A 55020-nucleotide genomic window follows, 5' to 3' on the forward strand; every position below is an offset into this window, starting at 1 on the left:
CCGAGGCCGGCTCCGACCCGCAGAGCCTGCGGACCACGGCCACGCGCACCGTGGACGGCGGCTGGGTGCTGAACGGCGAGAAGTGGTTCGTCACCGTCGGCGACCACGCGGACTTCATGATCGTGCTCGCGGCCGCCGGGGAGGAGGGGGCACCGACCCTGTTCCTGGTCGACAAGGACACCCCGGGCATCGAGATGACCCGCGTGCCCCGCTGGATGCACACCTTCGTCTACGAGCACCCCGAGTTCACCTTCACCGACGTCCGCCTGCCGGCGGACTCCGTGCTCGGGGAGGTGGGCAACGGCTACGACATCACCCGCTCCTGGTTCACCGAGGAACGGCTGATGATCGCCGCGCGCACGATCGGAGCGGCGGAGCGGGCCCTCGAACTCGCCCGCGACTGGGCCGTCGAACGCCGCCAGTTCGGCTCCCCCATCGCCGACTTCCAGCTCATCCAGGGCATGCTCGCCGACTGCGCCGTGGACATCGCCGTCAACCGCGCCTACACCCACCAGGTCGCCTGGGAGGCCGACGAGGGCTCCCTCGACCGCAAGACGCTGCACGCGAAGGCCGCCATCGCCAAGCTGTCGGCGAGCGAGGCCTCCGGCCGGGTCATCGACCGCTGCCTGCAGATCTTCGGCGGCCGCGGCTACGACCGCTCGTACCCCGTCGAGCGGCTCTACCGCGAACTGCGCGTGGACCGCATCTGGGAGGGCACCTCCGAGATCCAGCGCCTCATCGTCGCGGGCGAACTCGTCAAGCGCGGTACGGGAGTGCTGCAGATGCCGTCCTCGGTGTGACCCGACCGCCGCCGCGTCCCGTCCGTACGAGAACCGTACGGACGGGGCCGAACACGAAGGAGAACCGATGACCGATGTCGAACGCGTCGGGATCGTGGGGTGCGGTCTGATGGGCTCCGGGATCGCCGAGGTCTGCGCCCGCGCCGGGCGGGACGTGGTGGTGGCGGAGACGAGCCGGAGCGCCGCGGACGCCGGCCTGGAGCGGATCGTCCGCTCCCTGGCCCGCGCCGCGGCCGCCGGAAAGCTGACCGACGCCGAACGGGACGCGGCGGCGGGCCGGATCTCCCTGACCACGGACATGGACCGGATGGCCGACCGGGACCTCGTCGTCGAAGCGGTGGCCGAGGACGAATCGGCGAAGCTGGCGGTCTTCGCCCGGCTCGACCGGATCGTCGAACGCCGGGACGCGGTCCTCGCGACGAACACCTCCTCCATCCCGGTCATCCGGCTGGCGGCGGCCACGTCGCGGCCTGAGCAGGTCGTCGGCCTCCACTTCTTCAACCCCGTCCCGGTGCTTCCGCTGGTGGAGCTGGTGCCCTCCCTGCTGACCTCCGAGGAGACCGTCCGCCGGGCGCGGGAGTTCGCCTCGGACGCGCTGGGCAAGCAGGTCGTACGCGCCGAGGACCGGGCCGGCTTCGTGGTGAACGCGCTCCTCGTTCCGTACCTGCTGGCCGCCGTACGGATGGCCCAGTCGCGGACCGCCTCGGCCGCGGACATCGACCGGGGCATGACCCTGGGGTGTTCGCACCCGCTCGGGCCGCTGGCCCTGGCCGACCTCATCGGGCTGGACACCGTCCAGGCGATCGCCCGCTCGATGTACGCGGAGTACCGGGAACCGCTGTACGCACCACCGCCCCTGCTGGCCCGGATGGTGGACGCGGGGCTGCTCGGCCGCAAGACCGGCCGGGGCTTCCACACCTATTCCTGAGCCGCATTCCGGACCGGGGTCCCCGGCGCGACCGAACTCCGGACGTCCCATGCGCGAGGATGGGGGTCCGGCGGGCGGGGCCGCCGGGGCCCTTCCACCCACCCACGCACCCGTCCGACGGGTGCCGACACGGGGAGCAGCCCACGTGACCAAGGCCGAACAGGCACTCGAAACGCGCGAGCGCATCCTCACGGCCGCGTGCGAAGTGATCGCCGACATCGGTTTCGAGCACGTCAGCATGCGCAAGGTCGCCGAGGCCGCCGGGGTCTCCAAGGCCCTGCTCCACTACCACTTCGACACCCGCGAGAAGCTCTTCGCCGAGGCGATGACGCACTCCTTCGCCAAGACCGGCACGGACACCGGCAGCGAGGACGACGCGCTGCCGGCCACCGTCGTCCTGGCCCGGATCGTACGGAGCATGCTGCCCACGGACGCGGAGCTCCGTCAGGACTGGAAGCTCTGGCAGGAGCTGTGGGTACGTGCTCTGCGCGACAGCACGGCCCGGCACCTCGCCGTCGACCTGTACGACCAACTGCACGCGTGGGTCACCGGAGTCGTGGAACGGGGCATCGCGTCGGGAGAGTTCACCGACTGCGACGTCGCCGAGGTCGGCAGGCTGGTGCTGGCCCTGTGCGACGGCCTCGGCAACCGCCTGATGCTGGAGGACCCCCGGCTCGACCTCGCCACGGCCCAGTCGACGATCTGGCGGGCGATCGCGCCGGCCCTCGGGATCGCCCCCGAGTTCCCCGAGGTCGCCCCGGGGGTGCCGGCGCTCTGAGAGCGCGGCCCTCACCGGGTGCGCGGCCATCCCGTACGCCGTCGGGAGGCACGCGGCCCGCGCCGGGACGGCTGGGGCGCCGCCAGACCGAAGACCACGGTGATGCGGGCGCCGCCCCGGGGCCCGCGGCCGATGCGCACCGAGCCGCCGGTGACGGACCCGGCCCTGCGGGCGATGTCGAGGCCGAGGCCCGAGGAGCCGGTGCTGCTTCCGCGGGAGAGGGCCTGGTCCGGTTCGGGGATGCCCGGACCGGCGTCCTCCACGACCAGTTCCACGGCCTGGGCGGTCCGGGCGACCCGCACCGCGAAGGGGGTACCGGGCGGGGTGTGGCGGAAGACGTTGCCGATGAGCGCGTCCACCACGGCGGCGACGTCGTCCTCGGAGAGGCCGACGGCCGCGGGCTCCTGGGTGAGGTCGAGGGAGCAGGGACGGTTCTGCTGCTCCGCCAGGACCGCCCAGAAAGCGGTCCGGCTGCGCACGACGTCCGCCGCCTCGCAGCGCGGCCCGTCCGCTCCCGGAGGCGCGGCCCGGTGCGCCGTACCGGCTTCCGGTTCGAGCATGCCCTGCCCCATCGGTCCCACGGCGAGCGGGGTGCGGGCCGCGGTGATGATGGCCCGGAGTTCCGTTTCCAGGGCGCACACGGCGGCCTCGACCCTGGCCGACTCCGGTGAGCCGGCCATGCGTTCCGTGGCCAGGTGCAGGGCCGTCAGCGGGGTGCGCAGCCGGTGGGACAGGTCGGCGACCAGTTCGCGTTCGACGGCGAGCAGTTCGGTCATCCGGTGGGCCATGGTGTTGAAGGCGATGCCCGCCTCGCGCAGTTCCCTGGGGCCCATGGGGTCCACGCGGGCGTCCAGATTGCCCTGGCCCAGGGCCTGGGAGGCGCGGGCGAGCCGCTTGGAGGACCTGACGACCTTGGCGCCGAGGCGGTCGGCGACCAGGACGGAACCGCAGACCAGTCCGACGGCGAGGAGGGCCATGACCGTCCAGGAGGCCGTGACCCCGCGGGTCAGCTCCTGTTCGGGGACGAAGTTCTCGATGACGGCGACCTGGTCGACGGGCAGGACCACCGGCTGCAGGCAGATCCAGCCGCCGGGAACCCGTTCGGATATGGACTCCCGCCCCTGCTGGGCCCGTTCGAGCAGGGCCGCGGGGGCGCGGGACGAGCCGAGGGCCGGGGCGTCCGGCAGGTGGAGGACCACGTAATCGGACTCGTCCAGACTGGCCGCGGATTCCCGCAGGGCGGACGGATCCGTGGTCAGGGTCAGTACGGGGGCCAGGGCGGCGGCCCGCTGCTCGGCCGCGGTGATGCTCTGCTCCTTGACGAGCGACATCACCAGGGCGGCCAGCGGTATGAGGAAGGAGAGGGCGACCATGGAGGTGACGGCGAGCGCCACTCCGGCCAGGGAGCGTCTCACCGCGGCGCCACCAGCTTGATGCCGACGCCGCGGACGGTCAGCAGGTAGCGCGGGGCGGCCGCGCGTTCGCCGAGCTTGCGGCGCAGCGAGGACAGGTGCACGTCGACGGTCTGGTCGTCCACGTAGGGCTCGCGCCAGACCTCGGTCAGCAGCCGCCGTTTGGAGACGACCTGGCCGGTGTGGTGGGCGAGGAAGGCCAGGAGGTCGAACTCGCGGCGGGTGAGCCGCAGCTCGCGGCCGGCCAGGTGCGCGGTGCGGGCCCCGGGGTCCACCGCCAGCTCGCCCACGGTGGTGGGGCGCAGCGGTTCGGCCGCCGCCGCCGGCATCGGACCCCGGGCGCCGTGCGCCGCCGCATGGGCGGGCGGCACATGGCTGGTGCGCCGCAGGACGGCGGAGAGGCGTGCGACGAGCTGTCCCCCGGAGAAGGGTTTGACCAGGTAGTCGTCGGCGCCCGCGTTGAGCAGCCGGATGATCTCCGCCTCGTCGTCGCGGGCGGTGGCCACCAGCACGGGAACGGAGGAGATGCCCCGGATCATGCGCAGTGCGTCCCCTCCGTCCAGATCGGGCAGCCCCAGGTCGAGGACGACCGCGTCGACGGGCGACTGGGTGACCTCGCGCAGGGCGCCGAACCCGTCGCCCGCGCTGCGTACGGCATAGCCGTGCTCCGCCAGGACTTCGATGAGTGACTGGCGGATGCTGGGGTCGTCTTCGACGACCAGGACGCTCGGCATGGGCACACCTTAGGTGAACGCTCGTTCTGCTGGTCCACCCCTACCGGTCCCCGAAGACCGGGCCCTCGTCGGTGACGCGCAGGTGGACGGGACGGTCGGACACCGGAATGGTGCAGCCCTCCTCCGAGCTGCAGCTCGCGTACCCGAGCAGTACGGTCCCGTCCCCGTTGCCGTCCAGGCGGACGGGCAGGGTGGTGGTGACGGGCCCGTCCGGGTAGACGGGGACCGGGGCGCCGACGCCGGGCACGCTGATGGTCCGTACCTCCGCCGCGGCCGTCAGCTGCCCGTCCGCCCGCAGGACGCCGGTGACCCCCATCGAGGTCGGTCGGCCCACGCCCTCGATCCCCGTGGCGGGCAGCTCGGTGCTGTAGAGGTGGAACCCCTTCTCCTCGGGGGTGAAGACCGCCGTCAGGGTGGCCCGCGGCGGCTTCCAGTCCGAGACGGAGAGGGTCACGGTGACCCCGTTCTCGGTGAAGCGCGTCGTGGGCGCGGAGCCGGTCCGGTCGGCCGTGGTGGACTCCGCGCTCCACAGCTGGAGCCGGTACACCAGGTCGTTCCACACTCCGGTGGCCAGCAGCACGCCGACGAGGACGAGCATGCCGCCGCCGGTCCGCAGCACCCACTGGTAGTGCCGCTTGACCAGGCCGAAGGCGCCCAGGGCCCGGCGGAAGGCCAGGGCGGCGAGGACGAACGGCAGGCCCAGCCCGAGGCAGTACGCCGCCATCAGCAGGGCCCCGCGGGCCGCGCTCGCCTCGCTCCACGCCAGGGCCTGTACGGCGGCCAGCGTCGGGCCGATGCAGGGGGTCCACCCGACCGCGAACACCGCCCCCAGCAGCGGCGCGCCCGCCAGGCCGAGCACGGGCCGCCGGTGGCTGCGGAACTCCCGCTGCGCGAAGCCAGGCAGGAACCCCATGAAGGACAGCCCCATGAGCACGGTGAACCCGCCGAGCACCCGGGTGACCACCTCCTGGTGGTCCAGCAGGGTGCGGCCGACGTACCCGAACAGGGCGCCGCCGGAGACCAGTACGGCCGTGAAACCCAGGACGAACAGCAGCGCGCCGGCCGCCATGCGGCCGCGCCGCCCACCCCGGGCATCCACCAAGTCGGACACCGACAGGCTGGTCACGTAGCTCAGGTAGCCCGGCACGAGCGGGAGGACGCACGGCGAGAGGAAGGAGACGAGCCCCGCGAAGAACGCCACGGGGAAGGTGACGGCCGCCGCCGCGGCGGCGAGCGCCGTCATGACGGCTCCTGCGCGACGCGGTTGAGCAGGGGCTTCAGTTCTTCGTCCGTGACCGCTCCCCCGATGCTGACGGCGATCCGGCCGCGGCGGTCGATCACCAGCGTCGAGGGGATGGTCTGCGGGTTGAGGAGCGCGGGCGGGAAGCGGAGCAGGAGCTCGCCGGTGGGATCGTGCAGGCTGGGGAATTCCAGCCCGTGCGCGCGGACGAAGGAGCGCGCCGCCGCACGGTCCCGGTCGCGGGTGTTGATCCCGAGGAACCGGACGCCCTGCTCCCGGGTCTGCCCGCTGAGCCGCGCGAGGTCGTCGGCCTCCGCACGGCAGGGCCCGCACCACGATCCCCAGACGTTGAGGACGAGGACCTGGCCCCGGAACTCGGCGAGGCCGACCGGCTTTCCGTCCAGGTCTGCGCCGGACAGCTCGGGTGCCTGCGGTCTGAGGCCGGGGTCCACGACCTCGGCATCGGCCGCGGCCACGGCGCTCCCCGGGCCGGACGGCTCTCCCCGACCGCCGTCACCGCCGCCGGGGGAGGCCGCGCCCGCAGCGGCGTAGAGGCACCCGGCGAGCGCCACCGCGAGCCCGGCACCGGTCAGGGTGCGGAGCGGGACCGCGCGTCTCATGACGCCCACTGGCGGAGGAAGGAGCCGATGCCGGCCGCGGTCAGGGCCGGATTGCCGGTGACGTGCGTGTCGGTGCGCACCGTGCCGGAGGGCGAGACCACAACGAGGACGGGCATCTTGTACGTCCCGCCCGAGGGGCTGTACTTGCGCAGGAGGGCGGAGTTGGCGGAGCTGTTGCCGCCGATGTCCACCTTGACCAGGTGGTACGAGGCTCCGAGGAGTGCTGCCGTCTGCGGCTGGGCGAACACCTTGTCGGCAGCCTTGCAGTTGCCGCACCAGTTGGCGCCGAAGTCGAGCAGCACCATCCTCCCGTCGGCCTTGGCCGCGCGCAGCGCCTCGTCGATGAGCTTCTGCGCGTCGGCCGAACTGTCGTAGCCGGGACCGGGTATCCGGGCCGCCGGGGCGGGCGCGGCGGAGGTGCGGGACGGCTTGGGGGCGGGCTGGGCGGCCTGGGCGCGCGAGGGGGTGGGTGAGGCGCCGGCCGGCGTACCGGCCGGAGCGGACCCGGACGCGGACACGGAGGCCGACGGCGGCGGCGTGACGGACGCGGTCGGGGACGCCTCGGCGGACGGGGACAGCGTGCCCGCCGGAAGACCCTGCGACGGCTGTCCGGCCGTCGCCGGCCCGGCGGCACCGGTGGTCTGGGCGGAGGGCCCGCACGCGGCGGTCAGCCCGGCGGCGATCACGGCCGCCGTCACCAGGGTCGTACGGCGGATCGTACGGACGGGTCGGAGCATGCGAGAAGTCATGGCGAAGACACCCCAGGGCACGGTTCGGAATACGACTGCGGGAAGCGAGCGAAGGCTCGACGGGGCGCCGGGGCAGTCCTGCCCGGGCGCCGAAGGCCGCTCGGCTGACGCGAGCATAGGACCGTCGGGGGCCGCCGGAACCGGCTGGACGCGATCTTGAGGTTCCCCTAAGGAACCGCTCACCTTCCGCTCCACCGGAGCTCAGGAGGGCCGAGGTTCAGGGGTTCTCGGGGGCGGGGGTTCAGAGTTCGGTCGTCACAAGGACGTCTCGCGCACGCTGGCCCTCGCCGACGGGTTGATCGTCACCGTGATGACCGAGCGGTGGTTGGCGCTGCTGAACGTGACGACCAGGGTGTCGTCCGCGGTCTGCGAGGTGCCCGTCTTGAAACCCCGGCCGGGTACCGCGGAGATCAGGCACACGCCGCGGCTGCCGTAGCGCACGGTGACCTTGCCGCCCTCCGAGGGCACGGTGTGCAGGCCGAATCCGCCCCCTTCGCAGTCGACTCGCCGCGGAGGCGCTGTCGTCCGGGGCGTTCCCGTCGGGGCCTTCGCGGACGTGGGCGTCGAGGCCGGGGGTGAGGGCCGCTCGGTCGCGGAGGGCGAAGCGCCGGGTGTGGCGCTCGGGGACGGTGCGCTCGGCGACTGGCCCTGCGACGCCTGCCAGGCCGGCGGAGTGTCGATGACCATGGGGGCGGACCGCGCGACGGGAGGCGTATGCCGGGTCGAACCCACCACGAACTGGACCGTGGCGAGCACGGCGGTCACGCTGGCGGCGGTGCACGACAGCCATATGAGCAGGTAGCGCGGAATTCTGGGCACGGCCCCATAGTGGCCGACCCGCCGGCCCGCCCGTCACCGCCTCCCCCGTAGGACGGACCGCGGCCGGAGCCCGGGAGTCCGGCCCCGGGAACGCCGATGTCCTCCTGGCCCGCGTACGGGGCCAGGAGGACGTGTGCCAGCAACAATCCTTACCTCGGCGTTCCGAAGTTCTGCGTCCACCAGGGGCCGCCGTCGCCCTTGTGGAAGCCTATGCCGATCTCCTTGAACCCGCAGTTGAGGATGTTGGCCTTGTGGCCGGGGCTGTTCATCCACGCCTTCATGACCGCGGCGGCGTCCGCCTGGCCCCTGGCTATGTTCTCGCCGAGGCCGGACCAGCGGTATCCGGCGGCTTCCACGCGGGTGGTCATGGTGGAACCGTCGGGTCCGGTGTGGGACATGACGCCGCTACGGGCCATCGTGTCGCTGTACGCCCGCGCCGCGGCGCTCAGCTTGGAGTTCGCGGCCAGTGCACCGCACCCGGCCGCGGCCCGCTCCTTGTTGACCAGGGACAGGACCGCGGACTCCACGCCGGACGCACCGGAGGACCCACCCGAACCGCCCGAACCGCCTGAACCACCCGACCCGCCCGAACCTCCGGAGGAGCCGCCGGAACCGCCGCCGGTGCTCGCGGCCGGCGTACGGGCCGGAGGCGCGGGCTTGGCGGCCGAGGCCGATGCGGCGGGGCTCGGGCCGCTCGCGGTCGCCGCCTTGGCGGGGGCGGCGGACTCGGAGGCACCCGCGGCGGGCGAGGAGGACGGCATCGCGCCCGTCGCCGACTCGGAGACGGCGGAGAGCGTGGGTGCGGGCGCGGAGGGGCCGCCCGTCGACTCCGCGGGACCGGAGCCCACCGCCCCGGAATCCGGCCCGCCGGCCCGGGCCCGTACGCCCTCGTCGGAGTCGGCCACCGCGACCCCGACCGCCACGGCCGCGGCCGCCGTGGTGAGGGACAGCACGATGCGCGTGCGCACCGTCTTCTTCCGGCGCGCCTCGACGCGGGACGGAGTTCCGGGGGTTCGACTGCGGCTCATGCCTGTGACACCTCTCGGCGGAAAGGACGGACGAGCCCCCGAGCCTAGGCTGATGACCAGCGAAAACAGCGCCCAGGAGGCGTTCTTCAGAGTCCCCTAAGGAAGCCCGCAGATTCGGCACAGGAAGGGGGGCGGGGAGGCCCTGCCCGTCCCCCCGGCCGCTTGCGGGGTGGCGGCTCCCGGCGCATAGTCCGAGGTATGGACGCGCGCGAGGCAGCGCTGCGACAGGCACACGGCCATGCCCTCCGCTGGCTGGCGAGCCTGGAAGACCGCCGGGTTCCGGCCCGCGCTTCGGTCGAGGAGATCGTGCGCGCACTCGGCCCGGAACTGCCCGGGGGTCCGAGCCCTCCCGCCGATGTGGTCGACCTGCTCGCGACGGCCTGCGAGCCGGGACTCACCGCGTTCCCCAGCGGCCGCTTCTACGGGTTCGTGGTCGGTGGCACCGAACCGGCCGCGCTCGCCGCGGACTGGCTGGTCAGCGCCTGGGACCAGAACTCCGTCATGCGCGCCGCCTCGCCCGCGTACGCGGCGGTGGAGGAGGTCGCCGCCGCGTGGCTGCTGGATCTGCTCGGCCTGCCGGACGGCAGCGCCGTCGGTTTCACCACGGGCGCCACGATGGCCAACTTCACCTGCCTCGCCGCCGGGCGCGACGCGGTGCTGCGGCGCGCCGGCTGGAACGTGGCCCGCGACGGGCTGACCGGCGGACCGGCCGTACGCGTCCTCGCGGGCGAGGACCGCCACATGGCCGTCGACCTGGCGCTTCGCTACCTGGGACTCGGGCAGCCCGAACTGGTGGCGGCGGACGGGCAAGGGCGCATCGAACCCGCGGCCCTGCGCGACGCCCTGGCGTCCGGCGGGCAGCGCCCCACGCTCGTGGTCCTGCAGGCCGGCGACATCCACTCCGGGGCCTTCGATCCCTTCACCGAGACGATCGGAGCCGCGCGCGAGGCGGACGCGTGGGTGCACGTCGACGGCGCGTTCGGACTGTGGGCCGCCTGCTCCCCCTCGTACGCCCATCTGACGGCGGGCTGCGCGGACGCCGACTCCTGGGCGACGGACGCCCACAAGACCCTGAACGTCCCGTACGACTGCGGACTCGCCGTCGTGCGCGATCCGTCCGCGGTCCGGGCGGCGATGGGTCTGCGCGGCGACTACCTCATCCAGCACGAGCAGGGCGACCCCATCGACAAGGTCCCCGAACTCTCGCGGCGCGGACGGGCCTTCACCGTGTGGGCGGCGCTCAGGTCCCTCGGCCGGTCGGGCGTGGCCGAACTCGTCGAGCGCCTGTGCCGGCACGCCGCCGCGTTCGCCGCCGGCATCGCGCGCACGGAGGGCGCGAGCGTCCTCAATGACGTGGTGTTCACCCAGGTCTGCGCCGAGTTCGGCGACGACGCGCGCACGGAGCGGGTCCTCGCCCGGCTGCTCGACGACGGCACGACGTGGATCAGCGGCTCCACCTGGCGCGGGCGCCGCGTGATGCGCATCTCGGTGAGCAACTGGTCGACGACCGACGAGGACGTGGCGCGCGCACTCGACGCGATCCGGCGCGCCTGCGCGGATGCGTGACGCGTGACGCGGTGGAGCGGTGGCGCCTTCAGGTGGGAGGGGTCTCGTCCTGCTGGAGGGCGCTGCGGACGCCGGTGACGACCACGGCGATCAGGCAGAGGGCGATGACGGTCTCGGCCCACAGAAAGGCGAACCAGTCCAGCACGCAGCCGATCGGGGGTGTGCCGGGGGCGTTGTTGCGGAAGGCCGAGAGGGCGAACAGGGTGGCGGCCATCCAGCCGAGGGCGGCCCAGACCAGGCCTTCCCTGCGGGTGGTCACGTACCAGGCTCCGATGACCACGGATGCCGCCAGCGCCCACATCACGATCATCATGAAGACCGCGAAGACGAGGAGGCTGCCCGATCGGGCCAGGCCCAGCGCCAGGCCCGCGCCGGCCGCGGCGGCAGCCTCCTGACCGGCGGGGGCGGGGGTCGCGGAGACCGAGAAGAGCGTGTCGTTGTTGGAGAACAGCATCCGCACCGGCACCTGCTTGCCGTCCACCTGTGCCCAGAACTCGACGTCGGTCTCGTAGGTGTCGAACGGGTAGTCGCTGATCGAGCCGTTCGTGAGCGCGACCTGCACGTCCCTGATCGTGATCCGCTCGTGCGCCGTGAACTCCAGGTCGCCCAGGGTCTGCGCCGAGGTCTGGAGGACGAGATCACCTGCCGGAGCGGTCCCGCCCTCCTCGCCCAGTGCCCCGCGCGGGGTGACGCGGACCCGCAGGGCCAGCTCCCTGGCCTTGGCGTCGACCTGCTGGACGTCGGCCTCCACGTCCACCCGGTCGGCGGCCTGGGAGCCCACGGTGTGGACCGTGTCCACCGCCTGCCGCTCGGTGAACTGGAGCCACGACCCCACGGCCACCGCCACCAGGATCAGGACGGCGAGCGGAAGCAGGACCGGCAGCAGCGAGGCCCTCCGGCCCGCCGGGCGGGCCGGGTGACGCGGGTCCCAGGTGGGGGCCATGGCGACTCCGTGGGGACGGGCGCGGCTTCAGAGCGCGGCTTCAGGGCGCGGTCTTGAACTCCGGCGCCTCGAGGCTCTTCACGCAGTCGGTCTTCGCCGCGTCCGGGTTGTCGAAGAACGAGACGGCGATGTCCTGCGCGCACTTGGAGGTGGCGAACACCACGTGCGGCTCGTAGGGGATCGTGACGACGGTGGCCTTGCTCAGCGTGCGGGCCACGTACGGTCCGTTGGCCGCCCCGGTCTGGGCGTCGATCGAGCCGGACAGGGCGAGCGTGGGGATGCCGCCGGACGTGACGTCCCTGACCGAGGGGTCGGCCGCGGGGACCTTCCAGACGTCGCAGTCGTCATGGAGGAAGGGCAGCTGCGGTGCCTGGGCCTGCACCGAACGCGGGAACGACGGGAACTCCTTCTGCCCGGCCTGGACCGCCGCGTCCTTGCTCTCGAAGGGCGTCCACTCGCTGCAGAAGACGCCGTACCCGAGACCGTGCGAGGTCACGCCGATGCCTTTGGGGTTGGTCCTCCAGCCCGCCCACTGCTGGGCGACCGGCTGCGGGTTGCCGTTGGCCAGCTCGTGGAGGGCGTAGGGCACGCTCTCCACCGTGTGGGTGGCGCTGGCCAGCCAGGTCACGAGGGTTCCGCCGTCGATCACGACCTTGACCGGGTTCTCGTTGCCGGGGACGGTCACGGTGGTGGTCACCGGCTTGGCTTCGAGGTCGCTGACGAGCTTCTCGAAAGTGGCCGAGATGTTCGGATAGCGCTCGTTGCAGGCCGGCTGGTCGGCGCAGGCCTTGAACAGGCCGTCCGTGCCCTCCCGGAAGCTGGCCCAGGAGTCGGCGGAGCGCGCCTTGGACGGGGGCAGGATGCCGTCGAGGCCGACCGAGCGGACCCCCTCGGGGTGCAGGTGCATGGAGATCAGCGCCAGGTGGGTGCCGTAGGAGATGGCGTACAGGTTCCACTGCTCGACGCCCAGCGCCTTGCGCAGGTCGGCGTAGTCGGCGGAGCTCTCGGCGTCGTTGTAGGCGCTGAGGTCGGCCCCGCCGTCCGCCAGCTTGTCGCGGCAGTCCTTCGTGGCCTCGACGTGCAGGCGCCCGGTGGAGGCGGCGTCGAAGGGGAGCTCGACCCGTGCGTTGAACTCGTCGATGTTGGGGCAGAGGAGGGCCGGGTCGGCCGAGTACGTACCGCGCTGGGACATGAAGATCACGTCACGGTCGCGGTTCAGGCCGCCGTCGATCGCCATCTTCGCCTCGCCCACGGCGTCGTCCCCGGGTCCGCCCGCGAGCCAGACGATGGGGTCGGGTTTCGGGGTGGCGGCCTCGGCGGCCACGATCGCGACTCCGAGCTCGATCGTCCTGCCGCTCGGGGCGGTGCGGTTCTCGGGCACGGTGAGCTTTCCGCAGCGGGCGCCCTCCAGCTCCTCGATCGGTTCCACCGTCCTGGGGCAGGGGCCCGGTTCGTAGCGGGCGTCGCCCACCGTCCGGGCCACCGTGCCGATCGGCCCTCCGGTGCCGTCGTCGGTGCGGGCCTGGGCGGGGGCGGTGAGGAGGCCGGTGACGAGGATGCCGGTCGCCATGCCGGCGGACGTGGCCAGGAGTCGTCGCGTGGTGCGCCGACGACGGGGCGCTTGGTGGACGGTCATCTGCCCTCCCGGCTATTTCGGGATGATCGTGAACGGCTGCGGCTCGAGACCGTCCACGCAACGGGTGTCGGGCGCGGTCGGGCGGGCCAGGAACGAGGCCAGCACGCTTTGCGCGCACGGCGACTGCGGGACCACCCAGTGGCCGATTCCGGGAACCAGCACGGAGGTCGAGCGGGAGAGGTTGTCGGCCACGCCCTTCGCCCAGCTCGCCCCGGTCTTCACGTCGAACGTGCCGGAGACCACGAGCGCCGGCACCGAGCTGTACGTGGGCACCCGTTGGACGGACGCACGGTCCGGAACGTCCCAGACGCCGCACACCGGGTACTGGAAGGGCAGCTGCGGAGGCTGGGCCAAGACCGTGTCGGGCCATCCGGGGTAGGCCTTCTGCCCCGCCTTCAGCACATCGGACTCGGTGTACCCAGGGGCCCATTCGGCGCATGCGATCGAGTTCGTCAGGCCGTGCGCGAACTCGCCGGTCTTCTGCACCGAACCGCCCGCGCGGGCCTGCGCGAAGCGCTCCGGGTTCCCCCTGGCGAGTTCGTCGAGCGCCGCCGGAATGTCCTTGGGCCGGGGCGTGAAGGCGACGATCAGGTTCAGCAGGGCGCCGCCGTCGAGAACGGTCCTGACCGGCTCCCCACCGCCCTTCGGTGTGACGTTCAACGTCAGCGGCTGCGCCTCCAGCTTCTTGACCTGTTCCGTCAGCAGGCCGGGCAGGTCCGGGTACCGGTCCTTGCAGGCGGGCTGGGCCGCACACGCCGCGAAGATGTTGCGGATTCCCTCGGCGGTGCTGCCCCAGGTCCACGGCAGGGTCACGTACTGGGAGGGCGCGATCGAGTCGATCGCCACCGCGCGGATCCCTTCGGGGTGCAGCCGCAGGTACGTCAGGGCCAGGTTGCTGCCGTACGAGTACCCGTAGACGTTCCACTGCGCGATGCCCAGGGCACTGCGCAGATCGGCGAAATCGGCGGCGTTCTCGGTGCTGTTGTAGGCGCCCAGGTCGACGCCTTCGGCCACCAGACGGGCCCGGCAGTCCGTCACCGCCTTCAGCATGATCTGCTCCGCCTGCTGCGCGTCGTAGCCCAGGCCCACGGCCTGCTCGTTGAACCGGTCGACTTCGGGGCAGGCGAGGTTCGGCTGGTCGTAGAGGTTGCCGCGCTGCGCCATGACGATCAGATCGCGGTCCTTGTTCAGGCCGGAGTCGACGAGGAAGGGAATGTCGTCGATCGTGTCGGCGCCGGGGCCGCCCGCCATGAACACGACGGGGTCCGCGGCGGGTTCGTCCGAGGCGGCCGGGATCGTCGCGACGGCCAGCTTGATGGTGCGGCTGTCGGGGCGGGAGCGGTTCTCGGGGACTTCGAGGAACCCGCACTTCGCGTCGCTCAGCGCTTCGATCGGCTCGGGCGGCTTCGGGCAGGGACCGGGCACGAACCGGGAGGAGCCCGCCGGGCTGGGCTGCGCCATGGTCAGCGCTTCCGCCGATGCGGCGCCACCGGGAGCGGAGCCGAGTGCTGCCAGGCAGACCAGAGCCGCCCCGGCACTCACAACGGGGATTCTGTGCTTCGGCATGTGACTCGTTCCTCTGCCGACAGGCGGCTGCCCTGCCGGGCCGGGCCGCGGCGGTTGGGTGGAACGCACCAGTTCCACGCTACTCCCCCGCGCCCGCGCCCGCCCGCGGAGCTGTCACACCCCGTGACCAGGGCCGTACACGGAGCCGCTCCCGTCCCCCGTGCACCCCGTCGGACCACCGGGTAGCGTTGAAGTGGAATACGTCCGCCCGCATCGCCTCATAGCCGCACCGCCGCCGCACCGCCGAGCCAACCTCGTTCCGCTCAAGGAAAGAAGGTGGTCTCCGTGAACCGGATGGCATGGTTGCGCACAGCCGGAGGCGCCGTTGCCGTGGCCGTACTGACCGGAGTCGCAGGGCCGCAGGCCTACGCGACCGGGGCCGTGACCGCAACCGGCGACGACAGGGAGAAGCGCAGCGCGGCCGTTCTCCAAGCACTGGTGCCCTCCCAGGACGGCCCGGGCTGTGCGGCAGCCGTCGGTGAACGCGGAAACGTCGTCTGGGAGGCGGGTCGGGGCAAGGCCGATCTGGCGACCGGGCGCGCCATCACCCCCGAGACCGTCTTCGACATGGCGTCCAACTCCAAGCAATTCACGGCGGACGCCGCACTGTTGCTCGCGGGCCGGAACCAACTCGCCCTGACGGACCCCCTGTCCGACTACCTCGACGACCCGCCCGCCTGGGCTCGGGACGTCACCCTGAGCGACCTGATGCGTCACACCAGCGGCATCACCGACTACCAGGACCTGCTGGAGGCCAAGGGCATCGAGGTGACGGATCCGGCCGGCCAGCAGGAGGCGATCGCGGCCATCGTCGCCTCGCAGCCGGAGCAGCCGCCGGGCAAGGCCTTCTCCTACTCCAACTCCAACTACGTCCTCCTGGCCCATGCCATCGAGAAGGTCACCGGCAAACCCTTCCCCGCCTTCCTCCAGGAGGAGTTCTTCACCCCGCTGAAGCTGCGCATGAAGCTGTCTCCGGCGGTTGACGTTCCCGGAAAGGCGAAGTCGTACGACGAGAAGGACGGCGCCTTCACCCCCAACTCCTCTCCCTGGAAGCAGTACGGGGACGGCTCGGTCCAATCCACCCCCGGGGAGTTCGTCCGCTGGGCCGACAACTACCGCACGGGCCGCGTCGGCGGAACGGAACTGCTCACCGGGGTCACGGAGGGCGCGGTGAGCGTGGGCGACGTCCTGCGCGCACGCGGAGTCCCGGAAGGGCACTACGGCGCCGGAATCCTCGTCCTCCCCGACAAGAGCCTGGTCCACCGCGGCGACTGGGAGGGCTTCCACAGCACGTTCAAGGTGAGTCCCGACCGCGACACCGCCGTCACCGTCGTGTGCAACGGGGACTCCCCCGACCACTTCCGCGCCGCGAACCAGCTGCTGGACATCTGGACCGCCTGAAGATCCCGGGTGCGCGGGACCCCGCCAGACCATGGGGCTAGTATATGGATATGGTTTCCATTACCAATAAGCAGTGACAGAGAAAGGCAGGCCCCACACCCATGTCCGCCCACTGCCAACTGACCGGCGCCAAGCCCGGATTCGGCAACTCCATCTCCCACTCCCACCGGCGCACGTCACGCCGCTTCGACCCGAACATCCAGAGCAAGCGCTACTGGCTGCCCAGCGAGGGCCGCAACGTCCGGCTGACCCTGAGCGCCAAGGCGATCAAGACCGTGGACTCGATCGGCATCGAAGCGGCCGTGGCCCGGATCCGGGCGCGCGGGGGAAAGGTCTGATGGCGAAGAAGAGCAAGATCGCACGGAACGAGAAGCGGAAGGCGACCGTCGCGCGGTACGCCGCCCGGCGGGCCGAGCTGAAGGCGATCATCAGCAGCCCCGCATCCACGGACACCGACCGGCAGACCGCCACCTCCGAGCTGCGGCGACAGCCCCGCGACGCCAGCGCCACGCGCGTACGCAACCGCGACAGCGTGGACGGCCGCCCCCGCGGCTACCTGCGCACGTTCGGACTCTCCCGGATCCGCACCCGACAGCAGGCGCACGCCGGATTCCTCCCAGGAGTGACCAAATCCTCCTGGCGAGCCGGACCGGATGACATCGCAGCCGCGGCCGCACCCCGCCGCACACGCCGGCGGGGTGCCCCGGCCGCCTTATTGAAAACGGTGGTCGTTTTCATATAAGCTCGCGGCGAGCACCTTCGACACCTCACAGGAGATCCCGATGGCCGTCCCCAAGCGGAAGCTGTCCCGCAGCAACACCCGCCACCGCCGCGCCCAGTGGAAGGCCACGACGCCGCAGCTCGTCCCCCTCACGGTCGACGGCTCCGTCCACCTGGTCCCGCAGCACCTGGTGAAGGCGTACGAACGCGGCCTCCTGCGCCCCGCCTGAGGCTCCGCACGGCGCAGCCACCCAGCTGAACATCAATTCCATCGACCCACCCCGAGGCCATGGCACGCAACGAAGTACGCCCGATCATCAAGCTCCGCTCGACCGCCGGCACCGGCTACACCTACGTCACCCGCAAGAACCGGCGCAACGACCCGGACCGGCTGGTGCTGCGCAAGTTCGACCCCGTCGTACGCCGGCACGTCGACTTCCGCGAAGAGCGCTGACCCTCCCCCTCCCTCTCCCCCAGAAGGACCCCGCCCATGAAGCCCGGAATCCACCCCGCCTACGGACCCGTCGTCTTCCGCGACAAGGCCGCCGACTTCGCCTTCCTCACCCGTTCCACCGCCACCAGTGACAAGACGGTCGACTGGGAGGACGGCAACACCTACCCCGTCATCGACGTCGAGATCTCCTCTCAGAGCCACCCCTTCTACACCGGCACCGCCCGCGTCCTGGACACCGCCGGCCGCGTCGAACGCTTCCAGCGCCGCTACGGGAGCACGGCGTGACCCTGCCCGTCGTGATCGTCGGCGGCATGCACGCCGACGCGCGCAAGGAGACCGTCGAGCACCTGCTGCGCGCCGTGCCGGGAAGCATCGCCCTGCACCACGATCTGTCCTCGGCCGCCGCCGGCACCGTTCTCCGTACGCTCCGCGATTCGGGTGGGGCGATATCCGCCGACGAGACCCCGCTGGTCAACGACTGCGCCTGCTGCGCCCTGCGCGAGGACCTCGTGCCCGAGCTGGAGCGGCTGGCCTCCGGCGGCCTGACCTGCCTGGCCGTGGTGGAGCTCTGGGACTCGGTGGAGCCCCGGGCGATGGCCGAGGTCGTCGCCGCCCACGCCGGTGACGTACTGGAACTCACCAACGTGATCACCGCCGTCGACCCCGCGCTCGTCCTGCCCTGCCTCGCCAACGGCGACGATCTCGCCGAGGCCGGACTCGCCGCCGCGGCCACCGACCAGCGGACCGTCGGGGACACCTGGGCCCGCCAGCTCGAGTACGCACCCGTCCTCGCGATCGCCGACAGCGAGGAGGCCGACGACGAGGACCGCGCCCTGCTCGCCCAGCTGCACCCGACGGCCCGCCTGGTACCCACCGGCTCCAGCGAACTCACCCGCTCGGCGTTCGCCGGATTCGACGTGGAGACGGCCGCGGCCGCCCAGCACCCCGCCTGCGCGCTGCTCCCCCAGGACGCCGACGAGGCCGGAGTCGCCACGCTGGTGTGGCAGCGCCGCCGGCCGTTCCACCCCGAGCGGCTCTACCAGGCACTGGAGGACCTGGCCTGCGCCGCGGCCCGCAGTCGCGGCCGGTTCTGGCTCGCCGACCGTCCCGACACCCTTCTCGCCTGGGACGCGGCCGGCGGCGCGCTGTGCGTGGAGAGCGCCGGCCCCTGGCTGGCCTCGCTCCCGGACGCCGCATGGGACCTGGTCCCCGCCATGCGTCAGGCCGCCGCCGCCCTCGACTGGGACTCCGAGCACGGCGACTGCTGCCAGCACCTGGTCTTCACTTCGCCCGGCCTCGACCGCGACGGGATCGAACAGCTCCTGGACTCCTGCCTCCTGACCGAGGCCGAGTACCGGGCCGGACGGGAGGCATGGAAACAACTCCCCGCCGCCTTCGCCCCTTTGCTCGACCCGATCTCCTGACCTCTCCCCCTGCCCCCCCTCAGCCCCCACCACCCCGAGGAACGCCCATGGCCCGCCGCCCCACCCCCAGCAAGCCGCTCAAGTCCCGCCCCAATCCGCTGGACACGGCGGGAATCACGTACATCGACTACAAGGACACCGACCTGCTCCGCAAGTTCATCTCCGACCGGGGCAAGATCCGCAGCCGCCGCGTCACCCGTGTCACGGCACAACAGCAGCGCCGCCTCGCCCAGGCCATCAAGAACGCCCGCGAAATGGCCCTGCTCCCCTACGCCGGCCGGTAGTACTCGGCGAGCAGTCGCGCGACGAGTTCGCCCCGGCTGGAGACCTCCGTCTTGCCGAAGACCGCCTTGAGGTGGTCGCGCACGGTGTGCGGGGAGATGAACAGCGCCGAGGCGATCCCGGTCGTGGGAAGCCCGCGCGAGACGAGCTGGGTTATCTCCAGCTCGCGCGGCGTCAGACCGTACGCCTCGGCGATGAGGACCGCCCGGTCGGCGGCGGCCGCCGGCTCGATGACCAGCGCCACGGGACCGGGTCGCCCGGCGGGGCCGCTGAGGCAGGAGGCGTGGCAGGTCAGCCAGCGGCCGTCGACGGTTCGGATACGGACTCGCGCGCTGCCCTCCCGGTCGCGGCCCCGGGCTATCGCCCGCGCCTGTAGCGCGGTGGCGACCACCCAGATCGGCAGCCTCAGCCCCAACTGCGAGGGAATGGAGGGCCCTTCGGGGAGCCACGAGAGGTACTGCCGCGCCTCCTCGTTGATCGATGCCGGCTCGCCGGAGGGGTCGAAGAGCACCAGTCCGGGTGCGGGTGCGCAGGTGCTGCCGCCGGACACGGAGGGGCGGGCGAACCGGCGTACCCGCGAGGCGAGCGGGCCGGACAGAGCGGCCAGCAGCTCGGTTTCGGCCGGGCCGAACGGGGCGCCACCGCGCATGCGGAACAGGCTCACCACGGCCCACGGCCGGTCGCCGACCCGCAGCACGGCCCGCAGCTCGTCGTCCACGCCCTGGCTCCCGAGCAGCCGCCGGAAGCGTGCGCTGCGCGCGGGCAGGCCGCCGGTGGCCGCGCGCAGACCGGCCGCCGGGACGGCGGCCCGGGCCAGGTCCCGGAACGGAAGGACGTTCTCCTCCAGGAGTTCGCTTTCCCAGTACGCGGCGCAGCCTTCGCCGGATCCGAGGTTCTCCACCAGCATCGGCGCGGTGACGAGACCGGTTTCCGGGTCGGTGGCCGCCCATACGGCCGAGTCGAAGGGCATGATCCGTCGCAGGCCGGCGGAGGTCCGGCTGAACAGCTCGCGCGTGTCGGTGGCCCGCTCCGCACCCGACAGCACCTTGGCGTGGCCCGATAGCACTTCGGCGGGGCGACGCGCGTCAGACATGGAGATCCTCCCGTGGTCCGGATGCGGGCCAGCCTGCCCGCCCTGCCGTCCTGCGCCAACCCCCTGTTTGAGGGGGTCGGTCCCGGCAGGGCACCGCTCGTGGGGGATGGGCCTCGGCAGGGACGGCCGCGAGGCTCCAAGAGGCCGCGGCTCCTTTCGGCGGCGGCCCGGACCTCGGAGGGAACATCATGGACATCGCGATCGTCGGAGCGGGCGCTGCCGCCGTCGGCCTGCTGGACACGCTGGCGGCCATCGCCGACACACCCGGGACCATCACGGTGTTCGAGCCGTCCCCGCACCTCTGGCGAGGCCGCCCCTACGGCCCGGACCTGGATACGGTGCTGGTCAACGCGCCGCCTGCCATCATGTCGATCCGCCACCCGGACCTCGGACACTACGCGGCCTGGCTGGGTACGCGCGGCACCGTCCATCTCGACGAACGGCTCGGGCAGCCGCTGGTTCCGCGCGCGCTCTACGGCGCCTACCTGACGCACACCGCCGAGACGGCGCTGGCCGGCCTGCGCGAGGGCGGCTGGCGGGTGCGCGTCGTCACCGCCCGCGTCACCGGGGCAGCCCGGGCCGGGTCCAACTGGTCGCTGCACACCGAGGACGGGCGCTCGTACGAGGCCGGCCACGTGGCGCTGTGCGTGGGCGGGGGAACACCACCCGATCACTACGGTCTCGATGGCGTCGCCGGCTTCGTCGGCGATCCGTACCCGCTGGCACGCACGCTCGCCGCGGTCCGGCCCGACCACGACATCGCGGTCATCGGGAGCGGCCTGACCGCGGTCGACATCGTCGTATCACTCGCCGCACGCGGGCACACCGGGCCGATCACGCTGCTGTCCCGCAGCGGTGTGCTGCCCCACGTCTGGCAGCTCCCGGTCGGCCACCGGCCGCAGCACGTGACCACCGAGCGGGTGGCGGCGCTGCACCGGCAGCACGGTGCCGTCACCCTCGAGGACCTCATCGGGCTGCTGCGCGCCGAACTGGCTCAGGCCGGCGAGGACTTCGAAGCCTTCGCGGCCGAGCTGCTGGCGACCGGGTCCGAGGATCCGGTCCGGCGCCTGCGGGCGCAGCTGGCCGCTGTCGACGACTCCCGGATCGGCCGCCGGGTCCTCCAGGAGACGGCGCACAGCGCGGGCCCGTACGCGTGGCGGCTGCTGCCCGAGCCCGACCGCATGCGGCTGCGGCGTCACTTCCGTCTGGCGACGAGCGTGGCCTCACCGATGGTCCCGGTGAACGCCGTCGTCCTGCTGCGGCTGCTGGAGTCCGGGCAGCTCACCCTCACCGCGGGCGTGCGCAAGATCGAGGCAGCGGACGGGATGTTCCGGGTACTCGGCGACGAAGGCGAACGCACCTTCGACTCCGTCCTCAACGCCGTGAACCCGCCGCCCGGGGCGATCCCCCCGATGGCCGGGCCACTGGTCACGGCCTTGCTGGCCGACGGCTCGGCCGAGCTGCACCCGGCCGGGGGGCTGGTTCCCGCCGACCCGCGTCTGCACGTGGTCGGAGACCTCGCCGGGGGCGGCCCCTTCATCACGTCAAGCATCGCGGGCGTAGCGGCCCGGGCGGCACGGGTCGCGCAGACGATCGTCGCCGCCGGGGACTGAATCCCCCGCCGGCAGGGCGGACAGCAGTTCTCTGGTGATCGGGTGCTGCGGCGTCCCGATCAGGCGGGCGGTCGGGCCGGATTCGGCGATTCGGCCCGCGTCGAGGACCGCGATCCGGTCTGCGAGGGCTGCGGCGGCCGTGAGGTCGTGGGTGATGAAGACCAGGCTGAGGTCCTCGCGTTCCCCGAGTCGGGCGAGGGAGTCGAGGACCGTGGCCCGGGCTGCCGCGTCGAGGCCGGAGGTGATCTCGTCGCAGACGAGGACCCGTGGCCCGGCCAGCAGGGCCCGGGCCAGTGCGGCCCGCTGGAGTTCGCCGCCGGAGAGCGCTCCGGGGCGGCGCCCGGCGAGGGGCTCGGGGAGGCCGAGCTCGCCGAGGGTGGTCAGGGCGGCACGGCGCGCGGCCTCCGGTGCGGCTCCGCGGAGGCGTACCGCGCTGCGGGCGACCTGGTCCAGGACCGGCCGGTGCTCGTCGAAGGCCGCCTTCGCGTCCTGGAACACGTACTGGACGGAGGCCAGTTCGGCGCGGGTTCGGGAGCGGAGGCTGCGCGGCAGCGGTGTCCCGTCGAGCAGGACGGAGCCCTCGTACGCGCGGTGCAGGCCGGCCAGGCAGCGTCCGAGGGTGGTCTTGCCGCTGCCGGAGCGGCCGACGAGCGCCAGGCACTCCCCGGCCGCGAGGGAGATCCCGATGTCGCTCAGTACCGTGACGGCCCCCTGCGTGGTGCTGTTGCGGTGCCGTGCGGTGAGGGTCCTGGTCTCCAGGCGGTTCGGGCCGCTGGGTGCGGGGCGCGGGGGTCGTGCGGCGCGCGGAATCCGCGGTGCGGGGCCCGCCAGGACCGAGGAGGCGGGTCCGCGGTCCACGACCTTTCCGGCCTGCATCACCACGACCTCGTCGGCCAGTTCCCGTACGACGTCCAGGTCGTGGCTGAGCAGGACGACGGCGATGCCCCGCGCGGCGACGGCGGCCAGCTCGGCCACGATGCCCTGTTTGGTGAGGGCGTCCTGGCCGGTGGTGGGTTCGTCGGCGACGATGACCCGCGCCCCCAGCAGGAACGACTGTGCCAGGACGGCCCGTTGCTGCTGGCCGCCGGAGAGCTGGTGGGGAAAGCGGCGCAGCACGGTCCGCGGATCGGGGAGTTGGGCGAGCCGCAGGGCCTCCTCGATGCGGCGGCCGCGTGCGCGGCGGTCTCCTCCCCGGCGGGCCGCGATGCCGGTGAGGAGCGCGCCCGCCCGGCGGGCTGGGTTGAGGACCGAGGCCGGGTGCTGGGGGACGTATCCGACCGGGCCCGCGGGGGTATGTACCTCGCCGTCCACGACGGCGCCGGCCGGGTACTCGCCCAGGAGCGCGAGCCCGGTGGTGGTCTTGCCGCTGCCGGACGGACCGATCACGGCGGTGATCCTGCCCGCGTGCGCGGCGAGGCTGACGCCGTCCACGATCGGCCGGCCGCCGATCCTCACGCGCAGGTTCCGTAGCTCCGCGACGACGGTCATCGCCTCGCTCCCTTCGGGGTTTTGTGCCGTTGGAGGGCGGCGTCGAACAGCAGGTTGGTGCCCATCGACAGGGCCGCGATGAGCAGGGCGGGCACGACCACGGCCCACGGCTGGAGGAAGAGTCCGGTGCGGTTGCGGTCGACCATCACCGCCCAGTCGGCGGCGTCGGGCTGCACTCCGACGCCGAGGAAGGCGGCCGTGGCCACCAGATACAGGGCGCCGGTGAGCCGGATCCCGGCGTCCGCGGCGAGGGTGCGGCGCATCGAGCGGGCGACGTAGCCGATGGCGGTCCGCCACCACGACTCCCCCTGCATGCGCAGCGCTTCGACGGCCGGCCGGGAGGAGACCTCGACCGCGGCGGCGTGCACGACGCGGGCGGCGTCGGGTACGGCGGCCAGCCCGACCAGGACCGTCAGTCCGGCGGGTCCCGGTGTGAGGGTGGCCGCGACGAGCAGCACCAGCAGGAGCGAGGGGACCGCGATGACCACGTCGAGGGGCCGCATCAGGGCCTCCTCCAGCCAGGTGCGGCGGGTGAGGGCGGCGGTGAGTCCCAGGGGGACGGCGACGAGGTAGGCGAGGGCGGTGGCGGCGAGCGCCACGAGCACGACGGAGCGGCCGCCGAGGAGCACCTGGTGCGCTACGTCGCGTCCGCTGAAGTCGGTGCCGAGCCAGTGCCCGGCGCCGGAGGCGAAGGAGACCGAGCGGGGGCCGGGCGGGCCCGCCACGAAGGGTCCGGCCACGGCGAGGAGGAGGGGCAGGACGATCAGCCCGAGTGCGAAGAGGGACCGTGTCGGCTTCTGCTTCATGCCGCCACCTCGGACCGGGGTGCGGAGCTGCGGGCGGCCAGGTCGGCGGCGAGGTTGACCAGGACGGTGACGACTCCGAAGACCACGGCCAGGCCCTGTACGACCGGGAGGTCGCGGGCGGCGACGGCCTCGATGAGGACGGTGCCGAGGCCCGGGATCACGAACAGGGCCTCCACGACGATGACTCCGCCGAGGAGCCAGTCGCAGGTGCGGGCCAGTTGCTGGGTGGCGGGGGCGAGGGCGTTCGGCAGGGCGTGGGTCCAGGTGATGCGGGCTCCGGAGATCCCGTAGCGGCGGGCCTGGGCGACGTACGGCGAGGCCAGCGCGTCGATCATGCCGGCGCGTACGAGGCGGCTGATGGTGCACACCGGCCGGGACAGCAGGACGACGACGGGCAGGACGAGGACGGCCGGCTCGGTGAACACGTCGGCGCCGACGGCGGTGGGCGGCAGCCAGCCCAGCCACAGGCCGAAGACCGTGGCGAGCAGGACTCCGACGGCGAACTCCGGTACGGCGTGCACGGCGAGGGTCAGGGCGCTGATGCTCCGGTCCAGCGGGCCGCCCTCGCGGCGGGCGGCCAGGACCCCGAGGCCGACGGAGAGCGGGACCAGCAGGAAGAGGGTCGCGGCGGCCAGCAGGAGGGTGGGGCCGAGCCCGGTGGCCAGGTAGCCGGTGACGGGCCGTCCGCTGATCAGGGAGGTGCCGAGGTCACCGTGGAGGAGCCCCGCGACCCAGTCGCCGAGGCGTTCGGCGGCGGACCGGTCCAGGCCCATCGTCTCGCGGATGCGGGCGATCCGGGCGGGGTCGGGCTGGTCCCCGGCGAGGGCGACGGCCGCGTCACCGGGCAGCGCCTCGGTGAGGGCGAAGACGAACAGGACGACGGCCGCCGTCTGCCCCAGGCCGAGGAGCAGGCGGCGGCCGGTCCAGGAGAGGTGCGGTGTCACGCGAGCCAGATCTTGTCGAAGCGGGCCCAGTCGAGGGTGTTGGCGGGGGCCGTCTTCGACACCCCGTGCACCGTGGGCGCGGTGGCGATGATCCAGTCGGCGAAGCCCCAGATCAGGAAGCCGCCCTCGTCGTACAGCCGGCGCTGCATCCGCTCGTAGAGGGCGCCGCGCTGTGTGACGTCGCGGGTGGACTGGGCCTGCTGGTAGAGGTCGTCGAACTCCTTCTGCTGCCACTTGGTGGCGTTGGTGGTGGAGCCGGTCAGCAGCCGCTGGGAGATGTGGGACTCGATGGGCATGGCGCCCGAGCGGTAGGAGGCGAAGGTGCCGTCGTTCAGGATGTCCTTCCAGTAGGTGTCCTTGTTGCCGACCTTGATCTCGACGGTGACCCCGGCCTTGGCGGCCTGCTCCTTGAAGATGCCGGCGGCCTCGACGAAGCCCGTCGCGGCCGGTGCGGTGTCGAGGGTGACCTTCAGGCCCTCGGCGCCGGCCTCCTTGAGCAGGGCGCGGGCCTTGTCGAGGTCCTGGGTGCGCTGCGGGAGGGAGGCGGGGTAGTACTGGTAGCCCTTGCCGAACAGGTCGTTGCCGATCTCGCCGGCGCCGGAGAGGGCGCCGTCGACGAGTTCCTTGCGGTCGGCGATGAGGAAGAAGGCCTGCCGGACCCTGGGATCGTCGAACGGCGGCCGGTCCGTCTTCATGACGAAGCCCTGCATCGCGCTGCCCGGCAGGCGGACGATCTCCACCTTCCCCCTGCCCTCGTGGGTGCGGGCGGTGGCCGGGTTCAGCTCGTGGGCGTACTCGACCTGGCCGCCGAGCAGGGCGCTGACGCGCGCCGACTCCTCGCCGGCGACGACGAACTCCAGCTCGTCCAGGTGGGGCGCGCCCTCCCAGTAGGCCTCGTTGCGCTTGACCACGAGGGAGCTGCCGGGCTTGAAGGAGACGAAGGCGAAGGGTCCGGAGCCGATGGGCCTGTCGAAGGCGGCGGCGTCCTTGGGGACGATGTACGCGCCGAAGGCGGCGAGGACGTTGGGGAATTCGGCGTACGGGCGCTTCAGCCTGAACTCGACGGTGGAGGCGTCCAGCGCGCGGCTCGCGCCGAGGTCGATGGGCTCCAGGGAGGCCTTGGCCCGGAAGCTGCCCTTGGGATCGGCGATCCGGCGGTAGCTGTGGAGGACGTCCTCGGCGGTGACCGGCCTGCCGTCGTGGAAGGCGGCCTTGCGCAGGGTGATGCGCCAGGTGTCGAGGGTCTCGTTGGGCTCCCAGCGCTCGGCGAGTCTGGGGACGGCGGCGAGGTCGGCGCCGAAGTCGGCGAGCTTGTCGAAGAGGGCCTTGGCGCGGGCGGCGTCGACGAACAGGTTGGCGGCGTGCGGGTCGAGGGTTTCGCCCGCGCCGCCCCCGGCGAAGGCGGCGCGCAGCCGGCCGCCTTGCTTGGGGGCTCCCCCGGCGGCGTTCTCGGCGTCCGGGGTGGTGGAGCCGGTGCCGCAGGCGGCGGTGAGGGCGAGCGCGGTGGCGCCGGTGGCGATGAGGAAGCCCCTACGGGCAAGGGTGGAGCGGGCGTCGTTCATGCGGGGGTGTCTCCGTTGCTGGGGTGGGGCGTGAGCCGGGCGATGAGGTGGAGGCGGTCGGAACTCGTGCTCCCGTACGGGGCCTTGCCTTTGCTCCAGGGCGGTTCGGTGCGGGGGCCGGGGCCGTCGTGCAGCGCGAGGACCTCGAACCCGGCGGTGGTGAGGAAGTGGCGCAGCTCCTGGGGGAAGAGGAGCCTCCAGGAGGAGAGCTGCTCTTCCGCAGCGGAGCCGTCGTCGGCGGTCCAGGTGCGGCGGCGGCGCAGGAGTTGTGCGCCGTGATCGATCCACAGGGTGGTGCGGGAGGTGTAGGTGGTGCCGCGCCGGGTGAAGGAGGCGGTGCGCGGGCCGTCGAGGAGTTCGGTGCCGCCGAGGAAGAAGGCTCCGTTGCGCATTTCGGCGACGAGCAGCCCGCCGGGGGTGAGGTGGGCGCGGCAGCGGGCCAGGAAGGCGGTGAGGTCCTCGTTGGTGTGGCAGTAGAGCAGGGCGCTGTCCAGGCAGACGATCGCGTCGAAGCCGGCTCCGAGATCGAACGCGCGCATGTCGGCGAGGTGGTAGGCCGGGCCGGGGTGGTGCGTGGCCGCGTGGGCGAGCATGGCCCGCGAGGTGTCGATGCCGGTGACTTCGCGCCCGGCGCGGTGGTGCAGCCAGGCGGCGTCGCGGCCCGTGCCGCAGCCGACGTCGAGTACGCGCGGCCCGGCGCCGTGGCGGGCCAGCACCTCCTCGGCCCAGCGGGCGGCGAGCCGTTCGGGGTCGGGAAACCGCTCCTCGTAGAGCTCGGGGTGGTCGGTGAGCAGGTTGCCACTGGTCATCGGGACTCGCTTCGGGGGCATGCGGGGGCGTGCGGGACGTGCGGGGCACGAGGGGGCAGGGAGTCCGGGAACGGGGCGGGGGCCGGGTCCGGAACCGGGGCGGGGTCCGGGGCCGGGTCCGGCGCCGGGGCCAGGTCCGGGCCCGGGGCCAGGTCCGGGGCCGGCGCCGGGCCCGGGTCCGGGCCCGTCGGCAGGGCCCGTCTTCGGTGGAGGTGTGTCACCGCCGCGGCCGAGGTCAGGCCGAGGGTGAGGCAGCAGACGTACGGGAGCCAGGTCAGGCCGGTGTGGCCCGCAGTGTCCATGGACCAGCCGACGGCCGCGCTGCCGGCGGCCGCCGCGAGACCGGAGACCGCGTAGAAGATGCCGTAGAGGGTGCCGGTCAGGCTCGCGCGGCCGAAGGCCGGTATCAGCTCCATCACGAAGGGCTGGGCGATCATCACGCCGAGGTGGAGCAGCAGCGCCCCCGCGAGGACGGGGACCAGGCGCAGTGGGTGCGGCGCGCCGGCGGTGCCCGCGACGAGCAGCGGGGGCAGGAAGCCGAGGCCCATGACGCCCAGGCCGGCGGCGATCCAGCGCCCCCCGCTCCCCCGGGCCTTCAGGGCGCGGGTGATGCGCAGCTGGAACAGCAGGTTGGCGACGGTCCCTGCGAGGAAGAGCAGGCCGACCGAGCCGCCCCAGCCGGAGGCATCGGTGGCCGCACGGGGCAGCAGCAGGTACAGCTGGTTCTCCAGGCCGTACATGCCGACCATGGCGAGGGAGAACGCCAGGAACCGGCGGTTGCCCGCGGCCTCGCGCCAGTCGGCCAGGACGCCGGTGGCGGGGGCCGGCACCTCACGGGCCGGCAGCACCAGCAGCTGCGCGCAGGTCAGGACGGCGAACACGCCGGCCGCGGTGACGGCGGCGGCCCGGAAGTCCACGAGCAGCAGCAGGGTGCCGAGCAGCGGGCCGAGCAGCGCCCCGGTGGTGGCGAAGACGTTGAACAGCGCGAAGGCCTCGGCCTTGCGGTCCCCGGCCTCCTGGGCGACGTAGGTCCGCACGGCGGGGTTGAAGAGGGCCCCCGCCAGCCCGCTGAGTATGGACGCGGCGATCAGCAGCGGCAGGGCGTCGCCGAGGGCGAACAGCCCGAACCCCACCGTGCGCAGGGCGCACCCCGCGATGATCACCCCGCGCGCGCCGAGCCGGTCGGCGGCCGAGCCGCCGATCAGGAACAGCCCCTGCTGGCTGAGGTTGCGCAGGCCGAGGACGATGCCGACGACGGCGGCCGAGAGCCCCAGGTCGTCGGTGAGGTGGGTGGCGAGGTACGGGATGAGCAGGTAGAAGCCCGTGTTGACGCCGAGCTGGTTGACGAGGAGCAGTCGTACGGCGAGGGGGAAGCCCCGCATCGAGCCGAGGATCTTCACCGCGCCGCCACCCGTGGCCCCGCGCCCGCCACCGGGGTACGTCCCACTCCCAGTCCTGCCCGGTCCGCGGCCCGTACGGTGCCGTCCGTGCCGCCGATGCCGGTCCACGGGTCGGCGGCGAGCAGCAGGTGCCCGTCGAGGTCCACCCAGCGGGCCCGGTCGGCGAGGTGCACGGCGGGGGCGATGCCGAGGGAGCTGGCGGTGAGGCATCCGAGCATGAGCTCGGTGCCGCTGCCGCGCAGGGCTTCGTGGATGCGCAGGGCGGCCCGTACCCCGCCGCACTTGGCGAGCTTGACGTTGACGCCGTGGACCAGCCCGGCGAGGGCGACGGCGTCCTCGTAGGAGACCGCGTCCTCGTCGGCGATGACGGGGATCGGGGACTCCTTGGCCACGCGGGCGAGCGCATCGGGGCTGCCGGGTGCGATGGGCTGTTCCACGGCGGTGACGCCGAGGTCGGCGAAGCGCGGCAGCAGGTCGAGGGCCTGGCGTTCGCTCCACGCCCCGTTGGGGTCGAGCAGCAGGCTCGCCCCGGGCGCGCCGGTGCGTACGGCTTCCACGCGGGCCAGGTCCTCGGCCGGATCCGGGGATCCCGCTTTGACCTTGAGGGCGGTGAAGCCGCTCATGGCGAGCCGGGCGGCCTGTGCGGCGGCCGGTACGGGGGCGGTGATGCCGATCGTACGGGTGGTCCGCGCGGCCGGTGCGGTGGGAGTGCCCAGGAGCTGGTGGGCGGGCCGGCCGGCACGCTTGCCGACCAGGTCGAGCAGGGCCGCCTCCAGTCCGGCGAGGACACCGGCCGGCAGCTCCGCCGCGCCGGGCAGGGCGTCAGCCGTGTGCGCGTGCCAGGCGGTCTCGGGGTCGGGGAGCCGTTCGAGGGCGGGGCGCGCCGTGGTGAGGTGCCGGGCGATGCGTGCGGTGGGCAGGCCGAGGTACTCGCTGCTGACCACCTCGCCCCAGCCGGTCATGCCGCCGTGTTCGATCGCGATCCAGACCGCGTCGCGGCGGGACATCACGGAGCGGGAGATGCGCAGCGGTTCGGCCAGTTCCAGTTCGGCGGTCTGCCAGGTGACTCTCATGCGGCACCTCCGCGCGAGGGCGCGGGCAGGCGCGGACCGGTAGGCGCGGGCAGGCGCGGGCGGGTGGCCGCGAGCGGATCGACGACGGTGCGGCAGCGGGTCCAGCCGACCGCCTCGGCCGCGCGCGGGTGTGCGATCTCCAGTGGGCGCACGGCCAGTTCGGCCCGGTCGAGGCCGTGGGCCCGGCAGAACTCGTCGTCGTAGACGGTGCCGAGGTAGCGGTGCGGCCCGTCGGGGAAGACGGTCGCCACGACCGCGCCGGCCTCGACCCGGGAGGCCCAGGCGGAGACGAGCGCGACGGCTCCGGTGCTCCAGCCGCCGCTGACGAAGCCGGTACGGGCGAGCCTGCGGCAGGCGTCCACGGCCTCGGCCGGGCCCACCCAGTGGACCTCGTCGAAGGCGTGGTGGGCGACGTTGCGCGGGTGGATGCTGCTGCCGAGTCCGCGCATGAGGCGGGGCCGTGCGGGCTGGCCGAAGATGGCGGAGCCGACGGAGTCGACGCCGATCACCTTCAGGCGCGGCCAGCGGCGGCGCAGCGGGCCGACGAGGCCGGCGCTGTGGCCGCCGGTACCGACGCTGCACACCAGTACGTCCAAGTGGTCGAGCTGCGCGGTGAGTTCGGATGCCATGGAGAGATATCCGGCGGCATTGTCGGGGTTGTTGTACTGGTCGGGCCAGTAGGCGTCCGGGGTCCGCGCCAGGACCTCGCGGAGCCGGGCGATCCGGGCCGCCTGCCAGCCGCCCTCGGCGGCGGGCCGCTCCACCAGCTCCAGCCCGGCTCCGTACGCGTGGAGCAACTGGCGCATGGACGGTTCGAGTTCGCGGTCTCCGACGAGGACGACGGGATGGCCGAGGGCCTGTCCGGCGAAGGCGAGGCCGACCCCGAGGGTGCCGGAGGTGGACTCGACCACGGTGGCGCCCGGCCGGAGTTCGCCGCGCCGGCGGGCGCCGCGCAGCATGGACACGGCGGAGCGCGCCTTCATCCCGCCGGCGCCCAGGCCTTCGAGTTTGGCCCAGAACCCCGGGTGGGCGTAGGGGAGTTCCGCACGGATCCGGGCGAGCGGGGTGCGGCCGACCAGTGTCAGCAGTTCGGGGTTCGCACGGTGGAACGGGGGGCGGTGCAGGGGCGGTGCGAGGGTCACCGGGTGCCTCCGTAGTGGTGGATGACTCCCGGGCCGCCGTCGAGCCAGAAGAAGGGGTAGGGCTCGGCGGACACGGCGCTGACCCCGGCGCCCAGGAAGCGCGGGAGGACCGCGCTGCCGGTCTGCGCGAACATGACCAGGGGCTTGCCGGTGGCGGCGGCGTGGTCGAGCAGCGGCTGCAGGGTGCCGTTCCCGAGGGTCATGCCGGAGGCGAGGATCGCGTCGCAGCGCTCCAGTTCCGCGAGGGCATCGGTCCGTACGGGCTCGCCCCATTCGGTGGCGCCGCCCTTGAGGTCGCAGGGCACGTAGCCGGTGCCGCGCTCGCGCAGCTGCTCCAGCAGGGAGTTGACCACGCCGATGACCAGGACCCGGCGGATCCCGGTCGGCGGCAGCAGGCCGACGACGGCGCGGGCGCGGGCTCTGGAGCGGTGCAGGGAGCTGCCGGCCGGCAGGGTGCAGGGGCGGGCGCCGTGTTCGGGGGTGTGGGGGCGGACCCGGCTCAGGTACGCGTCGAGCGCGGCGACCCGTACGGGAAGCACCGGGTGGTCGAGGAGCTCGGCGACCGAGGCTCCGACACAGTCGTCGAGCGCTGCGGGCGGCAGCGTTCCCGGCTCGACGGCGCAGGATCCGACGGCCGCGTCCAGGCGCAGGCTGAGCACCTCGTTCCGGTATCCGCTGCCGCGTCCGGCGTGCCGGACCGCCTGGGCGGTGGCGAAGGCGAGCGCGATGCGCTCCTGGGCGGGGTCGGTTCCGTAACTCCCGGCGCGGACGGCCCCGATGAGCTGGTCGACGGTACGTACGACGGGCTCGCGCGGGGCCGGCTCGTGACGGACGGACTCGTGACGGGCAGGCTCACGGCGGGCGGATTCGTGCGGGGCGGACCCAGGAATGGCGTGCACGGTCATGCGGGCACCGCCGACGGCTCCAGCGAGCAGTCCTCGTCCTCGTACGCGGGGTGCAGGTGCGCGATGAGCCGTTCGGCGGCCGCGCGGGCGCCGCCGCCCCGGGTGTCGGCCGTCATGACGTGGCCGAGGTACTCGTTGTTGCTGGTCACGGCGCGCACGGCGCGGCCGGGCTCGGCGAGGGTGAGCTCCAGGACCCCGGGCTCCGCCCGGACCTCGTCGGCGCCCCCGATGCCGGCGAGGGTGCCGGTGGCGGCGGGGAGCAGGAAGGCGATGGCGGCGCTGTGCACGCCGGTCGGGCGCGGGGTGAGGTCGGGCAGGCGGCCGAGGGCGACGTCGACGCAGGCCGCGGCGAGGTCGATGCCCGTCACGTGCCGTACCAGCTCGGTGATCCGGTTGCCGGCGGGCCGCGGGTTGACCTCGACCACCCTGGGCCCCTCGGGGGTCAGTTTGATCTCGGTGTGGCAGACCACGTGGTCCAGGCCGAGGGCCGTCACCGCGGCCACGGCCGTCTCGACGGCCTCCCGCTCCGCCTCCGGTGCGAGGCCCGCCGGGAACATGTGGCCGGTCTCGATGAAGGCGGGCGCCCCGCCGACGCTCTTGTCGGTGACGCCGACCACCCGCGCGACACCGCCGGAGGAGACGGTCTCGACACTGACCTCGGGCCCGGTGAGCAGCTCTTCGAGGAGGACGGAAGGCGTACGGTCCTGCCCGCGCGCGTTGACCGGGAACTCGGCCAGCGCCCGGCAGGCGAGCTCCAGCTCCCGCTCGTCGCGGACCTCGCGGACCAGCATCCCGGCGCACAGGTCCACGGGCTTGACCACCAGCGGGTAGCCGATCTCCCGTGCGGCGGCCGCGGCGTGCGCGGTGTCCGTGCACAGTGCGAAGCGGGGGCCCGGAACGCCCGCCCCGGCCAGTATCCGGCGGGTCAGGTCCTTGCGGCAGGCTCCCTCGACGGCTTCGACGGCCGGGCCGGGCAGTCCCAGCCGGCCGGCGATCCGGGCCACGGCGGGCAGGTAGTAGTCGCAGGAGGAGACCACCCCGTCGAAGGCGAGCACCGCGTGCAGGCGTTCCAGGTGGGGCAGGAGCTCGTCCATGTCGTTGGTGTCCGCGGTGACGATGTTGCGCGCGGCCAGCAGCGGGTGCGGGCCCTCGGACCCGGCACCGGTCCCGGCCCCGGCACCGCGCAGGTAGTGGTGCAGGTCCCGGGTGACGAAGGTGAACTCGTGTCCTCCTTCCCCGATCGCCCTGGGCAGCAGCCTGCTCATCGACCCCACCCAGCTCTCGACAACCAGCAGATGCGCCAAGGGACTTCCTCTCATCACGCCGCCACGACCGTGGGGCATACCTGGGAAGCGGGCCGCCGACAGGAGGCGTCCGCACCGAACCGAGGAAGAAGCTATCCGAAATCGTTTTCATTTCCAATAGTGCGGATTTCCGGTAGCCTGCCGCTCACGAGACCGGAGTGCCGGAAGGAGCCGCCGCGCCATGAGGGACCTGACACACAGGCGGGAGATCGGGCCGTACGTGGTGCGCCACGCCACGCCCGGGGACGTCCCCGGAGCTCGGAGCGTCATGCTCGACACCTTCTACCGGGAGTTCGACTACGGGTACGTACCCCAGTGGCACGACGACGTCGTCGACATCACCGCCACCTACCTCGCGCACCCGCGCCACACCCTCGTCGTGGCGGTCCTGGACGGGGAAGTGGTCGGCACCACCGCACTGAACTCCCGGGGCCCGGCGCACCCCCCGCACCCGCGCCGGCTCACCGAGCGCTACCCCTCCGGGAGCACGGCGCAGCTCCTACGCGTGTACGTGCGCCCGGACCACCGCAGGCACGGCCTGGCGCGGGCCATGGTCGGGGCCGCCTGCGAGTTCGCCGCCGGCGTCCCCGGCTACGACGCGATCTACCTCCACACGAACGTCGACATCCCGGGCGCGGAAGCCTTCTGGCGCGGCATGGCCGACGAGGTCTTCGACGCCCGTACGTCCGGCGAGCACGGCGGCTACGGCACGGTCCACTTCGAAATCCCGCTTCCCGCAAGAACCGCCATCGGCCGGGAACGCACGGAACCCTCCAGCGTCGGCAATGGGTCAGCATTGCCGCTGGAGGGTTCCGCGGAACTTGGTGGCGCGATCGCTCCTACGTCGGCGAGGGCTTGATCGGCTCGATGATCGGCGCGCCGTCCACGTCGGTCATGAAGTCGCGGTGGACCGGCTTCTTGTCCTTCGGCTCGGGCAGGTCCGGGCAGGCGATGCCGTCTCCGTCCCGGTCGAGTCCGTTCGGGTCGAGCGTGTCCGCGCGGAGCACACCTTCACCGTGGTGTCGTTCACGGCCAGCGCGGTGAAGGAGCGGGGCGTGCCGACCGCCGGATACGTCAGCAGCGTGCCACCGTCGACCAGTCCGAGGCCTCCGGGACCGCCGTTGGAGTTGCGCTGTGTGACGAAGACCCTGCTGTAGTTGTCGAGGCCGAGTGACGGCCCGCAGACCATCGACTGCCCCGTGACCGCCGTCCCGACGATCCGGCCGCTGCAGCCCCCGGCCCCCTTGCAGTGCGGCCCGCCGACGAAGTACACGTAGACCGAGTCTGACGCGGCGTCGTAGACCGCGGCCACGACAACGGCTATCGCCGTGGGTTCCTCGATCGCCGTGGAAGTGCGGTCGTTGGGATTGATGACGATCGTGGTCGGCAGTCGGACCGGCAGGCAAAACGACCCCTTGGCGCTCCGTGCAACCCGTCAGCGAAACCAGACAGGCTCCGAGTACGAAAACGATGAACTGCCCTCTGCTCGCGGCACGTCCATCCTCGCCCCGTAATGAGCTGATCATTAGAAACTCGCGGTGGGCATAAGCCCAGTGCGCACCCGAGCCGAAAGCCTGCATGCGCGCGGGCGCCCAATGACAGGCCCTCACGACTCGTTCCGTCGAGCTGGCCAACGCTTGCCGAGGAAGCCACCTCGACCAGGGCCCCGGCGGTGAGGAGTTCAGGCGCTCTTCCTGGCCCGCCAGTCGTACTCGGTACGCCAGTACTCGGCCAGCTCATGCGTGCAGTCGAGGGGAATGCCCTGGCTCCACCCGACACCGGGACTCCCGTCGGGCCACCACGTCTCGTCCAGGCGGCGGGCCAGCTCGTCCAGTTGCTGCTGCGCCTCGCGGAGAAGATCGCGGTGGTCAGCATCGAGATCTCCGCGTACCGCAACGCTCTCGCGGACCGGCATACCGCGCACCCTCTTCGTCCGGCCTGCACCGGAGTCGAGAGCACCGAGCGCGAAGCATCCGTCGTCTGCTCCTGCCCACCGCCACCTCCCCCGGCTCCCGCCGTACGCCGCGGGCGCTGAACTTCCCCCATCACCCGCAAGGTTCCCCATGCCCTCGTCCCATCGGCGCGATGACCTCGCCGTCTTCGCCGCCTCCCTCGCCGCCCGCCTGCCCGGCGCGACCTGGACCAGCACCTACATCCGCCACGCCTCGTATCCCGATCAGATTCCTACGACCGCCGAGCTGCGGGACGTCGGTGCCATCGGATACGCCGCTTCCAACTTCGTCCTAGCCCACCAGGCGGTCCTCAGCCGTACGGATGGAGCCCGTCTGCTGGTCTTCGACCGGCCGATGCGGCCCCGCCAGTTCATGATCGGGCCGATGGTTCCGGACGCCGGTCCTGACGCCTTCCACAAGGTCGCCGAGCCCAACGGCATCACCGTCCCCGCGGACCCCGTCCGCGCGGCCTCCCAGATCGGCCGCCGGCTCCTGCCCCGGTACGAGGCGGCTCTGCAGCAGGTCCAGCGCAATGTGGAGCACCCCATCCCCCGGCGTCCGGCGCCGCCCGTCCTCGCCGGGCGGGTCAGCATGGCCTGGTACCCGGACGGAGCCGTAGGCGCGGTGTCGGGAGCCGAGGGCGCCGCCGAAGCCCTGTACCGGTCCGGCTTCAGTTACCACCCGTACGACCGGATGTTCGTGCTGTCCCCGTCGCAGTACGGCGACCGCGAACAGATCGCCCGCGTCCACCTCGTCTCCCAGCGCCTGGACCGCCTGGGCATCGGTGTCGTCGTCCGGCCCCCGCTCATCTCCAAACCGGCCCGGCCAGTCGCCCACAGCCAGGGTGCCTCTGCCCGCAGCCGGTGATCTCGTCCAACACTGCGCCCGAGAGGACTGCCCGCCCTGAACCACGCTGACGAATTCGGCACCGACCTTGAGATCTACCGGCATTACTCCGACAAGGCCATCTACGCCGACACCCGCACGGGAGCCCCCGAGCGCCTGCTGAAGCTGCTGGATGCCCAGGGCTTCGAGCGGAACATCCTGCCGCCCCTCTACGTGTGGCACCGGCTCCCCGACACCATCAGCCCTGACGAGGAACGGCAGCACGCGACCCGCGCCATGGCCGCCGGGACGAAGGCCGGCTACCGGGTCAACATCGCCCCCGAACTCTTCGACGAGGCGACCTACTCCGAGGCCATGACCGCCCGGAATGGCCCAGTGCCGCATCCGCCACGAGGCCTCCCTGCGCCGGGCGCCGCCCCACGCCGGCGTTCCTGACGTCGCTGGAGACCCGATCACCTCAACACCCAACCCCGACCTGCCTCCTCCGATCTCCGTCCGGCGCAGACCCCGGCTCGCCTTCCTCCTCATCCGCCGCTACCTGAAGGACTGCACCTTCGGCAGCGACCACCAACCCACCCCGAGAACGGCGAAGACCCCCTTCGACGCAGGCGGCGGGAGCAGCCGCCGCGCCCCGCGATGCAGTCCCGGGCAGCACCCCGTACACACCGATGCCTGAAAGGAGGCCGCTTGTTCAACGTCACCGCGCAGGACCTCAACGACGTCGGGTCTGCCGCAGGGTCTGCCGCACGATCGGGTGACATCTGAACTGGCTTGCCCTGTCGGGTAGGTGGGAAGGATGTCGCTGTGCCCAAGCCTTATCCCCAGGAGTTCCGCGAGGACGTCGTGCGGGTCGCGAGGAACCGCGGTCCGGGCGTCACGGTCGAGCAGGTGGCCGCCGACTTCGGCGTCCACGCGATGACGTTGTGGAAGTGGATGCGCCGCGCGGACATCGACGACGGCGTGAAGCCCGGGACGACCAGCCAGGAGAGCGCGGAACTGAGGGAAGCGCGTCGGCGGATCAAGCTGCTGGAGCAGGAGAACGAGGTCCTGCGGCGGGCGGCGGCCTATCTGTCGCAGGCGAACCTGCCGGGAAAAGGATCTACCCGCTCGTGAAGGAGCTGGCCGGCGACGGGGTGCCCGTCACGGTCGCGTGTCGGGTGCTGAAGCTCGCCAGACAGCCCTACTACCGCTGGCTCGACGAGCCGGTGACCGCAGCCGAGGTCGAGGAAGCCCATCGCGCGCAGGCGCTGTTCGCCGCGCACCGCGACGACCCGGAGTTCGGCTACCGCTTCCTGGCCGACGAGGCCCGCGACGCGGGTGCAGGCATGGCTGACCGCACCGCCTGGCGGATCTGCCGGGACAACCAGTGGTGGAGCGTGTTCGGCAAGAAACGCGGCCGGGCCAAGAAGGCGGGCCCGCCGGTCCACGACGACCTGGTGAACCGCGTCTTCACCGCAACCGGCCCGAACCGCCTGTGGCTCACCGACATCACCGAACACGCCACCGGCGAGGGCAAGCTGTATCTCTGCGCGGTCAAGGACGCCTTCAGCAACCGCATCGTGGGCTACTCCATCGACGCCCGGATGAAGTCCCGCTTGGCAGTGACCGCCCTGGACAACGCCGTCGCCCGGCGACAGAGCGTCGCCGGATGCATCCTGCACAGCGACAGAGGATCACAATTTCGCTCCCGGAAGCTCGTCCGGGCCCTCGGCCACCACCAGATGGTCGGCTCGATAGGAAGAGTCGGGGCGGCCGGCGACAACGCGGCCATGGAGTCCTTCTTCAGCCTGCTGCAGAAGAACGTCCTCGACCGACGCACCTGGTCCACCCGCGAGGAATTGCGGATCGCGATCGTGACCTGGATCGAACGGACCTACCACCGACGCCGCAGACAAGCCGCCCTCGGCCGGCTGACCCCCGTCGAATACGAGACCGTCATGACCACGTCGGCTCTTCAGGCCGCGTGACTGAACCTGTCACCCAACGCTGCATCAGACCCCGTGCTCGACACCGTGATCGGCTGCGCCATCGCCTTCATCGTCGGGTACGTGCTGTGGCCCGAGGACAGCCGAGCCAGAGTGGACTACCGGCTGGCGAGCGCCCACGAGGCCATCGCCGCCTACGCCGACACGCTGGAGAACGGCGGCGACGCCACAACCCTCCACACCGTGCGCCGCCGCATCCACGGCGATCTCGCCGCCGTCCGTACCGAACTGATCCGTCTACGCACCGACCCCCGCCACCACCGCACCCTCCAGGCGTGGCAGAACGACCTCGACTACGCGGAAACCGCGATCACCCGTCTCACCGGCCTGACGGCCACCGGTCACCACGGCACGCCGGTGGCGACCCCGGAGACGACCCGCGGCCTGACCGCGGAGCTGCGCCGACGAGCCGAGCGGCTGCGAGAACACCGGCCCCGCCGAGTGCGCAGCCCGCGCTGACCCACCTCGCACCAGGCAGGTCGGCGGAGTTCCTCCACTGGTCGCGGATCGTCGCGCGGCAGGCCGCTGACCCAGGCCCTTGTCGTCGACAGCGTTGGGGCCAATGGAGGTATTCAGCGGCGCCTCAACACGATCCACCACGCCCAAGACCGTACATTTACGTAGATGTCGGCCACAGAGCGTACTACTGCGAATCGGTATCCCGAGCGGGTCACCTACGAACGGGACGCGGTCTACGCGATCCTCGACGAGGCCCTCGCCGTCCATGTCGGCTTCAACACCGACCTCGGCCCGGTGGTCATCCCCACCCTTCACATGCGGGTGGGTGATCAGCTCCTCCTGCACGGTTCCGCGTTCGGCCGGTTCATCACCACCGCCGCGTCGGGCGCCCCGCTGTGCGTGACCGCGACCCTGATCGACGGCGTGATCCTGGGCCGGGCCTCCTCCCACCACTCAGCCGCCTACCGCTCCGCCATGATCTTCGGGACCGCCACGGCGATCGAGGACGAGCAGGAGCGCGCGGATGCCCTCGCCGACGTCGTGGAGAGCGTCATCCCGGGCCGTCTGTCCGGGCGGCATGCCGCCCGCCGCCCCAACGTCGAGGAAGCCCGGTACACGGCCTGTCTGACCATGCCGATCACGGAGTTCTCGATGAAGGTCCGCGAGGGCTTCGCCCGGGACGAACCCAAGGACGACCACATCGCATCCTGGGCGGGCTGGATTCCGCTGACCACCACCCCCGGCACCCCCGTCCCCGACACGATCACCGGCGACCGCTTCCCCGCCCCCCACTACGACCCGTCCATCCACCGCTTCCGCCAGAACTGACCACCCCCGGACGGAGAACCCCTGATGAGCACTCCCGAGGAACGACTGGCCGAAGCCGGCCACACCCTGCCGGCCATCGCCACACCCGTCGCCGCCTACACCCCGGCCCTGCGCAACGGCCCCTACGTCTTCGTCTCCGGCCAGCTGCCCACGGTCGACGACAAGCTGATCCACGTCGGGAAGGTCGGCGCCGAGGTCACCCCCGAGCAGGCCACGGAAGCCGCCCGGCAGTGCGCCCTGAACGCCCTGGCCGCCCTGAAGTCCGCCGTCGGGGACCTCTCGGCCGTCAAGCAGGTCGTCAAGGTCGTCGGCTACGTGAACGGCGACCCCTCCTTCACTTCCCCGCCCGCGGTCATCAACGGGGCCAGCGAACTGTTCGCCGCGGCGTTCACCGGAGCGGCCGGCATCCACGCGCGCAGCGCCGTCGGGGTCGCCATGCTCTCCCAGAACGCCCCCGTCGTCATCGACGTCCAGTTCGAGGTCTGAGCCCCACATGCCGAACGCACCGTCCGGCAGCCAGGACCCGCTGGACGACTTCCGCGAAACGATGGCCCACCTCGTCTCCGGGGTGGCCGTCGTCACCGCGAGCAGCCCCGAGGGGCAGCCCGGCGGGCTCCTGGTTTCCTCGATCACCTCGTACGGCACGGACCCCGCGACCGTCATGCTGGCGGTCAGCCGCACCGCACGGACCTACGACCTCCTTCAGCAGGCCGAGGAGTTCGGGGTGCACCTGCTGGCATCCGACCAGACGGAACTCGCCGGGATCTTCGCCGGCCACCAGGACGACAAGTTCGCGGACACCGACTGGGAGTGGGACGGCCCGGTGCCCCGAGTCAGCGGCGCCATGGCCTACCTGCGGTGCCGGACCGTGATGTTCACCCCCTTCGCCGACCACGCGATCACCGTCGGCCAGGTAGCCGGACTCAAGATCGAGGGCGGCGAACCTCTCATCTACTACAAACGCCGACTGGGCTGGCACCTGTCCTGAACCTGATGGGCAGAGGGCAGGATCCTGCGAGCGCCGTTCGGTGGACGGCCTGCACGGGGCTGTGCCCGTGAGCGCTCTCGGGCCCAGCGCCGGACATCTCGTTCCGCCCCGACTCGACCGGTGCAGAGAAGTCACCAGCCGTCCGCACGCTACGGCTCTCCGGGGGCAAGCCCCCTGTGCGTCCCCTGCCGCGCGACGCGCCGAGGCGTTCCGCGCCGGAGGGACTGACGGCGGGCAGCTACGTCTCGGCTCACCCGTAGAACAGCGGTCTTCCCGGGGGAACGCCGACCGGCTCACGGTCTTATCCGTGAACGCACACGACGGTGACCACGGCGTGCCTGGTGGTCCCCGCAAGGACGTCGACCACCAGGCCCTCGCCCGCCTTCTGATAGGGCTCGCCGTCCGGGGTCCGATCCACAGCGCCCTGGCCGACGGCCCCCAGGAAATGAGCCACCTGCGCGGCAAGGGGCGCGGTCAGTTGCTGGGGGCGGGCTACCTGACCGCCGGGCAGCCGGACGACCAAGTGGCGGGGGCGCGCTGCGGTACCGGTGAAGCCGAGGACGTCGGTGTCGACGGTCTCCGCGTGCCGGGCCTTCTCCCAGATGCGCCGGCCGCCCCAGTACGGGGACACCGCCCGCCTGGCCACGATGCCCTGTTTCTGGAGAGCCTCGTACCAGACCAGGGCGGTGTCCTGGCCGTCCGGCGCCGAACCCGCCGGGTCGGCGGTCCCCCACGGCAACCGGCTCGGTCATATGCCCGACGAAGGTGCAGGCGGCGTGTAACGGGGGATAACCAGGGCGAGACGGAAGGAGCACTGATGAAAGAGAAGTCCCTGAAGCAACTCCTCGAAGAGGCGCGCCGCCAGATCGAAGTCACCGAAGACGAGCTCGTCGAGGCGAGGCGCCGAAGACAGCTCCTGGCCAACGCACTTGAACGCGCGTTCCCCGGTTCCACCATCTACTTCAACGGCAGCGTGGCCCACGGTGACGCCAACACACCCCTGACCGATGTAGACCTGGGCGCAAAGCTCAGCCCGGTCGACGCGGAGGGGTTCGGCCCCGACTACAGCGACGCGCTCCCCCTGATGGAGCGCGCCCGGAACGCGATCCGGGCGGATCTGACCGACGAGTTCCCGAGGCTGAGCGTGGAAGTGGCCGGGCGTCGGCGAGCCGTGCTCGTACGGTTCGGCGACCCGGTGACGGCAGGCCAACCAGACTTCACAGCCGACGTCATGACGGCGATCCCCCACCCCTCCGGCGCGGGCCTCTACATCCCCAACATGGAGATCGCCGACAAGTGGGACCGAGCCGACCCGATCGCGCACACCGAGATGATCCTGGGGGCCATCGACAAGACGGAGAAGACGTTCGCTCGGGCGGTCCGGCTGCTTAAGCATTGGAACTGCACTCACAGCAAGCCGCTTTGCTCCTGGAACATCAAGGCGCTCGCGTTGGAGTCCATCACCACGCCTATGCCGCTGATCGATGCTCTCCAGGCCTTCTTCGCACACGCGGCACGAGAGTTCAAGTCCGGGCAGACACAAGACCCCGCCGGGGTCGCCGGCCCTATCCCCCTCAACCTGCCGATCAACGAAGTCCGCAAACGCCTGGACACGGCCCGGGATTACATCGACCTCGCGATCCAACACGCCGCAAAGGTCCGTCCGGCCAGTGCGCAGCACGCCCTCAGCCGGGTCTTCCCCGAGATCGTGCCGGACGCAGACCCCACGCTGGAGGAGGCCGCCCGGCTCCGCCAGGAAGTGCTCCTCTCCGGCAACGCCGCGTCCGGACTCGGTACGGTGACCCCTGCGCTCATCAGCAACCGGGCCTGGGGCGTGTAGATGTGGGGATCTGGTACGGGGTCCAACCGCACTGGTGGGCCCCGCTCGAACGAGATGCTCGACATCGCTTCGGCGACGACCTCCGGCATTCATACGGCAAGGGCCGGCTGACCTATCGCCTAAGCGGCCTCGACGTGATCGGCGAGCCGACTCCCGTACCCGTGACCATCCGCTTCTTCGACCAGCCGTGCTACCCCACGTTCGGGCAGCACCCTCAGGACTTTCCACGGGTCTACGCCAAGCCCGGCGCGGCATCGAAGCACCGCTACAGCACGGACGGCGCCTTGTGCCTCTGGTATCCCTACGATCCTGAGGAGTACCGGTGGACGAGTCCGAAGGGCCTCCTCCACCTGCTCGAGATCGTCCGGACACACCTGTTCCTGGAACGCTACTGGCTCCTCACCGGCGGAGAGAACGGCGGCGAATGGCTCGTCGAGGACGTACCACACGGTCTGCCGGGGAGTAGCGCGTGGGCACCGGCTTCGTCTTCTCGACCGCGGCGCAGGCGAGCGCCTGGACGTGGGCCCAGACGACCGCTCTGATCGTTCCCGTCATCGCGCTGGTCGGCGTCTACGTCACGTACTCGTTGAATCAGCGTGCGCTGCGACGCGAGCGCCGTTCCAAGACGTTCGCGGAAGCGCTGACGGCAGTCGAGGAGTATCTGGAGATGCCGTACCGCATCCGCCGACGGCCGTCCTCTCCGGACATCCGCCGGGAGCTGACCGACGAGGCCAGCTCCCTTCTCGCCCGCATGGCCTTCCATCATGCTTGGCTCCAGATCGAAGCCTCGGCGGTCGCCGAACCGTACGCCGCGCTCGTGGCGGCCGCACGCTCCGAGGCCGGCGTCCACATGAGCGAGGCCTGGCAGCAGCCCCCGATCGACACCGACAGCGGCATGAACCTCGGCGTCGCCTATCCCCGGGACCGCTCGAACGCCGCACGCACCCTCTGCATCCAGGCCATGCGGCGAAACCTCTGATGGTCACGCTCCGTGCAACCTGTCACGCCGAGCCCGAGGGCCCCTTCCCCGGCTCCTTCGTGACCACCGGATGTCGCGAAGCGAGCTGACGAACCATCACCAAAGTCAGCATTGGGTCAGCATTGGTCCTGGCAAAGCTGACCCCAGCTGGTCACACATGGGAAACGACCGGCGCTCGAAGAGGGCCTCCGAGAGAGCTCATCGCCGCCTCCCGCGCAACGATCTCCGCCGGAGCTTCAGCCACTCTCTTGCCGGTCTCGACTGAAAGGGACGATTCATAAAATCACAGGTCAGCGCACCCTTCCGCGCGCCTTCAGGGGCACTGGCGGGAGCTGCGGCGCGGGGATCGGGGGGCCGTCGTAGCCCTTCACTTCGCCGTAGCGGGTGCCTTCCATCCAGTCCTTGCGGGCTTGTACGATCTCCTCGTTGCTCCGGCCGATCCAGTTCCAGAACATCACGATCTCCTCCTCGAACGGCTCGCCGCCCAGGAGCATCAGGCCGGCGTCCGAGACCGCGCGCAGGGGGAGGTCCCTGCGGCCGCAGCCGAGGTAGAGCATGGAGCCGGGGAGGACCGGGACGCCGTCCACGTGGGCTTCGCCCGACATCGAGAGGACCGCGTACTCGAAGTCCGGGTCCAGCGGGAGGCGGGTTTCCGTGCCCGCCGCCAGGGCGAGGTCCGCGCCGACGATCGGGCTGTACGCGGTTCCGGGCGAGGTCGCCTTGTCCAGGGTGCCCAGGATGACCGTCGCCGTCAGGCCCGGGGCGCTGACCTGCGGGAGGTCGGCGTGGTGCTGGAAGTGGGGGTCCACGTCGCGGTGCGCGTCGGGGAGGGCCACCCACAGCTGCGCGCCGTGCAGGAAGCGGGCGTGCGGGCGCGGGCTCTCCTCGGAGTGGCTGATGCCCCGGCCGGAGGTCATCAGGCCGAGCTCGCGCGGGCGGATCGTCGCCAGGCTGCCGACGCTGTCGCGGTGCAGCACCTCGCCGTCGTGGAGCCAGCTGACGGTCTGCAGCCCCGAGTGCGGGTGGGGTGCGATCTGCATGCCGGGCTCGTCGGCGATGTCGTCCGGGCCGTAGTGGTCGACGAAGCACCAGGCGCCGACCATGCGGCGGCCCAGGTTCGGCAGGAGCCGGCGGACCTCGTGGGTTTCACCGAGCTTGACGGTGCGCGGGCTCAGGAGCTCGCGTACGGGCTCGGCGACGACGAAGCCGCGGCCGCCGCAGGTGGAGAGAGCGGGCTGGCGATCGAGATTGCTCATACCGCACAACTTAGTCCCGGTGGCGCCGCCCGGGTCATGGGAATGTGCGTACGGATCCACGTGTTGAGCAGCCGGACGGGACGAAGGAAGACGAAGGAAGACGGAGGAAGGGTCCGATGGACAGCTACCTGGAGCACGGGACGGCCGCCGAGCGCTGGGACCGCGGCCGGCTCTTCTTCGAGGCGAAGGAGTACGCGAACGCCGCCCGCGTGCTGCACGGCGTGGCGGCCGAGGCTCCCGAGCTGCTGGCTCCGCGGCTGCTGCTGGCCCGTGCCTACTACCACTCCGCCCAGCTCTCCAAGGCCGAGCGCGAGCTCCGCGAGGTCCTGGACCGCTGGCCCGTGGAGGACTACGCGCAGCTGATGCTCGGGCGGACCCTGGAGCGCCAGGGCCGGGCCGCCGAGGCGGCTCCGTACCTCCGGATCGCCGCCGCGATGGCCGGGGAGTTCCCGGAGACGGCCTAGCCACCCGTCCGGGGCCGGCCGCGGAGCCGTGTGCCGCGGGGCCGTGCGCCGCCGGTCGCGGAGCCGTCTGCCGCGGGGCCGTCTGCCGCGTCGCCCACTCTCCCGGCCCCGCCCGTGCGGGGCCGGGGCGGTCCCTCGGTTAGCCTGGGGGCAATATGAACCGTCTGACCACGCCCTTCGGCTCCTACGAGCTCGCCCGCTTCCCCGAGGACCCGCGCGACCGGCTCTTCGCATGGGACGCCGCCGACGAGTACCTGCTCCGCCACCTCGATTCCGGTACGGGTGACCGCGGCCCGGTGGATCTGGCCGGCGCCGGGCAGATCACCGTGATCGGGGACCGCTGGGGGGCGCTGACGACGGCGCTGGCCGCGCACCGCCCCACCCAGATCACCGACTCCAGCCTGACCCGCTCCGCGACCATGGCGAACCTGGACCGCAACGGGATCGGTACCGCCAAGGGCACCGTGACCCTGCTGACCAGCCAGGACGCGCCGCCGGAGCGGATCGACGTGCTGCTGGTGCGGGTGCCCAAGAGCCTGGCGCTGCTGGAGGACCAGCTGTACCGCGTCGCCCCGCACGTGCACGCGGGCACCGTGGTCGTCGGCACCGGCATGGTGAAGGAGATCCACACCTCCACCCTGCGGCTCTTCGAGAAGATCCTGGGCCCGACGAAGACCTCGCTGGCCGAGAAGAAGGCCCGCCTGATCTTCTGCACGCCGGGCAACCCGGGTGCGACCCGTCCGTCGACCCCCGGACCCTGGCCGCTGACGTACGTCGTGGACAAGGACGGCGGCTCGGGCGCCGGACTGACCGTCGTCAACCATGCGGGCATCTTCTGCGCGGACCGCCTCGACATCGGCACCCGCTTCTTCCTCCAGAGCATCCCGACCAATACGGACGGGGCCCGGGTCGTCGACCTGGGCTGCGGCAACGGGATCGTCGGCACGGCGGTCGCCGTGGCCGACCCGCGCGCCGAGGTCATCTTCACCGACGAGTCGTACCAGGCGATCGCCTCGGCCAAGGCGACGTTCCGTGCCAACGTCACGCACGAGCGGGAGCGGGCGGACTTCCTCGTCGGGGACGGGGTGGCGATGCTGGACCCCGGTTCGGTGGACCTGATCCTGTGCAATCCGCCCTTCCACTCCCACCAGGCGACGACCGACGCGACGGCGCTGCGCATGTTCGCGCAGTCGCGCAAGGCGCTGCGCCCGGGCGGCGAGCTGTGGGTGGTGGCCAACCGCCACATGGGGTACCACACCCACCTCCGGCGCCTCTTCGGCAACAGTGAAGTCGCCGCGAGCGAGCCGAAGTTCGTGGTCCTGCGGGCGGTCAAGCGGCGCGAGCAGTCCCGCGGCGCGTGACCTGCCGGTATACCCTGCGCGGCGATCTCCCGACCGCCGTGGGCTAACCCGCCGGTAGGCCCGTCGCCACGTCCTACACTCGGCCGCGTGAGCAGTCAGGTGGATCAAGACGCGGATCAGAACGCGGCCGTCGGCGGGCACTACCGTCGGGACGAAGTGGCCCGCGCGGCCGGGGTCAAGGTGCGCAACCTGCGCTACTACCAGGAGCGCGGGCTCCTCCCGCCGCCGCGCCGGGAGGGGCGGATCGCCTGGTACTCCGAAGACCACCTCACCCGACTGCGCCTGATCAACGACCTGTTGGGGCGCGGCTACACCGTCAACGGCATCGCCGAGCTGCTGGCGGCCTGGGAGCAGGGCGGCGGTCTGTCCCAACTTCTGGGCCTGGAGCGGGAGATGACCCGCGACTGGGAACAGGAGGAGCCGGTCGTCATGTCCCGCGCCGAGCTGCGGGAGCTGTTCGGCCCGACCGCCTCCCCTGAGGACACCCGGCGGGCGGCCGAGCTCGGGTACGTGACGGTCGACGGGGACCTGGTCACGCACCGCAGCCGGCGGCTGCTGGAGGCGACGGTGACGCTGGTGCGGGCGGGGGTTCCGCTCGCGGAGGTCCTGGCCGCGGGGGAATTCGTGCAGACGCAGGCGGCCGCGGTCGCGGACCGGTTCGTCGCGCTCTTCAGCACGCACGTGATCGGCGCCGACGGGCTGGAGCAGCTTTCGGCCACGCGCCTGCAGCACATCACCGAGGCGGTCGCGGCGCTGCGTCCGCTGGCGGGCGAGGTCGTGGCCGCCGAGTTCGCGCGGGCGATGGCCCGGCGGGTGGACGCCGAGGTCGCAGGGCTGCTGCGCACGGAGTCTCCCGGGGCGTGACCGGCGAGGAGGACTCGGCCGAAAAGGTACGCCCGAGCAACCTTGCCAACCCCCATTGGCACTCTTACATTCAACTCGTCGGTAACAAACAACGGTGCACAGCCGAACATAAGGGACGATCTCATGGCGGATTCCCCGAAGTTACCCGAGTTACCCCAGTCACCCGCGTCACCCGCGTCACCCGAGTTGTCCGAATCCTCCGAAGGTCGCGTCCGCTGGCGCCGGTTCGCCGTGCTGACCCTCCCCGCCGTCGCCGTGACCGCCGGACTCGGCATCGCCCTCGCGCAGGGCGCGCTCGCCGCCTCCTTCGCCGTCTCGGGCCAGCAGTTCAAGGTGTCGGCGAAGAGCCTGCAGGGCGAGGGCTTCGCCCAGTACGGCAGCGTCGACGTCAACGCCCGCGAGGAGCTCATCCCCGTGGCGGTCACCGCCATCAGGGAAGCCAGACTGAACAGCCTCTGCCAGTCCGTGGTGACCACCCTCCCGATCATCGGGGACATCTCGCTCAACCTCACCGCGGGCCAGAAGTCCCCCGTCGAGGCGAGCAACCTCTTCGTGGACGCCACCCAGCTCTCCGGCGACGCGGTCTTCACCAACATCGAGATCGGCCGCGACGCCTCCACCCTGGACAAGGGCCCGGCGGAAGCGGTGGGCATGCAGGACCTGTTCGCCCAGCAGGCCGACACCGTCAGCATCACCGATCTCCGCCAGACGGCCTGGGCCACCAACGCGGGCACCTTCAAGCTCTCCGGGCTGAACATGCACATCAGCAAGGGCAAGAAGGAATGCTTCTGAGCCGCTGGCGGCGCTGGCGGCGCGGCCGCCCCTTCTGGGGCGGGCTGTGCGCCATCCTCGCCGGGGCCGAGATCTGCGCCCTGCCGCTCGCGCCCTTGAAGATCATGCTCCAGCAGGGCGTCGCGGGGATCCCGTCCGTCCTGATGGGCATCGTCATGATCGTGCTCGGCCTCACCGCCTGGTTCTCCCCGTCCCAGCGCGCCCTGGCCGGCGTCCTCACCACCCTCATCGCCACGGCCGCGCTGGTCCTGTCGAACCTCGGCGGATTCCTGATCGGCACCCTGCTCGGCATTCTCGGCGGCGGCCTGATGTTCGCCTGGCAGCCGTACGCCGCCCCGCGCACGGGCGCTCCCCCGCACACCGGCGCCGCCCAGCGCACCGGTGCCACCTCCCCCACTCCCGCTCCCCCACAGCACCACGATCCCCAAGGAGCACAGCCATGAGCCGTACGCGCACCACCTCGCTCGCGCTCGCCGCGGCCGCCGCGGCCGGAGCCATGTCCCTCGCCCCGGTCGCCGCCACCGCCACCCCCTTACCCCTGGCCGGGTCGACCACCGTCACCCCGGCCGGTCACGCCTTCAAGGCCACCCTCAGCGGGAAGGCCACCCTCAAAGCCGGTTCCGTCACGGTCACTTGTACGGTCTCGGTGTCCACCGGCTCGGTGCCGGCCGCTCCGGGCAACACCAACCCGGCCGGGCCCGTTTCCTCGCCGATCTCCCCGCCCACGTACAGCTCCTGCACCTCCAGCATGCCGGGCGTGACCCCCACGGTCACCACCAGCGGCGCCTGGAAGGTGTCGATGCAGAACGGCTCCCCCGTCACCGCCACCATGACCGTGCCCACGGGCGGGCTCGTCCTCAAGACCACCGGCCTCGCCGTCTGCACCGTCACCGCCGCCCCCTCCGGTCCGGCGAGCGTCCCCGGCACGTGGACGAACGGCGCCCCGCCGAGCCTGACCTTCACCAACGCCTCGGTGCCGGTCACCGTCACCGGCGGCTTCGGCTGCCCGACGAGCGCGACCGCGTCCATCTTCAACGCCGTGTACAAGGTCACCGACACCACCAACCCCGCACAGCAGATCACCGTCGGCCCCTGACACCCCCGCATCCGAGGAGGCCCGCCGGCTCCGGACCGCTCCGGAGCCGGCGGGCCTTCGCGCGCGCACGGGAAAACGGGAAAACCCGTTGCCCCCGGGCAACTGCCCGGGTGAAGCTCCGTTGCATGTCACAAAGCACCGCAGAGACCAGCACCCGCAGCCCGCGCGGCGTCACCGACCTGTTCAACGCGGCGGGCCGCCTCACGGCCATCCCGCGCAAGCCGGCCCGCCGCGAGCAGCTCCTCGTCCACCTCACCGAGACCCTCTTCGCGGCGGACCGCGCCTACACGGAGCCCGAGGTGAACGCGCTGCTGCTCACCGTCCACGAGGACTGCGCGGCGCTGCGGCGGTACCTGGTCATCGCCGGGCACCTCACCCGCACCCGCGACGGTTCCGGCTACCGGCGGGCCACGACCACCCTGTAGTGGGTCGTCAGCCGGCCGTCCTCGCCGATCACATGGAAGGCCACGGCCGGCGGCTCGTCCGTGTGGACGTACGCGCTCTCCCCGGACGCCGCCTCCCACGGGAGCCTCGTCGTGGACACCACGCCGGGAGCCACGAGCAGCGGCCGCCCGGCGAAGGTGGTCGCCGCTCCGGTGTGGGCGTGCCCGCACAGGAAGGCCGTCAGGTGCGGGTGCCGGCCGGCCAGCTCCGCCAGCCGCTCCTCGCCGAACTGCCGGATGCCGTCCACGTACGGAATGTGCAGCGGGACCGGGGGATGGTGGAAGGCGACCAGGACGGGCACCTCGCGCGGGGTGCCGGTGAGCACCCCGTCCAGCCAGGCGATCGTCGAGTCCTCCAGGTATCCCCGGTGTTCGCCGGGCACGGACGAATCGCACGCCGCGAGGACGAAGCCCTCATTGCGCAGCACCTGGTCGACCGGGGCCGCGGACGGGCTCCGCTCCCCCAGCAGGCCGCGCCGGAAGGCGGCGCGGTCGTCGTGGTTCCCCGGGCAGACGACCAGCGGATGCCGGGAGCGGAGGGCCTTGCGCGCCTCCTCGTACTCCTCCGGGAGCGCGTGATCGGCGATGTCCCCGCTCACCAGCACCGCGTCGAGCTCGTACGGAAGCCCCTCCAGGTACTCCATGACGACACGGGTCCGCTCCGCGGCCCGGCCCCCGCCGTCGAGGTGGACGTCACTGAGGTGGGCTATCACGATCACGGGTGGTGGCTCCTTCGTCCGGAAGCCTGGGATTGTATGCCGCGCCGCGCACGCCGTCGACGGCCACAGCCCCGCGGCCGGCCGGGGCGAGCCGGGCGGCCGTCCCGGGAACAACGGACCGGTCCCGGACGGTTGGATCAGTCGAGGGGCCCACGTCGCATCGACCGCGCACCCGGACCAGGACGCATTTCCCGCAGGAGGACTGCTTTTCATGACTGACCGGCCCTTGACGCTCATGACAGTGCACGCCCACCCCGACGACGAGGCCACCGGAACGGGAGGGGTCCTCGCCCGGTACGCGGCGGAAGGCATCCGCACGGTCCTCGTGACCTGTACCGACGGCCGTTGCGGTGACGGTCCGGGGGGTGTCAAACCCGGCGCTCCCGGACACGATCCGGCGACCGTCGCCTCGATGCGCCGCGAGGAGCTGGAGGCGAGCCGTGAGGTGCTGAAGATCAGCGATCTGGAGGTACTGGACTACGCCGACTCCGGGATGATGGGCTGGCCGAGCAACGACGCCCCCGGATCCTTCTGGCAGACCCCCGTCGAGGAAGGCGCCGCCCGGCTCGCGGAGCTCATGCGGCACTACCGGCCCGACGTGGTCGTCACTTACGACGAGAACGGCTTCTACGGCCACCCCGACCACATCCAGGCCCACCGCATCACCATGGCGGCGCTGGAACTCACCGACCTGACGCCGAAGGTGTACTGGACGACGATGCCCCGCTCGGCGATGCAGCGGTTCGGGGAGACCATGCGCGAGTTCCAGGAGGACATGCCCGAGCCGGATCCGGCCGAGGCCGCCGCGCTGGCCGAGATCGGCCTCCCCGACGAGGAGATCACCACCTGGGTGGACACCCTCGCCTTCAGCGGTCAGAAGTTCGACGCGCTGGCCGCGCACGCCAGCCAGGGCGAGAACATCTTCTTCCTCAAGATGGGCAAGGAGAGGTTCGGCGAACTGATGGGCATCGAGACCTTCGTGCGCGTCAAGGACACCACCGGCGCGGCCGTGCCCGAGACCGACCTCTTCGCCGGCCTGCGCTGATCCACCCGCCCCTGCTCCGCACCCGCCGGCCCCACGCCGACCGGCCCCGCAGCCTCACGGCTCCGGGGCCGGCGCCGTGTCAGCGGGCGCAGGCGCGGTGGCCCCCGCGATGGCGTCCGCGATCGAGGCCGCCCGGACGGCCACCGGGGCGGCCGGCACCTCGACGAGCTCGTAGCCGAACCGCCGGTAGCTCTCTTCGTGGATCCGTTCGAACACCAGCGACTCCCCGAAGCTGATGCGGCGGGCGGCGGTGGGCTCGCAGAACGCCGTGTTGCGGACGAAGAACACCCGCCGCTCGTAGACGCGCTCGCGGGTGATCCGCTCGATCTCGGCGGCGAGGGCATCGGTGACGGGGCGTCCGAGATAGACGCTCAGGGCGTGGGTGCAGACCGGGGACCTGTCGTAGATCTGGACGCTCCCGCTGCCCCGCGCGGAACTCCGCACCTGACGCTGTCGTTGCAGGTCCACGATGTCGTCGATGAAGGCCGCCCGCGTCCAGGGTTCGGGGACGCCCCGGGCCTGCTCGTGCGCGATGACCGCGGTCGCCGCCTCCTCGACGACCTCGAACCCTTGCTCCGCCAGCTCGCGGAGGATCGTCGTCTTTCCGGCACCGGGTGTACCGGTGAGGATGTATCGCTTCACAGAAGGACCTCGGCCCTGCCTGCCCTACGCGTGGTCGGGCAGGTACTTGTAGCCCACGCGCCGCACCGTGGAGATGCGGCCCCGGTGGGCGGGGCCGAGCTTGCGGCGCAGCCGGGCCACATGGACGTCGACGGTGCGGCCGTCGCCGATGTGCCCGTAGCCCCAGATCTCCGAGATGAGGGATTCCCGCGCGTGCACCGTGTACGGATGGGCCACGAAGTGGGACAGGAGGTCGAACTCCAGGTAGGTCAGCTCCAGTTCGCGCCCATCGACCTCGACCAGTCTGCGGTCCCGGTCGACCTTGATGACCTCGTCGCAGTGGACGGGTCCAGGGCGCGGGGCCCGTTCCGGATCGGGAACCCGCAGCGTTCCGGGCTCCAGGGGATGGACCTCCGGGCGTACGCCGTGCGATTTCATCAGCGCCACCGGGTCCACGTCGGCCGGCAGGAACACGAGGTAGCCGACGCGGCCGCCGTGCGCGCCCGGGGCGGGGACGACGGCCGGGTGGTCACCGACCAGCTGGAGTCGGAGTGCCGGGGAACGGCGGATGGCGGGTGCGGGGAATGCGGCGGGAAGCGCGGTGGTCACGGTGAACCCCTTCGGCTGCTCGGAGTGGAGTACGGATGCCGGGCGTTCGGCCACGACGGGGCATGGCGGAGCCCGGAGGGATGCTCGGAGGGGAGGCTCGGAGGGGCCGGTGTCAGGACGACCGCAGCCGGGAGAACCGCAGCCGCGGGGACCGCTGCCGGGAAGACCGGAAGGCATGCGGACAGGCGTGGAGCGGCCCGGAGCGGCGGCCAAAAGGCCTGCGCGTGACGTGGAAAGCCCTGTCGGAGAATCCCTAGAAGGGTCGGCAGGCGGCGCTGGCGACGAGACGGAAGTCAACGTGCCTGCGGCGTACGAGCAACGGCTGCGACGGGGGCATGGCCACATCGTGGAGTGCTGGACGGGTCCGCGTCAATACTTCCCTACTGAACTCATAGGAAATATCCGCCATTCGGCCGCACTTCCACCAGGCCGTCTCTCATATCGAGACGACCCTGTCCGCAATGCGGTCGCGCTCTTGCCGGGAGAGTCGCTTCGGGCAAGTATCCCTATCAATCCCATGGGAAAGGTGGGGATTCGGCGATGCGCCGGACCCCGCGGCTCCCGCGCCACCCGGCAAACAGCCGGACGACACCTCCAACGACGCTCCGGAGTAGCCGACATGACCACCGCCGTCCCGCATGGCACCGCCGTCCGCCCAGCCCCAGCGCCAGAACCGCGCGGCGAAGCACGGAACTGTCGGTGACCCCCATGCCGACGACACCGGGCACCACCGGCCTCCGGTCCGCCGACGAGCAGCGCCGCGCGGCACTCCTGCGTACCGTCCACGACGTGGCGGACGACCTCGCCTCGGACGCCATCTTCCGCGACCGGGCGGGCAGACCGCCGACCGACGAGGTGGCCCGGCTGCGCGAGGCCGGACTGCTGGCCGGCCTCACCCCGCCCGGGCCGGGCCGGGGTGCGGACTGGCGCACCGGATGCACCGTCATCCGGAAGCTCTCCACGGCGGACAGCTCGGTCGGCGACGTACTCGCCCGCCACTACGTGCACGCGTGGAGCGGGCGCTTCTACGCGGGCCACCCCGACGCGACCGCCCTCGAGGAGGAGTCGGTGCGCGAGCAGTGGCTGTGGACCGGCGCCATCCGCCCTCCGGTCACCGACGAGGACACCGCCGGCCCGGACCTCGTACTGCAGCCCCGCAACTCCGGCTACGTGCTCAGCGGGCGCCGCTTCCTGGACACGGCGGTGGCCGTCGCGGACCAGATCGTGGTCGACGCCGTCTGCACGGTCACCGGTGACGCCCTGGTCGTACGGATCCCGCCCGGCGTTCCGCGCATGACCATCGAGCCCGCCCACGACCGCCTCGGGCAGCGCGTGGTCGGCGCCGGCGAGGTGGTCTTCGACCGGGTCACCGTGACGCCCGGACAGGTGCTCGGCCGGCGCCCGTACGAGGAGGAACCGGCGGCCCCCTTCACCGCACTCGCCGATCCGGCGCTCCGGCTCGCCCTGTGCCACGTCGGCCTCGGCATCGTGGAGGGCGCCCTCACCGAAGCCCGCGACCTCAGCAGGGGCGGTCACGCGTACCGGCTGCCCGGTACGGACCCGGACCTCTTCCTGACGTACGGGGAGCTCGCCTCCGCCGCCCAGACGGCCACCGCCGTGGTCGACCGGGCGACCGAGGTGATGGCGCGGGCCCTCCAGACGGGTGCGCAGCTCGACGCCGAGGAACCGGCGGGCATCGCCGCCCTGGTCGCCACGGCCGAGACGGTGACGTCGAAGGCCGCCCTGCACGTCACGGCGCGGGTACTGGAACTCGCCGACGCTCCCGGCCTGGACCGCTTCTGGCGCAATGCCCGCATCCTGACGGCGCACCACCCCGCCGCGCACCGTCTGCGCTCCATCGGCGAGCACTACCTCAACGGCTCCCACCGCGCGGTGGCCGCGGCCTTCCACTGACACGGGGCGCCGGGCGGGGGGCGGCGGGCGCCGGGCGGCGGATGTGGGAGCACGGCAGACCCCGGCGTGCGGGATAATGGCCACATGCGGATCTCAGCCAGGGCGGACTACGCGGTACGTGCCGCACTGCAGCTTGCCGCGTCGCAGGACGACGGGCCGCTCAAGGCCGAGGCCATCGCCGACGCCCAGGACATCCCGCACAAGTTTCTCGAGGGCATCCTGAACGACATGCGCCGGGGTGGTCTCGTCCTGAGCCAGCGCGGCGGCAACGGCGGCTACCGGCTGGCCAAGCCGGCCGAGTCCATCAGCATCGCCGACGTCATCCGCGTCGTGGACGGACCGCTCGTCTCGGTGCGAGGGGTCCGCCCCCCGGACCTGACCTATACCGGCCCCGCCGAGGCGCTCCTCCCCCTGTGGATCGCGCTGCGCGCCAACGTGCGCGAGATCCTCGACGGGGTGAGTCTGGCGGACGTCGCGGCGTCCGATCTGCCTCCCGACGTGTCGGCCCTGTCCAAGACGCCTGACGCCTGGACCAATCCCTAACCCCTCCCCACCTGCATTTTCTCGCATCCTGAGATGTAACCGTCCACGATGCGGTCAATCTCTTGGGGCAGGGCTTCCTGTCTGCCAATATGCCTACCAACCAGGTGGGAAAAGTAGGAATCACAGGAATCAGGGGGTGAGTCAGCCGTGCAGACACCGCAGTGCGCCGGCCGGATC

Annotated in this window: 60 protein-coding genes and 2 pseudogenes (2 of these 62 cut by a window edge); 34 read left to right on the forward strand and 28 right to left on the reverse strand. The window is 72.1% G+C overall.

Annotation, left to right across the window (positions count from 1 at the left end; all coding sequences use genetic code 11):
- The 3 genes from NLX94_RS01305 to NLX94_RS01315 form a co-directional block, all read left to right on the forward strand.
- A protein-coding gene (locus NLX94_RS01305) for an acyl-CoA dehydrogenase family protein (RefSeq protein ID WP_254380653.1) crosses the window boundary here: on the forward strand, positions 1-800 show its 3' portion. It extends 376 nt beyond the left edge of the window; the window shows 800 of its 1176 coding nt (coding positions 377-1176); the start codon falls outside the window, past its left edge; it ends in the stop codon at positions 798-800.
- Positions 801-867: 67 nt separating this feature from the next.
- On the forward strand, positions 868-1728 hold the full coding sequence (locus NLX94_RS01310) for a 3-hydroxybutyryl-CoA dehydrogenase (RefSeq protein WP_254380654.1): 861 nt from the start codon (positions 868-870) through the stop codon (positions 1726-1728).
- Between the two features lie 145 nt (positions 1729-1873).
- Positions 1874-2506, forward strand: coding sequence for a TetR/AcrR family transcriptional regulator (locus NLX94_RS01315; RefSeq protein ID WP_254380655.1), 633 nt, complete (start codon positions 1874-1876; stop codon positions 2504-2506).
- Between the two features lie 11 nt (positions 2507-2517).
- Here the strand turns inward: NLX94_RS01315 and NLX94_RS01320 are convergent, their stop codons facing one another.
- From NLX94_RS01320 to NLX94_RS01350, 7 genes and pseudogenes are all read right to left on the reverse strand, one after another.
- On the reverse strand, positions 2518-3921 hold the full coding sequence (locus NLX94_RS01320) for a HAMP domain-containing sensor histidine kinase (RefSeq protein WP_254380656.1): 1404 nt from the start codon (positions 3919-3921) through the stop codon (positions 2518-2520).
- Positions 3918-4652 carry a response regulator transcription factor gene (locus tag NLX94_RS01325; RefSeq protein WP_254380657.1) on the reverse strand — a complete coding sequence of 245 codons (735 nt, stop codon included), beginning with the start codon at positions 4650-4652 and terminating at the stop codon, positions 3918-3920. The genes NLX94_RS01320 and NLX94_RS01325 overlap by 4 nt, the downstream gene beginning before the upstream one ends.
- Before the next feature lie 511 nt (positions 4653-5163).
- Positions 5164-5895: pseudogene (locus NLX94_RS01330) on the reverse strand (cytochrome c biogenesis CcdA family protein); the annotation flags it as partial.
- Complete coding sequence (locus NLX94_RS01335) at positions 5892-6512, reverse strand: TlpA disulfide reductase family protein (RefSeq protein ID WP_254380658.1); 621 nt, start codon at positions 6510-6512, stop codon at positions 5892-5894. The pseudogene NLX94_RS01330 and the gene NLX94_RS01335, both read right to left, overlap by 4 nt.
- Entirely contained in the window at positions 6509-7249 is a 741-nt protein-coding gene (locus NLX94_RS01340) for a thioredoxin family protein (RefSeq protein ID WP_254380659.1), read from the reverse strand. The genes NLX94_RS01335 and NLX94_RS01340 overlap by 4 nt, the downstream gene beginning before the upstream one ends.
- A 267-nt stretch (positions 7250-7516) precedes the next feature.
- Positions 7517-8080 carry a hypothetical protein gene (locus tag NLX94_RS01345; RefSeq protein ID WP_254380660.1) on the reverse strand — a complete coding sequence of 188 codons (564 nt, stop codon included), beginning with the start codon at positions 8078-8080 and terminating at the stop codon, positions 7517-7519.
- A 149-nt stretch (positions 8081-8229) separates the two neighbouring features.
- Complete coding sequence (locus NLX94_RS01350; protein ID WP_254380661.1) at positions 8230-9108, reverse strand: CAP domain-containing protein; 879 nt, start codon at positions 9106-9108, stop codon at positions 8230-8232.
- A 198-nt stretch (positions 9109-9306) separates the two neighbouring features.
- Between NLX94_RS01350 and NLX94_RS01355 the strand changes: the two genes are divergently transcribed.
- Positions 9307-10674: a pyridoxal-dependent decarboxylase gene (locus NLX94_RS01355; protein ID WP_254380662.1), complete on the forward strand. Its 1368-nt coding sequence runs from the start codon at positions 9307-9309 to the stop codon at positions 10672-10674.
- A gap of 28 nt (positions 10675-10702) precedes the next feature.
- Here the strand turns inward: NLX94_RS01355 and NLX94_RS01360 are convergent, their stop codons facing one another.
- The 3 genes from NLX94_RS01360 to NLX94_RS01370 are packed head-to-tail and all read right to left on the reverse strand — an operon-like array spanning position 10703 to position 14819.
- On the reverse strand, positions 10703-11617 hold the full coding sequence (locus tag NLX94_RS01360; protein WP_254380663.1) for a DUF4436 family protein: 915 nt from the start codon (positions 11615-11617) through the stop codon (positions 10703-10705).
- Positions 11618-11657: 40 nt separating this feature from the next.
- A complete protein-coding gene (locus tag NLX94_RS01365) occupies positions 11658-13253 on the reverse strand; it encodes an alpha/beta fold hydrolase (RefSeq protein WP_254380664.1) in 1596 nt (531 codons plus the stop codon).
- Positions 13254-13265: 12 nt separating this feature from the next.
- Positions 13266-14819, reverse strand: a complete 1554-nt coding sequence (locus NLX94_RS01370; protein WP_254380665.1) for an alpha/beta hydrolase — start codon at positions 14817-14819, stop codon at positions 13266-13268.
- A 330-nt stretch (positions 14820-15149) separates the two neighbouring features.
- Here NLX94_RS01370 and NLX94_RS01375 point away from each other — a divergent pair, with 330 nt between their 5' ends.
- From NLX94_RS01375 to rpsR, 8 genes and pseudogenes are all read left to right on the forward strand, one after another.
- Complete coding sequence (locus tag NLX94_RS01375) at positions 15150-16220, forward strand: serine hydrolase domain-containing protein (protein ID WP_254380666.1); 1071 nt, start codon at positions 15150-15152, stop codon at positions 16218-16220.
- A 101-nt stretch (positions 16221-16321) separates the two neighbouring features.
- Positions 16322-16558 carry a 50S ribosomal protein L28 gene (gene rpmB / locus NLX94_RS01380; protein WP_254380667.1) on the forward strand — a complete coding sequence of 79 codons (237 nt, stop codon included), beginning with the start codon at positions 16322-16324 and terminating at the stop codon, positions 16556-16558.
- Positions 16558-16860 (forward strand): annotated as a pseudogene (gene rpsN, locus NLX94_RS01385) (30S ribosomal protein S14); the annotation flags it as partial. The gene rpmB and the pseudogene rpsN, both read left to right, overlap by 1 nt.
- 142 nt (positions 16861-17002) lie before the next feature.
- The gene (rpmF, locus tag NLX94_RS01390; protein ID WP_254380668.1) at positions 17003-17170 is read left to right on the forward strand and encodes a 50S ribosomal protein L32; all 168 of its coding nucleotides are present in this window, start codon (positions 17003-17005) and stop codon (positions 17168-17170) included.
- Positions 17171-17229: 59 nt separating this feature from the next.
- Complete coding sequence (rpmG, locus tag NLX94_RS01395; RefSeq protein ID WP_018553596.1) at positions 17230-17394, forward strand: 50S ribosomal protein L33; 165 nt, start codon at positions 17230-17232, stop codon at positions 17392-17394.
- Positions 17395-17430: 36 nt separating this feature from the next.
- Positions 17431-17679 carry a type B 50S ribosomal protein L31 gene (locus NLX94_RS01400; protein ID WP_254380669.1) on the forward strand — a complete coding sequence of 83 codons (249 nt, stop codon included), beginning with the start codon at positions 17431-17433 and terminating at the stop codon, positions 17677-17679.
- Between the two features lie 26 nt (positions 17680-17705).
- Entirely contained in the window at positions 17706-18818 is a 1113-nt protein-coding gene (locus NLX94_RS01405) for a GTP-binding protein (RefSeq protein ID WP_254381201.1), read from the forward strand.
- A 47-nt stretch (positions 18819-18865) separates the two neighbouring features.
- Positions 18866-19102 (forward strand): 30S ribosomal protein S18, encoded by a 237-nt coding sequence (rpsR, locus tag NLX94_RS01410; protein ID WP_254380670.1) that lies wholly within the window; start codon positions 18866-18868, stop codon positions 19100-19102.
- Here the strand turns inward: rpsR and NLX94_RS01415 are convergent.
- The gene (locus NLX94_RS01415) at positions 19087-20193 is read right to left on the reverse strand and encodes a helix-turn-helix transcriptional regulator (RefSeq protein WP_254380671.1); all 1107 of its coding nucleotides are present in this window, start codon (positions 20191-20193) and stop codon (positions 19087-19089) included. The genes rpsR and NLX94_RS01415 overlap by 16 nt on opposite strands.
- A 188-nt stretch (positions 20194-20381) precedes the next feature.
- Here NLX94_RS01415 and NLX94_RS01420 point away from each other — a divergent pair, with 188 nt between their 5' ends.
- On the forward strand, positions 20382-21806 hold the full coding sequence (locus NLX94_RS01420) for an FAD/NAD(P)-binding protein (protein WP_254380672.1): 1425 nt from the start codon (positions 20382-20384) through the stop codon (positions 21804-21806).
- Here NLX94_RS01420 and NLX94_RS01425 read toward each other — a convergent pair.
- The 10 genes from NLX94_RS01425 to NLX94_RS01470 are packed head-to-tail and all read right to left on the reverse strand — an operon-like array spanning position 21738 to position 33239.
- Positions 21738-23294, reverse strand: a complete 1557-nt coding sequence (locus NLX94_RS01425; RefSeq protein ID WP_254380673.1) for an ABC transporter ATP-binding protein — start codon at positions 23292-23294, stop codon at positions 21738-21740. The two genes, NLX94_RS01420 and NLX94_RS01425, sit on opposite strands and share 69 nt — an antisense overlap.
- Positions 23291-24100: an ABC transporter permease gene (locus tag NLX94_RS01430; protein WP_254380674.1), complete on the reverse strand. Its 810-nt coding sequence runs from the start codon at positions 24098-24100 to the stop codon at positions 23291-23293. Before NLX94_RS01430 ends, NLX94_RS01425 begins: the two co-directional genes overlap by 4 nt.
- Complete coding sequence (locus tag NLX94_RS01435; protein WP_302168696.1) at positions 24097-25053, reverse strand: ABC transporter permease; 957 nt, start codon at positions 25051-25053, stop codon at positions 24097-24099. The genes NLX94_RS01430 and NLX94_RS01435 overlap by 4 nt, the downstream gene beginning before the upstream one ends.
- A complete protein-coding gene (locus tag NLX94_RS01440) occupies positions 25041-26606 on the reverse strand; it encodes an ABC transporter substrate-binding protein (protein ID WP_254380676.1) in 1566 nt (521 codons plus the stop codon). The genes NLX94_RS01435 and NLX94_RS01440 overlap by 13 nt, the downstream gene beginning before the upstream one ends.
- Positions 26603-27415: a trans-aconitate 2-methyltransferase gene (locus NLX94_RS01445; RefSeq protein WP_254380677.1), complete on the reverse strand. Its 813-nt coding sequence runs from the start codon at positions 27413-27415 to the stop codon at positions 26603-26605. Before NLX94_RS01445 ends, NLX94_RS01440 begins: the two co-directional genes overlap by 4 nt.
- Positions 27412-28797 carry an MFS transporter gene (locus tag NLX94_RS01450; RefSeq protein ID WP_254381202.1) on the reverse strand — a complete coding sequence of 462 codons (1386 nt, stop codon included), beginning with the start codon at positions 28795-28797 and terminating at the stop codon, positions 27412-27414. The genes NLX94_RS01445 and NLX94_RS01450 overlap by 4 nt, the downstream gene beginning before the upstream one ends.
- 14 nt (positions 28798-28811) lie before the next feature.
- On the reverse strand, positions 28812-29888 hold the full coding sequence (locus tag NLX94_RS01455) for a dipeptide epimerase (protein WP_254380678.1): 1077 nt from the start codon (positions 29886-29888) through the stop codon (positions 28812-28814).
- Positions 29885-31030: a PLP-dependent cysteine synthase family protein gene (locus NLX94_RS01460; protein ID WP_254380679.1), complete on the reverse strand. Its 1146-nt coding sequence runs from the start codon at positions 31028-31030 to the stop codon at positions 29885-29887. The genes NLX94_RS01455 and NLX94_RS01460 overlap by 4 nt, the downstream gene beginning before the upstream one ends.
- Complete coding sequence (locus NLX94_RS01465; RefSeq protein ID WP_254380680.1) at positions 31027-31935, reverse strand: Rossmann-like domain-containing protein; 909 nt, start codon at positions 31933-31935, stop codon at positions 31027-31029. Before NLX94_RS01465 ends, NLX94_RS01460 begins: the two co-directional genes overlap by 4 nt.
- Complete coding sequence (locus tag NLX94_RS01470) at positions 31932-33239, reverse strand: ATP-grasp domain-containing protein (protein ID WP_254380681.1); 1308 nt, start codon at positions 33237-33239, stop codon at positions 31932-31934. Before NLX94_RS01470 ends, NLX94_RS01465 begins: the two co-directional genes overlap by 4 nt.
- Before the next feature lie 181 nt (positions 33240-33420).
- Between NLX94_RS01470 and NLX94_RS01475 the strand changes: the two genes are divergently transcribed.
- Entirely contained in the window at positions 33421-34098 is a 678-nt protein-coding gene (locus NLX94_RS01475) for a GNAT family N-acetyltransferase (protein ID WP_308402352.1), read from the forward strand.
- On the opposite strand, the gene NLX94_RS01480 is transcribed toward NLX94_RS01475, so the two are convergent.
- Entirely contained in the window at positions 34079-34246 is a 168-nt protein-coding gene (locus NLX94_RS01480; protein ID WP_254380682.1) for a hypothetical protein, read from the reverse strand. The two genes, NLX94_RS01475 and NLX94_RS01480, sit on opposite strands and share 20 nt — an antisense overlap.
- 674 nt (positions 34247-34920) lie before the next feature.
- Entirely contained in the window at positions 34921-35154 is a 234-nt protein-coding gene (locus NLX94_RS01485; RefSeq protein ID WP_254381203.1) for an epoxide hydrolase N-terminal domain-containing protein, read from the reverse strand.
- 148 nt (positions 35155-35302) lie between these two features.
- Between NLX94_RS01485 and NLX94_RS01490 the strand changes: the two genes are divergently transcribed.
- From NLX94_RS01490 to NLX94_RS01520, 7 genes are all read left to right on the forward strand, one after another.
- The gene (locus NLX94_RS01490; RefSeq protein ID WP_254380683.1) at positions 35303-36058 is read left to right on the forward strand and encodes a hypothetical protein; all 756 of its coding nucleotides are present in this window, start codon (positions 35303-35305) and stop codon (positions 36056-36058) included.
- A 192-nt stretch (positions 36059-36250) separates the two neighbouring features.
- Positions 36251-36472 carry a hypothetical protein gene (locus NLX94_RS01495; protein ID WP_254380684.1) on the forward strand — a complete coding sequence of 74 codons (222 nt, stop codon included), beginning with the start codon at positions 36251-36253 and terminating at the stop codon, positions 36470-36472.
- A 369-nt stretch (positions 36473-36841) separates the two neighbouring features.
- Positions 36842-38004, forward strand: a protein-coding gene (locus NLX94_RS01500) for an IS3 family transposase (protein WP_254380685.1) whose coding sequence is annotated in 2 segments (ribosomal slippage) — positions 36842-37126 and positions 37129-38004 — 1161 coding nt in all. Because the reading frame shifts where the segments join, the coding sequence is not laid out codon by codon here.
- Between the two features lie 33 nt (positions 38005-38037).
- Positions 38038-38481, forward strand: a complete 444-nt coding sequence (locus NLX94_RS01505; RefSeq protein ID WP_254380686.1) for an FUSC family protein — start codon at positions 38038-38040, stop codon at positions 38479-38481.
- Between the two features lie 165 nt (positions 38482-38646).
- Positions 38647-39309 carry a pyridoxamine 5'-phosphate oxidase family protein gene (locus NLX94_RS01510; protein ID WP_254380687.1) on the forward strand — a complete coding sequence of 221 codons (663 nt, stop codon included), beginning with the start codon at positions 38647-38649 and terminating at the stop codon, positions 39307-39309.
- A 24-nt stretch (positions 39310-39333) separates the two neighbouring features.
- Entirely contained in the window at positions 39334-39795 is a 462-nt protein-coding gene (locus tag NLX94_RS01515; RefSeq protein WP_254380688.1) for a RidA family protein, read from the forward strand.
- A gap of 7 nt (positions 39796-39802) precedes the next feature.
- The gene (locus NLX94_RS01520; protein WP_254380689.1) at positions 39803-40297 is read left to right on the forward strand and encodes a flavin reductase family protein; all 495 of its coding nucleotides are present in this window, start codon (positions 39803-39805) and stop codon (positions 40295-40297) included.
- 301 nt (positions 40298-40598) lie between these two features.
- Here the strand turns inward: NLX94_RS01520 and NLX94_RS01525 are convergent, their stop codons facing one another.
- Positions 40599-41036, reverse strand: a complete 438-nt coding sequence (locus NLX94_RS01525; protein WP_254380690.1) for a hypothetical protein — start codon at positions 41034-41036, stop codon at positions 40599-40601.
- Between the two features lie 78 nt (positions 41037-41114).
- On the opposite strand from NLX94_RS01525, the gene NLX94_RS01530 reads away from it, so the two are divergent.
- Both NLX94_RS01530 and NLX94_RS01535 read left to right on the forward strand, forming a co-directional pair.
- On the forward strand, positions 41115-42137 hold the full coding sequence (locus tag NLX94_RS01530; RefSeq protein ID WP_254380691.1) for a hypothetical protein: 1023 nt from the start codon (positions 41115-41117) through the stop codon (positions 42135-42137).
- A gap of 469 nt (positions 42138-42606) precedes the next feature.
- Positions 42607-43116: a hypothetical protein gene (locus tag NLX94_RS01535; protein ID WP_254380692.1), complete on the forward strand. Its 510-nt coding sequence runs from the start codon at positions 42607-42609 to the stop codon at positions 43114-43116.
- A 290-nt stretch (positions 43117-43406) separates the two neighbouring features.
- Here the strand turns inward: NLX94_RS01535 and NLX94_RS01540 are convergent, their stop codons facing one another.
- On the reverse strand, positions 43407-44372 hold the full coding sequence (locus NLX94_RS01540; protein ID WP_254380693.1) for a pirin family protein: 966 nt from the start codon (positions 44370-44372) through the stop codon (positions 43407-43409).
- 116 nt (positions 44373-44488) lie between these two features.
- On the opposite strand from NLX94_RS01540, the gene NLX94_RS01545 reads away from it, so the two are divergent.
- The 7 genes from NLX94_RS01545 to NLX94_RS01575 all read left to right on the forward strand — a co-directional run bounded on the left by NLX94_RS01545 (position 44489) and on the right by NLX94_RS01575 (position 49374).
- Positions 44489-44836, forward strand: a complete 348-nt coding sequence (locus tag NLX94_RS01545; RefSeq protein ID WP_254380694.1) for a tetratricopeptide repeat protein — start codon at positions 44489-44491, stop codon at positions 44834-44836.
- A gap of 155 nt (positions 44837-44991) precedes the next feature.
- Entirely contained in the window at positions 44992-46197 is a 1206-nt protein-coding gene (locus NLX94_RS01550) for a methyltransferase (protein WP_254380695.1), read from the forward strand.
- Between the two features lie 87 nt (positions 46198-46284).
- The gene (locus NLX94_RS01555) at positions 46285-47061 is read left to right on the forward strand and encodes a MerR family transcriptional regulator (RefSeq protein WP_254380696.1); all 777 of its coding nucleotides are present in this window, start codon (positions 46285-46287) and stop codon (positions 47059-47061) included.
- A gap of 186 nt (positions 47062-47247) precedes the next feature.
- Positions 47248-47853 (forward strand): DUF6230 family protein, encoded by a 606-nt coding sequence (locus NLX94_RS01560; protein WP_254380697.1) that lies wholly within the window; start codon positions 47248-47250, stop codon positions 47851-47853.
- Positions 47844-48296 (forward strand): DUF6114 domain-containing protein, encoded by a 453-nt coding sequence (locus NLX94_RS01565; RefSeq protein WP_254380698.1) that lies wholly within the window; start codon positions 47844-47846, stop codon positions 48294-48296. Before NLX94_RS01560 ends, NLX94_RS01565 begins: the two co-directional genes overlap by 10 nt.
- Positions 48293-48949, forward strand: a complete 657-nt coding sequence (locus NLX94_RS01570) for a hypothetical protein (RefSeq protein WP_254380699.1) — start codon at positions 48293-48295, stop codon at positions 48947-48949. The genes NLX94_RS01565 and NLX94_RS01570 overlap by 4 nt, the downstream gene beginning before the upstream one ends.
- A 125-nt stretch (positions 48950-49074) precedes the next feature.
- Positions 49075-49374, forward strand: coding sequence for a DUF2087 domain-containing protein (locus NLX94_RS01575; protein ID WP_254380700.1), 300 nt, complete (start codon positions 49075-49077; stop codon positions 49372-49374).
- On the opposite strand, the gene NLX94_RS01580 is transcribed toward NLX94_RS01575, so the two are convergent.
- Positions 49347-50111 carry a metallophosphoesterase gene (locus NLX94_RS01580; RefSeq protein ID WP_254380701.1) on the reverse strand — a complete coding sequence of 255 codons (765 nt, stop codon included), beginning with the start codon at positions 50109-50111 and terminating at the stop codon, positions 49347-49349. The two genes, NLX94_RS01575 and NLX94_RS01580, sit on opposite strands and share 28 nt — an antisense overlap.
- 211 nt (positions 50112-50322) lie before the next feature.
- On the opposite strand from NLX94_RS01580, the gene NLX94_RS01585 reads away from it, so the two are divergent.
- Entirely contained in the window at positions 50323-51156 is an 834-nt protein-coding gene (locus tag NLX94_RS01585) for a PIG-L family deacetylase (RefSeq protein WP_254380702.1), read from the forward strand.
- A gap of 54 nt (positions 51157-51210) precedes the next feature.
- Here the strand turns inward: NLX94_RS01585 and NLX94_RS01590 are convergent, their stop codons facing one another.
- Positions 51211-51798, reverse strand: a complete 588-nt coding sequence (locus tag NLX94_RS01590) for an AAA family ATPase (RefSeq protein ID WP_254380703.1) — start codon at positions 51796-51798, stop codon at positions 51211-51213.
- A 24-nt stretch (positions 51799-51822) separates the two neighbouring features.
- Positions 51823-52386, reverse strand: a complete 564-nt coding sequence (locus NLX94_RS01595; RefSeq protein WP_254380704.1) for a winged helix-turn-helix domain-containing protein — start codon at positions 52384-52386, stop codon at positions 51823-51825.
- 708 nt (positions 52387-53094) lie between these two features.
- Here NLX94_RS01595 and NLX94_RS01600 point away from each other — a divergent pair.
- The 3 genes from NLX94_RS01600 to NLX94_RS39560 all read left to right on the forward strand — a co-directional run.
- Positions 53095-54300: an acyl-CoA dehydrogenase gene (locus tag NLX94_RS01600; RefSeq protein WP_254380705.1), complete on the forward strand. Its 1206-nt coding sequence runs from the start codon at positions 53095-53097 to the stop codon at positions 54298-54300.
- An 84-nt stretch (positions 54301-54384) separates the two neighbouring features.
- On the forward strand, positions 54385-54843 hold the full coding sequence (locus tag NLX94_RS01605; protein WP_254380706.1) for an Rrf2 family transcriptional regulator: 459 nt from the start codon (positions 54385-54387) through the stop codon (positions 54841-54843).
- Between the two features lie 147 nt (positions 54844-54990).
- Positions 54991-55020 carry the 5' portion of a putative leader peptide gene (locus NLX94_RS39560; protein WP_374683882.1) on the forward strand. Its footprint extends 69 nt past the window's final position, so only the first 30 of its 99 coding nucleotides appear in the window; it begins with the start codon at positions 54991-54993; its stop codon lies off the right edge, out of view.

It is taken from the genome of Streptomyces sp. TBY4, from assembly GCF_024213195.1.
Taxonomy (GTDB): Bacteria; Actinomycetota; Actinomycetes; order Streptomycetales; family Streptomycetaceae; genus Streptomyces.

Coding starts and splice junctions, on each gene's coding strand:
- NLX94_RS01310 (WP_254380654.1), top strand. CDS start 868: ATGACCGATGTCGAACGCGTCGGGATCGTGGGGTGCGGTCTGATGGGC.
- NLX94_RS01325 (WP_254380657.1), bottom strand. CDS start 4,652: ATGCCGAGCGTCCTGGTCGTCGAAGACGACCCCAGCATCCGCCAGTCA.
- NLX94_RS01335 (WP_254380658.1), bottom strand. CDS start 6,512: ATGAGACGCGCGGTCCCGCTCCGCACCCTGACCGGTGCCGGGCTCGCG.
- NLX94_RS01340 (WP_254380659.1), bottom strand. CDS start 7,249: ATGCTCCGACCCGTCCGTACGATCCGCCGTACGACCCTGGTGACGGCG.
- NLX94_RS01350 (WP_254380661.1), bottom strand. CDS start 9,108: ATGAGCCGCAGTCGAACCCCCGGAACTCCGTCCCGCGTCGAGGCGCGC.
- NLX94_RS01355 (WP_254380662.1), top strand. CDS start 9,307: ATGGACGCGCGCGAGGCAGCGCTGCGACAGGCACACGGCCATGCCCTC.
- NLX94_RS01360 (WP_254380663.1), bottom strand. CDS start 11,617: ATGGCCCCCACCTGGGACCCGCGTCACCCGGCCCGCCCGGCGGGCCGG.
- NLX94_RS01365 (WP_254380664.1), bottom strand. CDS start 13,253: ATGACCGTCCACCAAGCGCCCCGTCGTCGGCGCACCACGCGACGACTC.
- NLX94_RS01370 (WP_254380665.1), bottom strand. CDS start 14,819: ATGCCGAAGCACAGAATCCCCGTTGTGAGTGCCGGGGCGGCTCTGGTC.
- rpmB (WP_254380667.1), top strand. CDS start 16,322: ATGTCCGCCCACTGCCAACTGACCGGCGCCAAGCCCGGATTCGGCAAC.
- rpmF (WP_254380668.1), top strand. CDS start 17,003: ATGGCCGTCCCCAAGCGGAAGCTGTCCCGCAGCAACACCCGCCACCGC.
- rpmG (WP_018553596.1), top strand. CDS start 17,230: ATGGCACGCAACGAAGTACGCCCGATCATCAAGCTCCGCTCGACCGCC.
- NLX94_RS01400 (WP_254380669.1), top strand. CDS start 17,431: ATGAAGCCCGGAATCCACCCCGCCTACGGACCCGTCGTCTTCCGCGAC.
- NLX94_RS01405 (WP_254381201.1), top strand. CDS start 17,706: ATGCACGCCGACGCGCGCAAGGAGACCGTCGAGCACCTGCTGCGCGCC.
- rpsR (WP_254380670.1), top strand. CDS start 18,866: ATGGCCCGCCGCCCCACCCCCAGCAAGCCGCTCAAGTCCCGCCCCAAT.
- NLX94_RS01415 (WP_254380671.1), bottom strand. CDS start 20,193: ATGTCTGACGCGCGTCGCCCCGCCGAAGTGCTATCGGGCCACGCCAAG.
- NLX94_RS01420 (WP_254380672.1), top strand. CDS start 20,382: ATGGACATCGCGATCGTCGGAGCGGGCGCTGCCGCCGTCGGCCTGCTG.
- NLX94_RS01425 (WP_254380673.1), bottom strand. CDS start 23,294: ATGACCGTCGTCGCGGAGCTACGGAACCTGCGCGTGAGGATCGGCGGC.
- NLX94_RS01430 (WP_254380674.1), bottom strand. CDS start 24,100: ATGAAGCAGAAGCCGACACGGTCCCTCTTCGCACTCGGGCTGATCGTC.
- NLX94_RS01440 (WP_254380676.1), bottom strand. CDS start 26,606: ATGAACGACGCCCGCTCCACCCTTGCCCGTAGGGGCTTCCTCATCGCC.
- NLX94_RS01445 (WP_254380677.1), bottom strand. CDS start 27,415: ATGACCAGTGGCAACCTGCTCACCGACCACCCCGAGCTCTACGAGGAG.
- NLX94_RS01450 (WP_254381202.1), bottom strand. CDS start 28,797: ATGCGGGGCTTCCCCCTCGCCGTACGACTGCTCCTCGTCAACCAGCTC.
- NLX94_RS01455 (WP_254380678.1), bottom strand. CDS start 29,888: ATGAGAGTCACCTGGCAGACCGCCGAACTGGAACTGGCCGAACCGCTG.
- NLX94_RS01465 (WP_254380680.1), bottom strand. CDS start 31,935: ATGACCGTGCACGCCATTCCTGGGTCCGCCCCGCACGAATCCGCCCGC.
- NLX94_RS01475 (WP_308402352.1), top strand. CDS start 33,421: ATGAGGGACCTGACACACAGGCGGGAGATCGGGCCGTACGTGGTGCGC.
- NLX94_RS01485 (WP_254381203.1), bottom strand. CDS start 35,154: ATGCCGGTCCGCGAGAGCGTTGCGGTACGCGGAGATCTCGATGCTGAC.
- NLX94_RS01490 (WP_254380683.1), top strand. CDS start 35,303: ATGCCCTCGTCCCATCGGCGCGATGACCTCGCCGTCTTCGCCGCCTCC.
- NLX94_RS01510 (WP_254380687.1), top strand. CDS start 38,647: ATGTCGGCCACAGAGCGTACTACTGCGAATCGGTATCCCGAGCGGGTC.
- NLX94_RS01515 (WP_254380688.1), top strand. CDS start 39,334: ATGAGCACTCCCGAGGAACGACTGGCCGAAGCCGGCCACACCCTGCCG.
- NLX94_RS01520 (WP_254380689.1), top strand. CDS start 39,803: ATGCCGAACGCACCGTCCGGCAGCCAGGACCCGCTGGACGACTTCCGC.
- NLX94_RS01530 (WP_254380691.1), top strand. CDS start 41,115: ATGAAAGAGAAGTCCCTGAAGCAACTCCTCGAAGAGGCGCGCCGCCAG.
- NLX94_RS01540 (WP_254380693.1), bottom strand. CDS start 44,372: ATGAGCAATCTCGATCGCCAGCCCGCTCTCTCCACCTGCGGCGGCCGC.
- NLX94_RS01545 (WP_254380694.1), top strand. CDS start 44,489: ATGGACAGCTACCTGGAGCACGGGACGGCCGCCGAGCGCTGGGACCGC.
- NLX94_RS01550 (WP_254380695.1), top strand. CDS start 44,992: ATGAACCGTCTGACCACGCCCTTCGGCTCCTACGAGCTCGCCCGCTTC.
- NLX94_RS01565 (WP_254380698.1), top strand. CDS start 47,844: ATGCTTCTGAGCCGCTGGCGGCGCTGGCGGCGCGGCCGCCCCTTCTGG.
- NLX94_RS01570 (WP_254380699.1), top strand. CDS start 48,293: ATGAGCCGTACGCGCACCACCTCGCTCGCGCTCGCCGCGGCCGCCGCG.
- NLX94_RS01575 (WP_254380700.1), top strand. CDS start 49,075: ATGTCACAAAGCACCGCAGAGACCAGCACCCGCAGCCCGCGCGGCGTC.
- NLX94_RS01585 (WP_254380702.1), top strand. CDS start 50,323: ATGACTGACCGGCCCTTGACGCTCATGACAGTGCACGCCCACCCCGAC.
- NLX94_RS01600 (WP_254380705.1), top strand. CDS start 53,095: ATGCCGACGACACCGGGCACCACCGGCCTCCGGTCCGCCGACGAGCAG.
- NLX94_RS01605 (WP_254380706.1), top strand. CDS start 54,385: ATGCGGATCTCAGCCAGGGCGGACTACGCGGTACGTGCCGCACTGCAG.